At 72.3% G+C, this 57,419-nt stretch carries 52 protein-coding genes (1 of these 52 running past the window's edge); 37 read left to right on the top strand and 15 right to left on the bottom strand.

The genetic code is table 11. The features are described 5' to 3' along the window. The 4 genes from HNR22_RS04520 to HNR22_RS04505 form a co-directional block, all read left to right on the top strand. Positions 1-318: the end of a sensor histidine kinase gene (locus HNR22_RS04520; RefSeq protein ID WP_179779210.1), read on the top strand. It extends 414 nt beyond the left edge of the window; 318 of the gene's 732 nt are visible here — the last part of the coding sequence; the start codon falls outside the window, past its left edge; it ends in the stop codon at positions 316-318. A gap of 83 nt (positions 319-401) precedes the next feature. Further along, positions 402-1,271, top strand: a complete 870-nt coding sequence (locus tag HNR22_RS04515) for a manganese catalase (RefSeq protein WP_179779209.1) — start codon at positions 402-404, stop codon at positions 1,269-1,271. A 141-nt stretch (positions 1,272-1,412) separates the two neighbouring features. Beyond that, positions 1,413-3,743 (top strand): endopeptidase La, encoded by a 2,331-nt coding sequence (gene lon / locus HNR22_RS04510; protein WP_179779208.1) that lies wholly within the window; start codon positions 1,413-1,415, stop codon positions 3,741-3,743. Between the two features lie 133 nt (positions 3,744-3,876). Further along, entirely contained in the window at positions 3,877-4,281 is a 405-nt protein-coding gene (locus HNR22_RS04505) for a DoxX family protein (RefSeq protein WP_179779207.1), read from the top strand. Positions 4,282-4,354: 73 nt separating this feature from the next. On the opposite strand, the gene HNR22_RS04500 is transcribed toward HNR22_RS04505, so the two are convergent. Both HNR22_RS04500 and HNR22_RS04495 read right to left on the bottom strand, forming a co-directional pair. Beyond that, a complete protein-coding gene (locus tag HNR22_RS04500; protein ID WP_179779206.1) occupies positions 4,355-6,100 on the bottom strand; it encodes a DEAD/DEAH box helicase in 1,746 nt (581 codons plus the stop codon). A 107-nt stretch (positions 6,101-6,207) separates the two neighbouring features. Continuing rightward, positions 6,208-7,080: a DUF6010 family protein gene (locus HNR22_RS04495; RefSeq protein WP_246380670.1), complete on the bottom strand. Its 873-nt coding sequence runs from the start codon at positions 7,078-7,080 to the stop codon at positions 6,208-6,210. Between the two features lie 132 nt (positions 7,081-7,212). Between HNR22_RS04495 and HNR22_RS04490 the strand changes: the two genes are divergently transcribed. The 3 genes from HNR22_RS04490 to HNR22_RS04480 all read left to right on the top strand — a co-directional run bounded on the left by HNR22_RS04490 (position 7,213) and on the right by HNR22_RS04480 (position 9,664). Further along, positions 7,213-8,364 carry a histidine kinase gene (locus HNR22_RS04490; RefSeq protein WP_179779205.1) on the top strand — a complete coding sequence of 384 codons (1,152 nt, stop codon included), beginning with the start codon at positions 7,213-7,215 and terminating at the stop codon, positions 8,362-8,364. Then, positions 8,361-8,966: a response regulator gene (locus tag HNR22_RS04485; RefSeq protein ID WP_179779204.1), complete on the top strand. Its 606-nt coding sequence runs from the start codon at positions 8,361-8,363 to the stop codon at positions 8,964-8,966. Before HNR22_RS04490 ends, HNR22_RS04485 begins: the two co-directional genes overlap by 4 nt. Before the next feature lie 182 nt (positions 8,967-9,148). Next, a complete protein-coding gene (locus tag HNR22_RS04480; RefSeq protein WP_179779203.1) occupies positions 9,149-9,664 on the top strand; it encodes a 2'-5' RNA ligase family protein in 516 nt (171 codons plus the stop codon). Between the two features lie 24 nt (positions 9,665-9,688). On the opposite strand, the gene HNR22_RS04475 is transcribed toward HNR22_RS04480, so the two are convergent. Together HNR22_RS04475 and HNR22_RS04470 are read right to left on the bottom strand one after the other, a co-directional pair. Then, on the bottom strand, positions 9,689-10,333 hold the full coding sequence (locus HNR22_RS04475; protein ID WP_179779202.1) for a glycine-rich domain-containing protein: 645 nt from the start codon (positions 10,331-10,333) through the stop codon (positions 9,689-9,691). A gap of 210 nt (positions 10,334-10,543) precedes the next feature. Further along, positions 10,544-12,769 carry a glycoside hydrolase family 43 protein gene (locus HNR22_RS04470; protein WP_179779201.1) on the bottom strand — a complete coding sequence of 742 codons (2,226 nt, stop codon included), beginning with the start codon at positions 12,767-12,769 and terminating at the stop codon, positions 10,544-10,546. Positions 12,770-12,923: 154 nt separating this feature from the next. Here HNR22_RS04470 and HNR22_RS04465 point away from each other — a divergent pair, with 154 nt between their 5' ends. The 7 genes from HNR22_RS04465 (at position 12,924) to HNR22_RS04435 (ending at position 19,706) form a co-directional block, all read left to right on the top strand. Further along, positions 12,924-13,667, top strand: a complete 744-nt coding sequence (locus HNR22_RS04465; protein ID WP_179779200.1) for an ArsR/SmtB family transcription factor — start codon at positions 12,924-12,926, stop codon at positions 13,665-13,667. Between the two features lie 77 nt (positions 13,668-13,744). Next, a complete protein-coding gene (locus tag HNR22_RS04460) occupies positions 13,745-14,788 on the top strand; it encodes a cytochrome P450 (protein ID WP_343059677.1) in 1,044 nt (347 codons plus the stop codon). Beyond that, positions 14,785-15,606 carry an isocitrate lyase/PEP mutase family protein gene (locus tag HNR22_RS04455; protein ID WP_179779198.1) on the top strand — a complete coding sequence of 274 codons (822 nt, stop codon included), beginning with the start codon at positions 14,785-14,787 and terminating at the stop codon, positions 15,604-15,606. The genes HNR22_RS04460 and HNR22_RS04455 overlap by 4 nt, the downstream gene beginning before the upstream one ends. Before the next feature lie 99 nt (positions 15,607-15,705). After that, positions 15,706-16,674, top strand: coding sequence for a DUF5715 family protein (locus HNR22_RS04450; RefSeq protein ID WP_179779197.1), 969 nt, complete (start codon positions 15,706-15,708; stop codon positions 16,672-16,674). A gap of 5 nt (positions 16,675-16,679) precedes the next feature. Further along, complete coding sequence (locus tag HNR22_RS04445) at positions 16,680-18,269, top strand: asparagine synthase-related protein (protein ID WP_179779196.1); 1,590 nt, start codon at positions 16,680-16,682, stop codon at positions 18,267-18,269. A 59-nt stretch (positions 18,270-18,328) separates the two neighbouring features. Then, entirely contained in the window at positions 18,329-19,159 is an 831-nt protein-coding gene (locus HNR22_RS04440; protein WP_179779195.1) for a MerR family transcriptional regulator, read from the top strand. Between the two features lie 70 nt (positions 19,160-19,229). Beyond that, on the top strand, positions 19,230-19,706 hold the full coding sequence (locus HNR22_RS04435) for a DUF1203 domain-containing protein (protein WP_179779194.1): 477 nt from the start codon (positions 19,230-19,232) through the stop codon (positions 19,704-19,706). Positions 19,707-19,740: 34 nt separating this feature from the next. Here the strand turns inward: HNR22_RS04435 and HNR22_RS04430 are convergent, their stop codons facing one another. Together HNR22_RS04430 and HNR22_RS04425 are read right to left on the bottom strand one after the other, a co-directional pair. Next, entirely contained in the window at positions 19,741-20,991 is a 1,251-nt protein-coding gene (locus HNR22_RS04430) for an ArsB/NhaD family transporter (RefSeq protein ID WP_179779193.1), read from the bottom strand. A gap of 186 nt (positions 20,992-21,177) precedes the next feature. Further along, positions 21,178-22,623, bottom strand: a complete 1,446-nt coding sequence (locus HNR22_RS04425; RefSeq protein ID WP_179779192.1) for an LVIVD repeat-containing protein — start codon at positions 22,621-22,623, stop codon at positions 21,178-21,180. A gap of 138 nt (positions 22,624-22,761) precedes the next feature. On the opposite strand from HNR22_RS04425, the gene HNR22_RS04420 reads away from it, so the two are divergent. The 4 genes from HNR22_RS04420 (at position 22,762) to HNR22_RS04405 (ending at position 28,009) form a co-directional block, all read left to right on the top strand. Next, positions 22,762-23,475 carry a DUF305 domain-containing protein gene (locus HNR22_RS04420; RefSeq protein ID WP_179779191.1) on the top strand — a complete coding sequence of 238 codons (714 nt, stop codon included), beginning with the start codon at positions 22,762-22,764 and terminating at the stop codon, positions 23,473-23,475. A 26-nt stretch (positions 23,476-23,501) separates the two neighbouring features. Continuing rightward, on the top strand, positions 23,502-24,725 hold the full coding sequence (locus HNR22_RS04415; protein ID WP_179779190.1) for a histidine kinase: 1,224 nt from the start codon (positions 23,502-23,504) through the stop codon (positions 24,723-24,725). After that, the gene (locus HNR22_RS04410) at positions 24,722-25,387 is read left to right on the top strand and encodes a response regulator (protein ID WP_099853774.1); all 666 of its coding nucleotides are present in this window, start codon (positions 24,722-24,724) and stop codon (positions 25,385-25,387) included. The genes HNR22_RS04415 and HNR22_RS04410 overlap by 4 nt, the downstream gene beginning before the upstream one ends. Before the next feature lie 147 nt (positions 25,388-25,534). Beyond that, positions 25,535-28,009 (top strand): ABC transporter permease, encoded by a 2,475-nt coding sequence (locus HNR22_RS04405; RefSeq protein ID WP_179779189.1) that lies wholly within the window; start codon positions 25,535-25,537, stop codon positions 28,007-28,009. Between the two features lie 94 nt (positions 28,010-28,103). Here the strand turns inward: HNR22_RS04405 and HNR22_RS04400 are convergent, their stop codons facing one another. Next, a complete protein-coding gene (locus HNR22_RS04400; protein WP_179779188.1) occupies positions 28,104-29,366 on the bottom strand; it encodes a nucleotide sugar dehydrogenase in 1,263 nt (420 codons plus the stop codon). 105 nt (positions 29,367-29,471) lie between these two features. Further along, a complete protein-coding gene (locus HNR22_RS04395; protein WP_343059676.1) occupies positions 29,472-30,848 on the bottom strand; it encodes a serine/threonine-protein kinase in 1,377 nt (458 codons plus the stop codon). Between the two features lie 538 nt (positions 30,849-31,386). On the opposite strand from HNR22_RS04395, the gene HNR22_RS04390 reads away from it, so the two are divergent. The 10 genes from HNR22_RS04390 (at position 31,387) to HNR22_RS04345 (ending at position 39,218) form a co-directional block, all read left to right on the top strand. Then, a complete protein-coding gene (locus HNR22_RS04390; RefSeq protein WP_179779186.1) occupies positions 31,387-32,019 on the top strand; it encodes an RNA polymerase sigma factor in 633 nt (210 codons plus the stop codon). Between the two features lie 16 nt (positions 32,020-32,035). After that, positions 32,036-32,806, top strand: coding sequence for a hypothetical protein (locus tag HNR22_RS04385; RefSeq protein WP_179779185.1), 771 nt, complete (start codon positions 32,036-32,038; stop codon positions 32,804-32,806). A gap of 156 nt (positions 32,807-32,962) precedes the next feature. After that, complete coding sequence (gene egtA, locus HNR22_RS04380; protein WP_179779184.1) at positions 32,963-34,201, top strand: ergothioneine biosynthesis glutamate--cysteine ligase EgtA; 1,239 nt, start codon at positions 32,963-32,965, stop codon at positions 34,199-34,201. A gap of 137 nt (positions 34,202-34,338) precedes the next feature. Then, positions 34,339-35,676: an ergothioneine biosynthesis protein EgtB gene (gene egtB / locus HNR22_RS04375; RefSeq protein ID WP_179783400.1), complete on the top strand. Its 1,338-nt coding sequence runs from the start codon at positions 34,339-34,341 to the stop codon at positions 35,674-35,676. Positions 35,677-35,716: 40 nt separating this feature from the next. Beyond that, entirely contained in the window at positions 35,717-36,463 is a 747-nt protein-coding gene (egtC, locus tag HNR22_RS04370; protein ID WP_179779183.1) for an ergothioneine biosynthesis protein EgtC, read from the top strand. Between the two features lie 62 nt (positions 36,464-36,525). Next, on the top strand, positions 36,526-37,491 hold the full coding sequence (gene egtD, locus HNR22_RS04365; RefSeq protein WP_179779182.1) for an L-histidine N(alpha)-methyltransferase: 966 nt from the start codon (positions 36,526-36,528) through the stop codon (positions 37,489-37,491). A gap of 215 nt (positions 37,492-37,706) precedes the next feature. Then, complete coding sequence (locus tag HNR22_RS04360; protein WP_179783399.1) at positions 37,707-38,294, top strand: TMEM165/GDT1 family protein; 588 nt, start codon at positions 37,707-37,709, stop codon at positions 38,292-38,294. A gap of 39 nt (positions 38,295-38,333) precedes the next feature. Continuing rightward, positions 38,334-38,696 (top strand): DUF1622 domain-containing protein, encoded by a 363-nt coding sequence (locus HNR22_RS04355; RefSeq protein ID WP_179779181.1) that lies wholly within the window; start codon positions 38,334-38,336, stop codon positions 38,694-38,696. Beyond that, positions 38,696-39,016, top strand: coding sequence for a hypothetical protein (locus HNR22_RS04350; RefSeq protein ID WP_179779180.1), 321 nt, complete (start codon positions 38,696-38,698; stop codon positions 39,014-39,016). The genes HNR22_RS04355 and HNR22_RS04350 overlap by 1 nt, the downstream gene beginning before the upstream one ends. A gap of 4 nt (positions 39,017-39,020) precedes the next feature. Next, positions 39,021-39,218: a hypothetical protein gene (locus HNR22_RS04345; RefSeq protein ID WP_179779179.1), complete on the top strand. Its 198-nt coding sequence runs from the start codon at positions 39,021-39,023 to the stop codon at positions 39,216-39,218. Positions 39,219-39,293: 75 nt separating this feature from the next. Here the strand turns inward: HNR22_RS04345 and nhaA are convergent, their stop codons facing one another. Next, positions 39,294-40,649: a Na+/H+ antiporter NhaA gene (gene nhaA / locus HNR22_RS04340; RefSeq protein WP_179779178.1), complete on the bottom strand. Its 1,356-nt coding sequence runs from the start codon at positions 40,647-40,649 to the stop codon at positions 39,294-39,296. 336 nt (positions 40,650-40,985) lie between these two features. Between nhaA and HNR22_RS04335 the strand changes: the two genes are divergently transcribed. Further along, entirely contained in the window at positions 40,986-42,449 is a 1,464-nt protein-coding gene (locus HNR22_RS04335) for a tyrosine-protein kinase domain-containing protein (protein WP_179779177.1), read from the top strand. On the opposite strand, the gene HNR22_RS04330 is transcribed toward HNR22_RS04335, so the two are convergent. Continuing rightward, positions 42,430-42,984 (bottom strand): arsenate reductase/protein-tyrosine-phosphatase family protein, encoded by a 555-nt coding sequence (locus tag HNR22_RS04330; RefSeq protein ID WP_179779176.1) that lies wholly within the window; start codon positions 42,982-42,984, stop codon positions 42,430-42,432. The two genes, HNR22_RS04335 and HNR22_RS04330, sit on opposite strands and share 20 nt — an antisense overlap. A 168-nt stretch (positions 42,985-43,152) precedes the next feature. Between HNR22_RS04330 and HNR22_RS04325 the strand changes: the two genes are divergently transcribed. The 4 genes from HNR22_RS04325 (at position 43,153) to HNR22_RS04310 (ending at position 48,653) form a co-directional block, all read left to right on the top strand. Next, positions 43,153-44,400 (top strand): glycosyltransferase, encoded by a 1,248-nt coding sequence (locus tag HNR22_RS04325; protein WP_179779175.1) that lies wholly within the window; start codon positions 43,153-43,155, stop codon positions 44,398-44,400. A 97-nt stretch (positions 44,401-44,497) separates the two neighbouring features. Beyond that, positions 44,498-46,282 (top strand): DUF4012 domain-containing protein, encoded by a 1,785-nt coding sequence (locus HNR22_RS04320; protein WP_179779174.1) that lies wholly within the window; start codon positions 44,498-44,500, stop codon positions 46,280-46,282. Positions 46,283-46,295: 13 nt separating this feature from the next. Next, positions 46,296-46,931, top strand: coding sequence for a hypothetical protein (locus HNR22_RS04315; protein ID WP_179779173.1), 636 nt, complete (start codon positions 46,296-46,298; stop codon positions 46,929-46,931). A 1,155-nt stretch (positions 46,932-48,086) separates the two neighbouring features. Next, complete coding sequence (locus tag HNR22_RS04310) at positions 48,087-48,653, top strand: hypothetical protein (RefSeq protein ID WP_179779172.1); 567 nt, start codon at positions 48,087-48,089, stop codon at positions 48,651-48,653. Between the two features lie 68 nt (positions 48,654-48,721). Here HNR22_RS04310 and HNR22_RS04305 read toward each other — a convergent pair whose 3' ends face one another. Next, entirely contained in the window at positions 48,722-50,164 is a 1,443-nt protein-coding gene (locus HNR22_RS04305) for an MFS transporter (protein WP_179779171.1), read from the bottom strand. An 86-nt stretch (positions 50,165-50,250) separates the two neighbouring features. Next, positions 50,251-50,487 carry a hypothetical protein gene (locus HNR22_RS04300; protein ID WP_088948267.1) on the bottom strand — a complete coding sequence of 79 codons (237 nt, stop codon included), beginning with the start codon at positions 50,485-50,487 and terminating at the stop codon, positions 50,251-50,253. A 146-nt stretch (positions 50,488-50,633) separates the two neighbouring features. Here HNR22_RS04300 and HNR22_RS04295 point away from each other — a divergent pair, with 146 nt between their 5' ends. Both HNR22_RS04295 and HNR22_RS04290 read left to right on the top strand, forming a co-directional pair. Continuing rightward, entirely contained in the window at positions 50,634-51,791 is a 1,158-nt protein-coding gene (locus HNR22_RS04295) for a geranylgeranyl reductase family protein (RefSeq protein ID WP_179779170.1), read from the top strand. 79 nt (positions 51,792-51,870) lie between these two features. Beyond that, positions 51,871-52,044 (top strand): hypothetical protein, encoded by a 174-nt coding sequence (locus HNR22_RS04290; protein ID WP_179779169.1) that lies wholly within the window; start codon positions 51,871-51,873, stop codon positions 52,042-52,044. A 57-nt stretch (positions 52,045-52,101) separates the two neighbouring features. On the opposite strand, the gene HNR22_RS04285 is transcribed toward HNR22_RS04290, so the two are convergent. After that, complete coding sequence (locus HNR22_RS04285; RefSeq protein WP_179779168.1) at positions 52,102-53,892, bottom strand: bifunctional metallophosphatase/5'-nucleotidase; 1,791 nt, start codon at positions 53,890-53,892, stop codon at positions 52,102-52,104. A gap of 186 nt (positions 53,893-54,078) precedes the next feature. On the opposite strand from HNR22_RS04285, the gene HNR22_RS04280 reads away from it, so the two are divergent. Then, positions 54,079-54,981, top strand: a complete 903-nt coding sequence (locus tag HNR22_RS04280) for a glucose 1-dehydrogenase (RefSeq protein ID WP_179779167.1) — start codon at positions 54,079-54,081, stop codon at positions 54,979-54,981. A gap of 115 nt (positions 54,982-55,096) precedes the next feature. Here the strand turns inward: HNR22_RS04280 and HNR22_RS04275 are convergent, their stop codons facing one another. Next, the gene (locus tag HNR22_RS04275; protein WP_343059674.1) at positions 55,097-55,756 is read right to left on the bottom strand and encodes a nucleotidyl transferase AbiEii/AbiGii toxin family protein; all 660 of its coding nucleotides are present in this window, start codon (positions 55,754-55,756) and stop codon (positions 55,097-55,099) included. Further along, the gene (locus tag HNR22_RS04270; protein ID WP_179779166.1) at positions 55,753-56,094 is read right to left on the bottom strand and encodes a hypothetical protein; all 342 of its coding nucleotides are present in this window, start codon (positions 56,092-56,094) and stop codon (positions 55,753-55,755) included. Before HNR22_RS04270 ends, HNR22_RS04275 begins: the two co-directional genes overlap by 4 nt. A gap of 699 nt (positions 56,095-56,793) precedes the next feature. Between HNR22_RS04270 and HNR22_RS04265 the strand changes: the two genes are divergently transcribed. After that, a complete protein-coding gene (locus HNR22_RS04265; protein WP_179779165.1) occupies positions 56,794-57,360 on the top strand; it encodes a hypothetical protein in 567 nt (188 codons plus the stop codon). Positions 57,361-57,419 lie beyond the last annotated feature (59 nt).

The raw sequence follows: 57,419 nt of genomic DNA, 5'->3' as shown, positions 1-57,419 counted from the left end.
GCCGGACGGACCCGCCAGGTGCTGGTCAACCTGGTGGAGAACGCGCTGCGGCACGGGCCACCGGACGGGCAGGTGGGGCTGTACGCCACAGTGCGTGGGCCTGGCCTGAGTGTCCTGGTCACCGACGAGGGACGGGTCGACGACGCGTTGCTGTCCGCGTTGCGCCGTCCGGCGCCGACGGTTGGGATGTCCGGGCTGGGGCTGTGGATCGTGCGGCAGCTCCTCGTGACGGACGGGGGAGCGCTGCGGGTGCACCGGCTGCGACCGCGTGGCGTGGCGCTGGAGGTGCTGCTGCCGACGGTTCACCCGCCGCGCTGACCCCATCGGGACACGGGTTGGCCCGGTGGGGTCACCGAGGCGGGAACGGCATCCTCTGCCAGTTCCCGTTATGAGGGGGTCAGATGTTCAGTCATGTGAAGGACCTGCAGTTCGAAGCCAAGCCGGACGGCCCGGACGCCGCGTTCGCCCGTCGCCTGCAGGAGGTGCTGGGCGGCAAGTGGGGTGAGATGACCGTCGCCAACCAGTACCTGTTCCAGGGGTGGAACTGCCGGCTGCCCGGCAAGTACAAGGACCTGCTGCTCGACGTCGGCACCGAGGAGATGGGCCACGTCGAGATGATCGTCACGATGATCACCCGACTGTTGGACAACGCGCCGCTGTCGATGTCGGAGGGCGTCGCGGGCAACCCTGGGGGCGCGGCGACCTTCGCCGCGTCGAACCCGGCGCACTTCATCCACGGCGGTGGCGGGGCGTTGCCCGCCGACTCCAACGGGGTGCCCTGGAACGGCTCGTTCGTCACCGCCAGCGGTAACCTGCTGGCCGACTTCCAGCTCAACGTCACCGCGGAGGCGCAGGGTCGGCTCCAGGTCGCCCGGTTGTTCAACATGACGGACGACCCGGGCGTCAAGCAGATGCTGCGCTTCCTGCTGGCCCGCGACACCATGCACCAGAACATGTGGCTGGCGGCGATCGAGCAGCTCAAGGAGGACGGCCTGGAGGACATGCCGGTGCCCGAGGCATTCCCGGACTCCGGCGAGTTCACCGAGGAGTTCGGCTACACCTACCTCAGCTTCTCCTCGGGCACCGATGCCAACGAGGGGCGCTGGGCGTCCGGGCCCACGCCGGACGGCAAGGGCGAGTTCCGGTACGGCGACAGCCCGCGGGCGAACGCCCCGGAGCCGGTGCTGCCTCCGGGAGACCCGCGCCTGTACGGCACCAACCCGGGTGTGGCCGGCTCGGTCGTGAACACGGTGAAGAGCAAGCTCACCTGAGGTGCCCGGTCGGGTCGCCCGCCGGTCCCGGGCGACCCGCCGGACAGGCCGTTGGAGTGGTCTGGGTCACAGAGCGGAACAAGGGGAACGCTTTGTTACTTGAGTGAGACACGCTCAACTCAACGCGATAGCAGGTGTTCGATGGCAACTCTTCCGGTACTTCCCCTGACCGACGCCGTGCTGCTGCCCGGCATGGTGATCCCGGTGACCCTCGACCCGACGACCCAGGCCGCGATCGACGCAGCCCGGGCGACCGGCGACCGCAAGCTGCTGGCCGTGCCGCGTATCGACGGCGAGTACGGCCCGGTCGGCGTGGTCGCCACCATCGAGAAGGTCGGCCGGCTGCCCGAGGGTGAGCCCGCCGCCGTCATCCGTGGTCTGTCCCGGGCCCGGATCGGCTCCGGCGTGCCCGGGCCCGGCGCCGCACTCTGGGTCGAGGCCTCCGAACTCGACGAACCCGCTCCCGCCGGCCGCGCCCGGGAACTCGCCCGCGAGTACCGCGCCCTGGTGACCTCCGTGCTCCAGCAGCGGGGCGCCTGGCAGGTCATCGACGCGGTGGAGCGGATGACCGACCTGTCCGAGCTGGCCGACTCGGCCGGCTACGCGCCCTGGCTGACCCTGGACCAGAAGACCGAGCTGCTCACCGCGCCGGACGTGACCGCCCGGCTGGAGCTGCTGGTCGGCTGGGTGAAGGACTACCTGGCCGAGCAGGAGGTCACCGAGCAGATCAACAGTGACGTCCGCGAGGGGCTGGAGAAGTCCCAGCGGGAGTTCCTGCTGCGCCAGCAGCTCGCCGCGATCCGCAAGGAGCTGGGTGAGGACGAGCCGGACGGCTCGGCCGACTACCGCTCCCGGGTCGAGTCCGCCGAGCTGCCGGAGAAGGTCCGCGAGGCGGCCATGCGCGAGGTCGGCAAGCTGGAACGGGCCAGCGATGCCTCCCCGGAGGCGGGCTGGATCCGCACCTGGCTGGACACCGTGCTCGAAATGCCGTGGGGCACGCGTACCGAGGACAACACGGACCTGGCCGCGGCCCGGGCGGTGCTCGACGCCGACCACGCCGGCCTGGCCGACGTGAAGGACCGCATCCTGGAGTACCTGGCCGTGCGCAACCGTCGTGCCGAGCGCAACCTCGGCGTGGTCGGCGGTCGCGGCTCCGGCGCGGTGCTCGCCCTCGCCGGCCCTCCCGGCGTCGGCAAGACCAGCCTCGGCGAGTCCGTGGCGCGTGCGCTCGGGCGCAACTTCGTCCGGGTGTCGCTCGGCGGCGTCCGCGACGAGGCGGAGATCCGCGGTCACCGGCGCACCTACGTCGGCGCGCTGCCCGGCCGGATCGTCCGCGCGCTGCGCGAGGCCGGCTCGATGAACCCGGTCGTGCTCCTCGACGAGGTGGACAAGCTGAACGCCGGCTACGCCGGTGACCCGGCCGCCGCCCTGCTGGAGGTGCTCGACCCGGCGCAGAACCACACCTTCCGGGATCACTACCTGGAGGTCGACCTCGACCTGTCCGACGTGCTGTTCCTGGCCACCGCCAACGTGGTGGAGTCCATCCCCGGCCCGCTGCTGGACCGGATGGAGCTGGTCACCCTGGACGGCTACACCGAGGACGAGAAGGTCGCCATCGCCCGTGACCACCTGCTGCCCCGGCAGCGGGAGCGGGCCGGGCTGACCGCCGACGAGGTGGAGATCGCCGACGAGGCGTTGGCGCTGATCGCGGGGGAGTACACCCGGGAGGCCGGTGTCCGGCAGCTCGAACGTGGTCTCGCCAAGATCCTGCGCAAGGTGGCGGTGACGCTGGCGACCGACCCGTCGCCGGTACGCGTCGACACCGACAACCTCACCCGCTACCTGGGGCGACCGAAGTTCACCCCGGAGTCGGCCGAGCGCACCGCCGTGCCCGGCGTGGCAACCGGCCTCGCCGTCACCGGCGCCGGTGGGGACGTGCTCTTCATCGAGGCGACCAGCATGGAGGGCGAGCCGGGGCTGACCCTGACCGGCCAGCTCGGCGACGTGATGAAGGAGTCGGCGCAGATCGCCCTGTCGTACCTGCGCTCCAACGGGCGCCGGTTCGGCATCGACCCGAACGTCCTCGCCGGACGCCGGATCCACGTCCACTTCCCGGCGGGCGCGGTGCCCAAGGACGGCCCGAGCGCCGGCATCACCATGGTGACGGCCCTGGCCTCGCTGGTCACCGGCCGCCCGGTCCGCCCCGAGTTCGGGATGACCGGCGAGGTGACGCTGTCCGGTCGGGTGCTGCCGATCGGCGGGGTGAAGCAGAAGCTGCTCGCCGCGCACCGGGCCGGCCTCACCGAGGTCATCATCCCGGCGCGCAACGAGCCCGACCTGGACGACCTGCCGACCGAGGTGCGTGAGGCGCTGACCGTGCACACCCTGGCCGACGTGGCCGACGTGCTCGCCCTGGCGTTGCGCCCGGCCGACGTCAAGACGCTGGACGGTCCGGCGCTCTTCGCGGCCTGACGCTCCGACCACAAGGACCCCCGCCGTCTCTGAAGACGGCGGGGGTCCTCTGCGTACGCGGGGAGAGGTCTACTGTCTCGCTCGAATCCTCAACTACCTCTTCGCCGCGAGGCGTCCCCCTGGAGGAACCCCCGTGAACGTGGTGCTCTGGATCATCCAGATCCTGCTCGCCGTCGTCTTCGCCGGCGCCGGCTTCGCCAAGCTGACCCAGCCCAAGGACAAGCTGCGCGAGCTGATGCGGTGGGTGGACCCGGTCCCGCCGACCCAGGTCAAGGCGCTCGGCGCTGTCGAGCTGCTGGCCGCCATCGGGCTGGTGCTGCCCCCACTCACCGGCATCGCCACCGTGCTCACCCCGCTCGCCGCTACCGGGCTGGTCATCGTCATGATCGGCGGCATCCTCGTGCACCTGCGCGACAGGAAGAAGCAGGACACGGCGGAGCAGCGTCGTACGGAGCTGCAGGGCGCGATCACCTGCGCGGTGCTGCTCGTGCTCGCCGCCGTGGTGGCGTGGGGCCGGTTCGGGCCGTACTCCTTCTGATCCGCAGCGCCGGCGACCGTCGTACCTCGGCGGTCGCCGGCGCGTGCTCAGGCCGGCGTCGCCGGCGGCGTGCTCAGCGCTCGTCGCCCCCGCGGTCGCGGCGCACGGTGGCCTTGCGGCCCTTGATCGTGCTCTGGCGCAACCCGGAGATCACCTCGTCGGCCACCCCCTGCGGCACCTCCACCAGCGAGAACCGGTCGGCGATCTCGATCGAGCCGATGTCCCGACCACGGATCCCGGTCTCCCCGGTGATCGCGCCGACCAGGTCCTGCGGGCGCACCCCGGCGCGCCGGCCCAGGCCGACGAAGACCTGGACGGTGTTGCCGCCGCCGGAGCGCGGCCGGCCCCCGCCCCGCCGGTCGCCGCCCCGGCCGCCGGTCTCCGGTCGACCCTCGCGGGGACCGCGTACCGGGACCTGCGGGATCTCCTCCTCGTCGTCGGAGCCCGGCGACGTCACCTCGTGGGCCAGCTTCACGGCGGCGAGGGCGACCTCCATCAGGTCGAACTCGTCGGTCAGCGTCTCCACGATGACCCGGAACGGGTCGAGGTCATCCTCCAGCAGGCTCTCCCGCAGCGCCGCCTGGGTCAGCTCCAACCGGCGGGTCCGCATGTCGGCCACGGTGGGGATCTTGTCGATGGTGATCCGCTGGCCGGTCACCCGCTCGATGGTCTTGAGCATCCGGTGCTCACGCGGCTCGGCGAGGGTGATCGCCACGCCCTCGCGGCCGGCCCGGCCCACCCGGCCGATCCGGTGCACGTACGACTCCGGGGCGGACGGCACGTCGTAGTTGACGACGTGGGTGAGCTGCTCGACGTCCAGCCCACGGGCCGCCACATCGGTGGCCACCAGCAGGTCGGCGGTGCCCGCCCGCAGCCGGCCCATCACCCGGTCGCGCTGCTCCTGGCTCATGCCGCCGTGCAGCGCCTCGGAGCGGTAGCCCCGGCCGTTCATCGTCTCGGTCAGCCGGTCGACCTCTTCGCGGCTGCGGCAGAACACGATCGCCGCGGTGGGCGACTCCACGTCCAGCACCCGGCCCAGCGCGGCCGGCTTGTGGGCCCGGGTCACGATGTACGCGCTCTGCCGCACCCGGGGCGCCTCGCCCGCGACCGTCGGCTCCCGGCCGATCTCGATCCGGACCGGTTCGCGCAGGTGCTGCCGGGCCATCCCGTCGATGCGTGACGGCATGGTGGCCGAGAAGAGTACCGTCTGACGCTGCGCCGGAGCGTGCTCCAGGATCGCCTCGATGTCCTCGGCGAAGCCCATGTCGAGCATCTCGTCGGCCTCGTCGAGCACCACCGTGGCGAGCCCGCCCAGTCGCAACGTGCCCCGGGCGATGTGGTCGAGGGCCCGCCCGGGGGTGGCCACCACCACGTCGACGCCGCTGTCCAGTGCCCGCAGCTGCCGCCCGATCGGCTGCCCACCGTAGATCGGCAGCACCCGGGCGCCCAGGTCCTTGCCGTAACGGTGGAACGCCTCGGAGACCTGCACCGCCAGCTCACGGGTCGGCACCAACACCAGCGCCACCGGGTCACCACCCTGGCGGTGTGCCTTCATGAGGTTCAGCAACGGGAGCGCGAACGCCGCCGTCTTGCCGGTGCCGGTGGCCGCCTGGCCCAGCAGGTCCCGACCCTCCAGCAGTGGTGGGATCGCCTCCCGCTGGATGGGGGTCGGCTCCTCGTAACCGAGGGCGGACAGCGCGCCCAGCAGCTCGGGACGCAGCCCGAGCTCGGTGAAGGCGTACACCTCTTCGGCGCCGGCGGGGGCGGCGTCAGTCGGTGCGTCGATCGGTGCGTCGTGCTGTGCAGGTGCGGAACTCATGTGCCAAGCCTTTCATTACGCCGTCCAAGCCGCTGCGCCGACCGCCACAAGAGCACGATCAGCGCCCCGCGGCACCCCCACAAGATCCGCGCCGGCGGGCGGAGCCGTCAGACGGCACCGGTCAGGATTGCCACGATCATGATGCCCGCCAGCGTCGTGTCGAGCACGGCGCACCCCTCCGTGTACCAGCGCGGCACCACCCGGCCGGTGCGGTGGTGGGCCAGGTCCCACCCGGCGTGCGCCAGCCAACCGAGCGCCACCAGCCACGCCGCCGTCTGACCCCCGACCGCGACCGCGGCCAGCGTCAGCGCGACCCAGGCGACCAGGCCGACCAGTTGGGTGGCGAGCACGCCCGGCCCGCGCAGGGTGCGTCGGACCACGCCGATCAGCAGGTACCCGCCGGGCAACACCAGCATCGTCCACGGGTTGAGCACCTTCGGCTCGACCCACATGTCCACCGTCATCAGCAACGCCAGCCCGGTCGGCCAGCGGTGGGCCAGCGCCACCACGGCCGGGTGCCGGCGTACCGCCACCGGCGTCTCGTGCCGATGGCGCACCGCCACCAGCACCATCGCCGGCACCATCAGGAGGTGACCGCCGAGCATGAGGGCGTCGCCATCCAGCCGGCCGGCCCAGAACGGTACGAGCACCACCAGGAACGGCACGTACATCGCCGCCGCCATCTCGACGACCCCACGCCAGTGGTGCGCCCGGTAGCGCATCCACACCGTCATCCCAACCGTCATGTTCGTGGCCATCACCAGCGCGGCGACGTCCGGCCGGCCCAGCGTCTTGGTGATCCCGAGCGGGGCGCCGGCCGCGTCCCACAGGGGCCCGAGCAGCAGCATCCCGACGACCATCGCCAGTGCCATCTCGGCGAGATGCCACCACAGCCGCCGCGTGCCGGTGCCGGGCGCTGCCGGCATCGGCGCAGGCGACGGTACGACCATGCTGTCCGCGTACACCCGTGTGTTTTCCATGCCGTTGACCCTGCCGGTGTCCCGGCGCGGTCGGCAGGCTCGTCCGTCACCGGAATCCCGTGCGGATCGCACGGTCCGACCGTGACATCTCGCACGGGTGGACCGGGTGCCGGGCGGTCCTAGGATCGGTGCGTGGCGAGCGAGGCGGTGACCCCCCGGGCGGACCGCCGGCTGCACCGGGCCCGCCGGGCGACGCTGCTGTCGCTGGCCACCGGCGTGTGGGCGAGTGTCCTGCTCCCCGCGGTCGGCCTGACCCGGGAGCCGTCCGCCGGCCGCGTCGCGCTCGGTGCGGTCGGGATCCTCCTCTTCGCGGCCACCCAGACCGCTGTGCTGTACGCGGCGGTCACCCCCTGGCTCGCGCAACGGTGGCGACGTCGCGCCCAGCTCGGCCTGGTCGTCGTGGCGGCGCTGACCGTGCCGTTGGTGGCCCCGGTCGCGGCCGGGGCCTGGCCGACCTGGGCGTGGATCGGGGCCTCCCTGGTCGGAATGGCACCCTTGCTGGTCCGACTCCCGGGCGCGCTGGCCGTCACCGCCGGCACCCTGCTCGTGTCGGCGGCGGTGGCCGGGTGGACCGGCGGGTCCGTGGGGCGGTCCCTGACCGTGACCGGTGGCGTCGGGGTGGGCGTGGCCGCGGTCAACTGGTTCCAGGTCTGGTTCTGGGACCTGCTGGTGGAGGCCCGGCAGGGTCAGGCCGCCCAGGCCCGGCTGGCCGCCGCCGAGGAGCGGCTGCGCTTCGCCCGTGACGTGCACGACCTGCTGGGGCACAGTCTCACCGTCATCGCGCTGAAGGCCGAACTCGCCGCGCGGCTCGCACCGGTCGACCCGGAGCGGGCCGGGCGGGAGGCCGCCGAGGTGCAACGGTTGGCCGCCTCCGCGCTCACCGAGGTCCGCGAGAGCGTGCACGGCTACCGGGCCGTCGACCTCGGTGAGCAACTGGCCGCCGTGGCAGACGTGTTGCGCTCCTGCGGGGTGCGCTGCACGGTGCCGCCACGCGTCGACCTGCCTCAGCCGGCCGCCACCGAACTGGCGGCGGTGCTGCGCGAGGCGGGCACCAACGTGCTGCGGCACAGCCGGGCCGAGTGGTGCCGGATCCACATCGACCGGGACGAGAACGGGGCCAGGATGACCATCGCCAACGACGGTGCCGACGACAGCGGCCCGGACGAGCACAGCCACGGCCTGCGCGGCCTGGCCGACCGGCTGGCCGCGGTCGGCGGAGAGCTGCAAGTCCGCCGGGAGGACAGGGTGTTCACCCTGGAGGCGACCGTGCCGGTGCCGTCGTGATCCGTGTCCTGCTCGCCGACGACGAGGACCTGATCCGGGTCGCGGTCGCCGCGCTGCTCGGCCTCGAACCAGACATCGACGTGGTGGCCCAGGCCGCCGACGGACCCACGGCGGTGACCGCGACGCTCGCGCATCGCCCGGACGTGGCGGTGGTGGACCTGGAGATGCCGGGTCTGGACGGCATCGCGGTGGCCGCCGAGCTGGCCCGGGTCCGTCCTGAGTGCGCGGTGGTCGTGCTGACCGGGCACGGCCGCCCGGGGCACCTGCGTCAGGCGCTGACCGCCGGGGCGCGCGGTTTCGTGCCGAAGGGCTCGCCCGGTAACGCGCTCGCCGACGTGATCCGCCGGGTGCACACCGGCGGACGGTACGTCGACCCGTCGCTCGCCGCCGACGCGTTGACCCTGCCGACGTGCCCGCTGACGCCACGGGAGTTGGAGACGCTACGGCTTGCCGAGTTCGGCGCACCGGTCGCGGTGATCGCCCGCCGGGTGCACCTGTCCACCGGCACCGTCCGCAACCACCTCTCCGCCGCCGTACAGAAGCTCGGCGCGACCGACCGAACCGAAGCCGTCCGCACCGCCCGAAACAACGGCTGGCTCTAACCCCACCCCCGCCCCCCACGCCCACCCCCCCTCGCCCGCCCGCGTCGATCATGAAGTTAGCGTCGCGACACGCCGGCATCGACGCCGCTAACTTCATGATCGACGCGGGGGTGGGCTGCGCGAAACGCGTTGCGGTGGGGATCAGTCGGTTGGGCCGGCGCAGTGCTCGCTAGCGTGTCGGGGTGCGTACCGTGGAGCTGGTCTGCTCGCCCGGGTTGGACGCCGAGGTTCGGGCGGTCTGGGACCGGTTGGCGGCTGCCGGGCTACCGACCCTGGCCCGCAACACCCACCCGACCAACCGGCCGCACCTGACCCTCGCCGCTGTCGACGAGTTCCCGCCCGGCGTCGAGCGCCGCCTCGCCGAGCTGTTCGACACCGCGCTCCCGATGCCGGTCACGCTCGACCGCGTTGTCGTCCTCGACGGCAGCGCCCCGCTGGTCTGGCTCGTGCAGTCCACGCCGGCGCTGATCGCGCTGCACGCCGCCGTCTGGGACGTTCTCGCCGACGCCGACGGGCACCGCCCGTGGCACGCGCCTGGGGTGTGGGTGCCACACCTGAGCCTGGCCCTGCGCTTTCGCAACGCGGACCTGCGGTTGGCCCGTGCCGTCACCGGTGGGCAGCGCCCGACGGGGGACTTCGACGCCGCGCGCAGCTACGACGGCACGGACCGGACGGTGACACCGCTGACCACGCCGTAGGCCCGTGGCGGCGTGTCAGGGGCCTCAGTTGCAGCTCCCACCGCCACCGCCATCGCCGCCTCCGCCATCGCTCCCGCCACTGAACTCGCCGCCGCCGCTGCCGCCTGAGCCGCCGGCGTAGCCGTGGCGGCCGTCGTTGAAGGGCAGTTCACCGCGGATGCCGCGGGGCTTGGGTCGTTTGCCCGGCCCCGCGAGGTGTTGCAGGCAGACGCGGTCGGAGACCGGGAAGCACTCGCCACGGCCTCCGCAGTCGGCCAGGTATCGTTTGCCATTCTGGACGCGCACCTCCTGATCCACCCGGAACAGCAGGGGAAGGCCGGTCGGACCACAACCCTCGTCCCGGCGGCCGTGGTTCAGCGTGGCGAGCAGGGCGCTGCGATCGGTGTTGGTCATGCCCGCGCTGGTCGTGAACCTGGGCTGGTGCGGCAGAGGGCGCCCGAACGCGGCGTCGCAGAAGGTGGCGTAGTCCTGCGTATGCCGGGTGAGTTCCTGCCACAGATCGTCCACGACCACCGACGGCACCGACAGCTTCGCACTGCTCTGGCGGGCGACGATCCGGAACCACTGCCGGGTCGCGGTTTCGACGAGGACGATGTCGTCGTCGCTGAGATGGGGGTGCCGATTCAGTAGCTGCTGCCGCGCGCTGGCAGGGAACTGCAGGTCGGTCACGGCGCGGAGTCGGCGAGGGGTGCTGTTGCTTCTGAACGTCGTCCAGTTCATGCGGCTGCTTCCATCCGCCCACGGTGCGGGCGCTAGGGCCTCGACTTGCCGAAGTGGCGCCGCGGCTCCTTCAGGGTAGGGCAGTTGGCAAGTGCGTCACCGGACACGACGTTGACCGGGTCGAAGGGCCCCCTGCACGTCGGCAGGGGGCCCGCCGGTCTAGCGGTAGAAGCGCAGGTAGTCGAATTCGGCGGTGACCGCCGGTTCGGCGCCGCCGTGCGCCACCAGGCCGATCCGGGGAGTGGTGTCGGCCGGGAACGTCCATACCGCACCCCACGTCCAGGTGCGCCCGTCCCGGCTGGAACCGGCCCGGAACTCGTGCTCGCCGGTGGCCGGGTCGACGTGGTGCGCCAGTCGCAGCCAGGTGGTGGTGGCCGGGGTGCCGACGATGCTGCCGCCGTAGACCGGCTGGCCGGCGAAGGGCACCTCGTAGCCGTACTCGACCTGCCGGGTGTTCCAGATCGCCACCTGGGTCAGCCGGGCGAACCGGTCGTCGTCCACGTAGGCGACCAGGCCCGCCTGCTGGTAGTTGCGGACGGAGTCCTCGCCCAGGTCCAGCGTCACCTTCGTCTCGGCGACGTAGTCGCCGCGCGGCGCGTCGCGCAGCAGCACACCCGCCGTGTTGCCGGTGCCGGTCAGGTCGGCCGACTGCACCGGCCAGCGCAGCGCGCCGTCGGCGGCGGTGACCGCCGGGTCCTCGCGGACCCACCGCCAGTCCCCGTCGAGCCCATCGGTGAACTCGTCGGAGTGCGCCCGCAGCGGCGCTCCGACGCGGGGCTCAGGCACCGCCCGCTTCGCCGGCTGGAACAGTCGGGCCACGCTGACGTTGTCGAACTCGGCCGGACCACCGACGGCGGCCAGCCCAGGGCGCCCCGCGACCGGGCGGTCCAGCCGAAGCGACACCACGGCGACCTGGTCACCGAGGCGGGCTGGGCTCAGCTCGGCGACGAGTTGCTGCCCGCGTACCTCGATGGCCAGGTTGTGCGGGTCGGCCAGGTCGAGCCCGACGGGCAGCGGTGTGGTCGCGCGGCGGCGGCCGTCGCTGGCCACGAGCCGGCCGGCGGCTGCGTCGACGCGGACCTCGACCCGGTCGCCGAGGGTGACCCCGGCGCTGGTCGCGCCGGTGAGCCGTAGGTCGGTCTCCGCGCGCACGTGACCGCCGACGGTGGTACGACTGGTCAGCGCGCCGCTGCCGACGAGCCGGCCGACGGTGACCCGCCACTGGCCGGTGACACGTCGCCAGTCGGCCAGCCCGGTGCTGTCGAACCGGTCGTCGACCCGGCCGGTGGTCACGGGTGCGGGTCGGGTGCCGTCGGACGGGCCGGCGCCCGCGTTCACGGTCGGCCAGCCGTCGATCCAGTCGAGCCGGTCGAGCAGCATCGGGCGTTCGTTGATGCCGAACGGCTCGTCGAGGTACGGGTCGGTGCGGTCGATCGCGTGGTAGACGATCCAGTCCTGACCGGACAGGTCGGTGAGGAAGCCGTTGTGCCCGGTGCCGATCCACCGGTTGCCGTTCTGGGTCAGCACCGGCGTGCCACCCGCCCGGGACGCGGTCAGCGCGACGCCGTCGCGGTCGGTGAACGGGCCGCGCGGGCTGCGGGCGCGTCCCACCTGGACGGAGTAGCCGGTGGCTGGGCCGGCGCAGCAGTTGGCCGTGGAGGCGAACAGGTAGTACCAGTCGTCGTGGCGCAGCACGTAGCTGCCCTCGAACTTGTTGTCGATCGCCACCTGCGTCGGTGTGCCCACGGCGGTCAGCCCGTCCGCGCTGAGTTCGGTGACCGAGATGCCGCCGTAGTAGCTGCCGTAGTAGAGGTAGCTCCGGCCGTCGACGTCGGTGAACTGGCTGGGGTCGATGGTCCACAGGTAACCGCCGCCCCCGCCGGGGCGGGGTGCCACCACGGGTTGCGCGGCGAAGGTCCACGGGCCGGTCGGGGTGGGTGCGGTGGCAGCGCCGATGGCGTAGTCGCTGCCCTCGGCGGAGACGGTGGTGTCGGTGACCGTCACGTACATGACCCACTGATCGCCGACGCGGCGCACGTCAGGTGCCCAGAAGGCCGCACCGGGCGCCGCGTACGGTGGCCGCTGCTCGGGGCCGAACGCGTCCCCGACGTAGGTCCAGTCGACCAGGTCGGCCGAGCGGGCGGTGGGCACCTGGTGGAACTCGTGCTCGCCCTCGCGCAGCGGGTCGGTGGTGCCGTAGGCGTACCAGAAGCCGTCGTCGCCCCGCACGATGACCGGGTCGGCGAACGTGTCGCCCACCCCGACGGAGATCGGATTGTCGTAGCGGGACGGCCCGCCGGAGCCGGCGGCAGGTGGGGGCGCCAACGTGGCCAGGATCAGACCGAGCGCGGCGGTGAGCGCGCCGCCGCGGCGAAGGTGTCGCATGTGGACCTGCCTCGGGGGAGTGGGCGTGGGGTCGTGCCCTCGTTTCTACAACGATGGATACAACGTTGTAAAGAGATCCACGCCTGCGGTCTCGAGTGCCCGCGTGCCGCACCCGGCCGCTCACCGCGCCGTTGGCCGGGGCGATGATGGGGCCATGAATGGTGGCACCGAGGGCCGGGGAATGGCCGAGCTGGCCGCGCTGCTGGCCGACGGCACCCGGGCCGGCATCTGCCTCGCGCTGCTCGACGGCCGGGCGTGGACCGCCGGGGAGTTGGCCCGCCGCGCCGGAGTCGCCCCGTCGACGGCCAGCGACCACCTCACCCGGCTGGTCCGGGGCGGGCTGCTCGTCGAGGAACGGCAGGGCCGGCACCGCTACCTGCGGCTTGCCGGGCCGTCGGTGGCTCAGCTGATCGAGGACCTGGCCGGGCACGCGCCGACCCCACCCGCGCCGGTCGGGTCGTTGCGGGCCGCCACCGCGAGTGCCGCCCTGGCGTACGCCCGGACCTGCTACGACCACCTCGCCGGGCGCCTCGGTGTGCTGATGTACGACGCGCTGCTGTCCGACGGACGGCTGGACCGGTCCAGTGGGTTGGCGCTGACCGCCGACGGGTGGGCGTGGGCGGCCGACCTGGGCGTACCCGTGCAGGTGCTGCGCACCGCCCGCCGCCCGGTGGTCCGCGACTGCCTGGACTGGACCGAACGCCGCCCGCACCTGGCCGGGGGGCTCGGTGCGGCACTGTGCCGCCGCTTCACCGACCTGGGTTGGATCACCCAGGGCGCCGGCCGCGCGATCCGACTCACCCCGATCGGTCGCGTCGCCCTGCCCGAGACCCTGCACGTCCCGGGCGACACCCTCACCCCCACGTCGCCCCGGACACCCACCAGCGGCCGAGCCTGACCCTCCCGCCGCCGTGCGCGACACGGCGGCGGGACTGTTCGGTGGGGAGCGAAGGGTTCGGGTTCTACGGTCGGGCCGTGACTGACACCTGGCCTGACATCGCTCCCGCTCCCGGAACGCCGGACTGCGGCCCGCCCACGTTCGCGCCGGAGCGCGGTTGGTGGGTGACACGGCACGCCGACGTGCGGGCGGCGCTCACCGACCCGGCCTTCCGCGTGCCGGCCGTCGAGAGCGGCCCGCCCGGGACGCTCGCCTGGCTGCGCGCCTCGGTCAGCCGGTTCAGCCCACCGCAGCGGCACGCGGAGCGCCGGTCGGTCGTGGTGAGCGCGCTGGCCGAGCTGGATCCGGACGAGCTGCGGCACGAGGCGGCCCGGCTGACCGTCGCTGTCCTGGACCGGGCCGGCGACCGCCTCGACGTGACGCGTGACGTGGCCCGTCCGGTGCCGCTGCGGGTGCTGGCCGGTCGGCTCGGTCTCGCCGATCCGGCAGCCGCCGGGACGGCGGTCGCTGTCGTCGCTGCCGCGTACCACCCGGGGGTTGATCCGGCGCTGGCCCGGCGGGCCGACCAGGCGGTCGCGACGTTGCTGGCGCTCGCGCCGCCGGCCCCGCCGGAGGTACGGGCGAACCTGATCGGTCTGCTGGTCCAGGCGTGCGACGCGACGGCCGGTCTGATCGGTGCCGCCGCCCACCACCTGCTACCCCCGCGCGGCGGCCTGCCGGGCGGCGCGCCCGGACTGGCGGAGACCGACGCGATGCTGGCCGAGGTGCTGCGGCTCGACCCGCCGGTGCGGGCGACCCGGCGCGTCACCACCGCCGGGGTACGCCTGGGTGGGCGGGACGTGCCCGCGGACAGTCCGGTGCTGCTGCGCTTCGACGCCGCCAACCGTGACCCGCGGGTGTTCTCCGACCCGGCGGCGTTCCGGCCCGGTCGGCCCGGCACGGGTCTGCTGACCTTCGGGGCGGGGGAGCGCGGCTGCCCCGGCGACCGGCATGCCCTGGCCCTGGCCGCCGGGGTGTTCGACGCGCTGCGCGCACGCTGTTGGCGTCTCCGGGCCGACCTGCGCCACGAGCCGCACCCGACCCTGCGTGTCCCGACCAACCTGGAGGTGAGCGTCCGATGACCGACCGCCGTGCCGAATTCCGCGCCCTGCACTACACCGGCCGCCCCCTGCTGCTGCCGAACGCCTGGGACCACGCCTCGGCAGCGGCGCTCGCCGCGCGCGGCCACCCGGCCATCGGCACCACCAGCCTCGGGGTCGCCGCGGCCGCGGGCCGACCCGACGGCACCGCTGCCACCGCGGAGGAGACCCTGGCCCTGGCCCGCCGGCTGGCCAACCTGCCGGTGCTGCTCAGCGTCGACATCGAGGCCGGGTTCAGCGATGACCCGGCGGCGGTCGCCGGGTACGTGGCGGAGCTGGCCGGGCTCGGCGTGGTCGGGATCAACCTGGAGGACGGACGGGCCGACGGCACCCTCACCGAGCCGGAGTGCATCGCCGCCAAGGTCGCGGCGGTGAAGGCGGCGGTGCCGGACCTGTTCGTCAACGCCCGGACGGACACCTGGTGGCTCGGGGTGGACGACCCGCTGCCGCAGACTCTCGCCCGGGCCCACGCCTACCGGGCCGCCGGCGCCGACGGAATCTTCGTGCCCGGCATCGGCGACCCGGCCACGTTGCGCGTGCTCACCGAGCGGATCGACGCCCCGGTGAACGCGCTGTACCAGCCGGGCGGGTCAGGGCTGGACGAGCTGGCCGCCGCCGGGGTTGCCCGGGTCAGCACCGGCTCCCTGCTGTTCCGGGTGGCGCTGGCCGCCGCGCTCGCCGCCGCCGAGGAGGTACGCGCCGGTGGGCTCGCGGCGCCGGAAGGGCTGCCGTCGTACGCCGAGGTGCAGGGCCTGGTGCCGCCGAGCGCCGGTGCCCAACCGGACGGTCGGCTCCCTTAGGAGTAGATAGGAGGATTGTTCGGTCCACTCCGGTCTCGGCAATTACGGTGTGTTACAGGGCGAACCACCCAGTGTCGTGACCGGAGAAGGGACCCCGTCATGCGAGTGCCCAGCCGTAGCCCGGGACAGCAACCCGGTTCGCCCGCGTCGCCCACCGCCCCGGCACGCCGCCGGCCCTCCGGCGCGACTCCCCGCCGCGTTCCCACCCCCGAGCCGGACCTCGCCGCCTACCGGACGGCCGTCGCCGAGCTGCTGGTCGAGGTCGGCGCGCTGGCCGACGCGTCGAGCACCCGGGCTCGACAGGTGCTCATCGACGAACGACTGCGCGAGCCGGCGCTCGCCGACGTCCTCGACGCCACCCCGCAGGGGCTCATCGGCGCCCGCGAGACGCTGCTGCTGGAGATGGCCCGCTACCAGCCGAACGAACGCACCTCGGCGCGGGACCTCACCGCGCTGGTCCGGATCTACCTGCTCTCCCGCATCGACGTGCTGTGGTGGCAGGACGCCCCGACGTTCCTCACCGACGACCAGGTCAACGGCAGCGCCGAACTGGTCGACCTGGAATGGCTGCGCCGCCGCGACCTGTTGGGCTTCCGCTACCAGGAGCAGCCCGCCACCATGCTGGGCCGGGCGGCGCGCGGGCTGCGTCGGCGGTTGCGACCGGACCTCACCCCGCGTACGGCGGGGCTGCTGTTCCGTCGGGCACGGCGCGAGGTGGTGGCGCTGCTCAACGACATCGCACGCGAGTTCGCCGCCGCCGCGCCGCCGGCCACCCCGCCGCTGTGGGTGACCAGCCTGGTCCGCAGCGCCGAGCACCAGTACCGGCTGCGCCGCCTGGGCTACGCCGCGATGCTGCCTAGCGGGCACTGCCTCGGCTACTCCGTCGACGTCGAGCTGGCCTGGTTCGAGCGGTTCGGCGCGCGGGACACCCTCGCGGAGCTGCTGCTGAACCGGCAGCGGGCCGGGGAGCTGAACGTGATCGACGAGGGGCAGGCCTGGCACCTGTGCCTCGCGCCCACCGCCCGGCGTCGCCTGCGCCGGGCCTACGAGGCCGAGATGGGGGTCTGACCCCGGTGTGCGGCATCGCGTTGAGCATCGGCCCCGAGGCCGACCCGGCGACGTTCCGGCGAATGCTCGCCGTCCTGGCCCCCCGCGGTGAGGTCACCGAGACCCGGTCCGAGAACGGCCTGCTCGCCGGCACCCGCCGGCTACGGGTCGTCGACCGGGACCGGGCGGTGCAGCCGTGGACCTCGACCGACGAGCGCTGGCTGCTCTGCTTCAACGGCGAGATCTTCAACTACCGGGAGCTGCGGGCCCAACTGACCCGCCTCGGGCAGGCCTTCCGCACCGAGAGCGACACCGAGGTGCTGCTCGCCGCCTTCCAGCAGTGGGGCGAGGCGGCGGTGACCCGGCTGCGCGGCGAGTACGCCTTCGCGGTCGTCGAGCGGGCCACCGGCCGGGCGTACCTGGCCCGCGACCCGATCGGGGTCAAGCCGCTGTACTGGTCCCGCCGGCCCGGCTGCCTGCACCTCGCCTCCGAGGTCAAGGCACTGGTCGGGCACGGTGCCCCGATCGCCGAGGTGCCGCCCGGGCACCACGGCTGGGCCGAGGCGGACGGGCACGTGCGGCTGAGCCCGTACGTCGACCTGCTCACCATCGGTGACGGCCTGCCGATCATCGACGACCCGGACGAGGCCGCCCTGCTCGTCCGTGCCGCGCTGAGCGACTCGATCCGGATGCGGGTGGAAACCGACCTGACCGTCGGGGTGGTGCTCTCCGGTGGGCTGGACAGCTCGCTGACCCTGCGGCAGGTGCGCGACATCCACCCGGACTGCGTGGCGGTCACCGTCGGCGCTGCGGACAGCCCCGACGTGGCGTACGCCCGGCGGCTCGCCGCCGACCTCGACGTGCCGCACGTGGTGGTCGAGCTGCGTCCGCGCGACATCCGGCTCGCCGACGTCCGCGAGGCGATCCGGATCTCCGAGCTGACCGAGTACGGCGACATCATCAACGCGGTCGTCTCGGTGCCGATCTTCCGGCGGCTCCGTGACCTGGGCATCAAGGTGGTGCTCACCGGCGACGGCTCCGACGAGCTGTTCGGCGGCTACCGGATGTATCACCAGGTCGGCCCGGCCGCGGCGCGCCGACTGTTCCTGCACCGCATCCGCAATCTGTGCCGTACGGAGTTGCAGCGCGTCGACCGGGCCGCCATGGGGCACGGGGTGGAGGCGAGGTTGCCGTTCCTCGACCTCAACCTCGTGGAGCTGGCGATGCGGCTGCCGCTGGATCTGAAGCTGCGCCACGGGCAGGAGAAGTGGATCGTCCGGCGGGCGTTCGCCGACGTGCTGCCCGACTACATCCTGCGCCGCCCGAAGAACCCGATGTCGTACTCGTCGGGGTTGCACGAGCGGGTGCGGCTGTACAAGCCGCTCTTCGCTCGGCTGCACCGCTCGTTCGGCTACGACCTGCAGGAGCCGGTCCGCCGGGACTTCGACAGTGTCCTGAGCCGCTGCGGCAACGACCTGGACCGGGCCATCGCCGACGGGCTGACCCGGCCCGACTACACGGTGCTGGAGCATGCCCGCGACCTGGTCGGCGCGGCCAAGTGGAACGCCGCGCCGATGGTCCGCCGGCTGGTCGGCCCGCGTCCGGCCCGCCGCTGAACCGCCCCGCGCCCCACGCTTGACTCTGACACGGTGTCAGGGACGAGCGTGGAGGGACCATGTTCACCATCGGAGACTTCGCCAGACTCGGCCGGGTGTCGGTGCGGATGCTGCGCCACTACGACAGCATCGGCCTGCTGCGCCCCGCCAGCGTCGACCCGCACACCGGTTACCGCTTCTACCGCGCCGACCAGCTGCGCCGGCTCAACCGGGTGATCGCCCTCAAGGAGCTGGGCCTCACCCTCGAACAGGTGCGCGCGATCGTCGACGACGCCGTCGACGTGGCCGAGCTGCGCGGCATGCTGCGGCTGCGCCGCAGCCAGCTCGCGGAACAGCTGGCCGCCGACACCGCCCGTTTGACGGCCGTCGAGGCGAGGCTGCGAATGATCGAGTCGGAGGGTCGGATGACCACCCAGGAGGTCGTACTCAAGGAGATCGTGCCGGTCCGCGTCGCGGAGCTGACCGCGGTCGCGCCCAGCTACCAGGGCGAGGACATCGGCCCGGTGATCCAACCGCTCTACCCGGAGCTGTTCCGTCGGCTGGCCGGCGCCGGGATCACGCCGGCGGGGCCGAGTATCGCCTGGTACGAGCCGGCCCCCGGCGACGACGGCGACGCGGTGGTGGTGCACGCCGGGGTGACCGTGGGGGCCGGGGCGGAGGCTGCCTCCGACGTCGCGGTGGTGGACCTGCCCGCGGTACGCACCGCCGCGACGATCATCCACCACGGTCCGATGGACGACGTGGAGCAGAGCATGCAGGTCCTCGCCCGGTGGATCGAGGACAACGGGTACCGCACCGACGGGTTCGCCCGTGAGGTGTACCTCGACTACTGCCCGGACGCCCCGGAGAAGGGCGTCACCGAACTCCAGCTCGCCGTCCACCGGGACTGAGTGACCGGCGGACCAGCGTCAGGTCCGATCGCCGCCAGCACTCCCGCCGTCACCGCGCCAGGCTGGACCGATGACGAACAGCACCACGTTCCGCGTCCACGCCCTGCCGGCCGCGACGCTCGACACCGTCCGCGGGACCGGCCGGGACGCTGCCGGCCGGCCCGTCGAGGCGCTCCGAGCCGGTGGCGGCGAACCCCTGCGCTGCTGTCTGCGCGATGCCGACGAGGGCGAGGAGCTGCTGCTCTTCGGGTACGCGCCGCCGGGCGCCGCCGGCCCGTACCGGGAGATCGGACCGGTCTTCGCGCACGCCGCCGCCTGCCCCGGCCCGGACCCGGCGGGCGGGCACCCGCCGGCCTGGCGGGGGCGACCCCAGGTCCTTCGGGCGTACGACCGGCACGGCCGGATCTGCGGCGGCCGGCTGCACGACGGCACGGACCCGGAGGGGGTGATCGCCGAGCTGCTGGCCGACCCGACGGCGCGGGAGCTGCACAGCCGCAACGTGGTGTACGGCTGCTTCATGTTCGTCGTGCGGCGGGCGACCGGGTGACGCCGGCCCTGCTGTCCGTGCCCGGCGCGAGCGCTCAGCTGACCAGCAGCAACGCGCCGACCGCGGCGAGGGTGCCGGTGACCGCGAGCACCGTGCTGGTCACCACGAACCGGGTCACCGGCACCCGCACCCCGGCGGCCCGGCACCGCTCGAACCACAGCAGGGTGGCCAGTGACGCCCAGGGGGCGGCCAGCGGGCCGACGTTGGTGCCGATCAGCAGGGCCAGCAGGCGGATGTGATCGCCGGCCGGCAGCACCGACTCGCCGGCCAGGTAGGCGGGGAGGTTGTTCACCGCGTTGGACAGCAGCGCGCCGGTGCCGCCCGCGCGCAGAGCGCCCAGCGCCCCGCCGTCGGCGCCGAGCAGGTTGCCCACCAGGTCGTCCAGCCCGTGCCGGCCGAGGGTCTGCACGACCAGGAACAGGCCGGTGACGAAGAGCAGCAGGCGCACCGGCACCAGCCCGGGGCGCAGCGTTGCGGGGGACCGGACCACGAAGCCGAGCAGCACCAGCGCGAGCGCGACGGTGGAGGCGAGCCCGATCTCCACCCCGGCGACGATGCCGGCGACGAAGAGCAGGCAGCCGGCGAGGGCGGTGCGGTGCAGCACCGGATCGGCCGGTACGTGCCGGGCCGGCGCAACGAACCGTCCCCCGACCGGCCGCTCGCGCCGCCACCAGGCGTACCAGAGCAGCGCCATGGTGACCGCCACCGCGGCGAGCTGCGGCAACGCCATCCGCTCGGCGTACGCCAGCGGTGTCAGTCCGACCCGGTCGGCGGCCAGCAGGTTGGTCAGGTTCGACACCGGCAACAGCAGGCTGGCGGTGTTCGCCAGCCAGACGGTGGTGACCGCGAGCGGGGCGGCGGGGACGCGCAGGTTGCGGGCCAACGCGAGCAGCACCGGGGTGAGCAGCACGGCGGTGGTGTCGAGGTTGAGCACGAGGGTGGTCGCCGTGGCCAGCCCGCCGCAGAGCAGGAACAGGGCCGCCCAACTGCCCCGGGCGGCGATGGCCAGCCGGCTGGCCAGCACGTCGAAGACGCCGGCGACGGCGGTCAGCTCGGCGAGCACGATCACGGTGCCGAGGAAGAGCAGCAGCGGCAGGACCCGGTGCACTGTCGCGGTGGACTCCGCGCGGGGCAGCAGCCCGCTCAGCGCGCAGGCCGTGCCGATCACGGCGAGGACGACCGCGACCAGGTCCAGCGGGTGGGGTCGCCAGCGCCTGGCCGGGTTGGGCGGTGCGGGCGGCGCATCGGCGACGGCGGCAAGCTTCACGTCTGACCACGTTCGCATGACGGCCGGTCTGCCGCCCGCGCTGGCACCGCCGTCGTGACCAGCCCCACCATCGCCGGGCCGACCACCGGGGGAGCGCGGTTGACGGCCCGGTGCGGGGAACCAGACAGACCGGGCGGACCTGCCCGAACACGACCGGGCCCGGCCCCGAGGATCAGGGGCCGGGCCCGGTTTCGTGCCCGGTGCCTACCAGCCCAGGTAGCTAGGCTGGGTCTGCACGTTGAGCTCCTTGTAACGGGTCAGGTTGGCCGTCCAGGTGCGCCAGTCGTTCAGCTCCAGGACGTCCAGGCCCTTCACCATGTCGTTGGAGTAGATGTGGCCGTTGTAGTAGTACGCGGACCAGGTGCCACCACCGACGGGCTTGTCGGCCGACAGCGGGCCGCGCTCCCAGAAGGCGATCTCCTTCGGCTTGGCCGAGTCGGTAAAGTCCCAGACCGAGATGCCACCCTGGTACCACGCCTGGACCATGATGTCCTTACCGAGCACCGGGATCAGCGAGCCGTTGTGCGCCACGCAGTTCTCGGTGTCGGCGTTGTTGCGGGGGATCTTGTAGTAGCTGCGGAAGTTCATCTTCCGAGCGTCACCGCGGCCGCTGATGTCATAGATGGCATCCGCGCCCCGGTTCGGTCCGACGGCCTCGTTGCAGGTCGCGGCGCCGCCGCCACCCAACTCGTCGGTGAAGATCACCTTGGTGCCGGCGTTGTTGAAGGTGGCCGAGTGCCAGAACGCGAAGTTGACCGTGTCGCGGACCCGGTTGATGACCCGCGGCTTCTCACGGTTCTTGATGTCGAGCAGGATGCCGTCACCCATGCACGCGCCGGCGGCCAGGTCCTTGGCCGGGTAGACGGTGATGTCGTGGCAGCCGGTGGTCGCCGAGCCGGTCTCACTGCCCGGGAAACCGCCGTCCGGGAAGAGGTTCGGGGCTGCGATCACCGCGGCGTCGGTCGGCTTCTTCACCGGCACCTTGATGATGGAGATCGAGTCGTGCGGCGGCTGGCAGTCCGGGAACTCGGCCCGCGGGCTGTACGACGAGACGTACAGGTAGACCGTCTTGCCGCTCTTGCCCGGCACCAGGGTGTGGGTGTGTGAGCCGCAGGCCGTCTCGACGGACTTGATGTACCGCGGGTTTGCCTTGTCCTTGATGTCGAAGACCTTGATGCCCTCCCAGGACTCCTTCACGTCCGCCCCCTGCGCGGTGCTGTTGCAGGAGTCGTCGCTGCGGGACGAGTCGGTGGAGAGGAACAGCAGGTCACCGTGGACGGAGATGTCGTTCTGCGACCCCGGGCAGAGCACCCGGGACACGACCGTTGGCGCGTTCGGCCGCGAGATGTCGTAGATGACGAAGCCGTTGTAGTTGCCCGCGAAGGCGTACTTGCCCTGGAAGGCGATGTCGCTGTTGGTCGCGTCCAGCGGGGCGACCTTGGGCACGTTGGCGATCTGGCGCAGGTTGGGGCTGCTCACGATCTCGTCGACGCCGGGGATCGTGTTGGTGGGGGCGGCAGCTGGCGCCGCCTGGGGGACCACCTGGGCGTTGCTCGCCGGGGCGACGAGGACGCCGGCGACGAGGAAGCCGGTCGCGGCGAGCGCCACGATGCGGAGTTGTCGTAACCGTGGCTTGTGGAGTCTGATCATCGGCGAGGCCCTTCGCAAGGGGAAGACGATGGTCGACACCTTACCGTCCGGAGAAGAACGTCGATGTGACCTGTGTCACATGAAAGTGTCTTCTTCAATGGATAACATCGCGATGACCTCGACCCCAGGGAGTTGCCCATGACCAACCGGCGTGCACGGACCCTGGCGATCGTCACACTGGCGCTTGTGCTGCCGCTGGTCGCCTTCATCGTGAGCCGCTCCGGGGACGACACCGCAACGGGGGCAGCGAGGCCGGCCTCCGCGCCCGCCACCTCCGCGCCCCCCGCGTCGCCCTCGGCCAGCCCCGTGCCCACCGACCTGACCGTCATCGCGCCCGGTCGCCCGGGTGAGGCGGCGACCACCCGCGCCGCCCACGAGGTCCGCGACGCCGGCCCGGCGCCGCACAACTCGTTGGACGTCTGGTTCGTACGGATGATGATCCCGCACCACGCGCAGGCCCTGGCAATGGCGGAACTCGCCCCCGACCGGGCCGCCGACCCCGACATCCGCGCGCTCGCCGACCGCATTCGCGCCAGCCAGGGGCCGGAGATGGGGATGATGCGGGGCTGGCTCCAGACCCGTGGGCTCCCGGCGGAGGTCCAGGGGCACGACCACGGCACCATGCGCGGCATGCAGACACCCGAGGCGATGCGGCAGCTCGCCGCGACCCGTGGCGCGGACTTCGACCGGCTCTTCGTGCGGATGATGACCGAGCATCACGAGGGCGCCATCGAGATGGCCACCAACCTGCTCAAGGTCGGTTCCGACCTGACGCTCAACGAGTTCGCCAACTCGGTCGCCACCGAGCAGACCGTCGAGATCGACCGCATGCGCGAGGTCCTCGGGGGCTGAGCCCGGCTTCCCGGCACGTACGCTGGGTGACCGTGAGACGCACCGTGTTCGGTCGGCCGTTGCGCGGCGTCGCCTTCGACGTGGCCGTGTCCGCCCTGGTGGCGCTTGTCAGCCTGACCGCCGCGGTGAACCAGCCCGGCGGCTGGGCGGCCACCCTGGTCGGTGTGGCAATGGCGTCGGCGCTGCTGTTCCGCCGCACCCACCCGAGCGCGGTGACCGTGGTGGTCGCGGCGCTCGCCCTGGTTCAGGTGATCGCCGAGTGGGGCCCGCTCGTCTACGACGTCGCCGTCCTGATCGCGCTCTACAGCGTGGTGAAGTACGGCGAACGGCTCCGCGACGGCGTGGTGGCCGGCGCGGTCGCCGCCGTCGGTGTGCTGCTCGCCGCCGCGCAGACCCCCCACGTCGTCCAGTGGTGGATCACCGCGCTGTGGTACGCGCTGGTCACCGGCGCGGTGTGGTTGGTGGCGCTGAACGTGCGGACCCGCCGGCTCTATGTGCTCAGCCTGGAGGAACGGGCCACGACCCTGGAACGGGAACGGGAGGCCGAGTCCCGGGCGGCGGTCGCCGAGGAGCGCACCCGGATCGCTCGTGAGCTGCACGACGTGGTCGCCCACAGCATGGCGGTGATGATCGTCCAGGCGGACGGCGCCCGGTTCATGCTCGACCGTGACCCCGCCCAGGCGCGTACCGCCGTCAAGGTGGTCGCGGACACCGGCCGGCAGGCACTGGAGGAGATGCGCCGACTGGTCGGCGTCCTGCGCGAAGCCGGCCCGGGCAGCGGCGCCGACGGAGCCGACGGGCTCGTGGTGGCCGCCGACCCGGAGCACCGGCGCCTGGCCCTGGCCGAGTTGCCCGACCTGCTGACCCGGTTCGGTGACGCCGGGCTGCGCATCCGCAGCACCGTCACCGGCGCGCCGCCGGCCCTGCCCCCGGGCCTGGAGCTGACCATCTACCGGGTGGTGCAGGAAGCACTGACCAACGCGCTCAAGCACGCTGGCGTCGGTGCCGGCGTCGAGGTCTGCCTGGCCTACACCACCGAGGCCGTCGTCGTCCGCGTGGTCGACAACGGCCAGGGCCGCCCGCTGGTCAGCCCGACGCCGTCGGGCGGTCACGGCCTGCTCGGCATGCGGGAGCGGGTGACGGTGTACGACGGCAGCCTCACCGCCGGCCCCCGACCCGCCGGGGGCTGGCAGGTCGAAGTGCGGCTACCGCTACCGTCGGAGCCGGCAACGGAGGTGATCGCGGCATGACGATCCGGGTGGTGATCGTGGACGACCAGGCGCTGGTCCGCGCCGGGTTCCGGATGGTGCTGGACTCCCAGCCCGACCTGGAGGTGGTCGGCGAGGCGATCGACGGCGCGGACGCCCTGCGGGTGCTCGCCCGCACCGAGGCGGACGTCGTCGTGATGGACATCCGCATGCCGACCATGGACGGGGTGGAGGCGACCCGGCGGCTCTGCGCCGACCGGCCCGCGGGCCCGCCCCGGGTGCTGGTGCTGACCACCTTCGACACCGAGGCCGACGCGTTCGCGGCCCTCCAGGCCGGCGCGAGCGGCTTCCTGCTCAAGAACGTCCCACCGGAGGAACTGCTCGCCGCGATCCGGGTGGTCGCCCAGGGCGACTCCGTGGTGGCGCCGTCGATCACCCGGCGGCTGCTGGACCGTTTCGCCGGGCAGCTCGGCGCCGGCCCGAGCGCCGACCCCCGGCTGACGCAGCTCACCGACCGGGAACGGGAGGTGCTGCTGCTGGTCGCCCAGGGGCTGTCCAACGCGGAGATCGCCGCCCGGGTGCACGTGGCCGAGGCGACGGTCAAGACCCACGTCGGGCGGATCCTGGCAAAGCTCCAGCTGCGCGACCGGGTCCAGGCGGTGGTCCTGGCGTACGAGAGCGGGCTGGTCACGCCCGGCGGATGACGCCGCGTACGACCTGGGTCGTAGCAGCCGGCGTGTGCACCGCGACCCGGGACGCAGGCAGGTCGAGCGCACAGGTGGAGATGGACGCACCGACACCGGCCATAGCGTCGGAGGGGTCCGATCCGCCACCTGCACCGGGAGCCCCGCTTGATCCGCCTGACCCTGCGCTCGCTGCGTGCCGAAGCGCTGCGCATGCTGCTCTCCGCGCTGGCCGTCGTGCTCGGTGTCGCGTTCGTCGCCGGCACCATGATCTTCGTCGACGGGATGCGCGCCGGCACGTACGAGCGGGCCGGCACCTTCGACCGCCACACCGACCTCGGCGTCTACTCGGCCGGCCGTGAGCTGTTGCCCCCGACCCTGGTCGATGAGGTGCGCGCCGTCGACGGGGTGGCCGCCGCAGCCGGTGAGCTGACCAACACCGCCGGGGTCGTCGGCGTCGACGGTCGCCCGGTGCTCGGCTTCACCGTGCTCGCCGCCATCCCCACCGAGGACGCCCTGCGCTCGTACGACGTGGTCGCCGGCCGGCTGCCCGACCGTGTCGGGGAGGTGGTACTCGACGCGCCGACGGTCGCCAAGGAGGGCTTCGTGCTCGGCACGCCGGTCCGGGTCGGCGGATCCGGTGGCCCGGCCCGCCCGTACACCCTGGTCGGCACCGTCGACGTGGCTGGCACCGCCCGCGACGTCGGCGGTCCGTTCGTCGGCGTGGTCGGGCCGGACGCGCTGGCTCTCGCCGGCGAGCGCGGCTACGGCCGCATTCTGGTGGCGGCTCGACCGGGGGCCTCCGTCTCGGCTCTGAGCGACCGGGTGCGCGCCGTGGCGGGCGCCGAAGCCACAGTGAAGAGTCGCCAGCAGATCCTGGACGAGGCCGTCGAGGACGCGGTGCGCAACGTGGACCAGTTCCGGATGCTGTTGCTGATCTTCGTCGGGGTCGCCGTGGTGGTGGCGGGATTCGTGATCGCCAACACCTTCGCGATCGTGCTGGCCCAGCGCACCCGGCGGACCGCGCTGCTGCGCCTGATCGGGGCGACCCGCGGGCAGGTGTTCCGGGCCGCCGTGCTGGAGTCGGCCGTGCTGGGGCTGGTCGCCTCCGCGCTCGGGGTCCTGCTCGGCGTGAGCCTCGCCGGCGGGATGGGACTGGTGATCTCCCGACTGGACGTGCCGGTCGCCGGTGGCCTGACCGTGTCCGGTGCGACCGTCCTGACCGGCATGCTGCTGGGTACCGCGCTGACCGTGTGCGCCGCCCTGCTGCCGGCCTGGCGGGGGACGCGGGTCGCCCCGGTGGCCGCGCTCACCGATGCCGCGGTGCAGCCAGCCCGGAGTGCTGGCCGGGTGCGACTGACCTTCGGCGCGGTGGTACTGGCCACCGGGGTCGCGGCGCTGGTCGGCGCCGCCAGCGCCGGCCAGCTGATCCTGGTGGCCGGCGGTGGGGTTCTGGCCTTCTTCGGGATCGTCCTGTTCGGACCGGTGCTCGTCCCGGCCCTGGCCCGGGTGTTCGGCTGGCCGACACGGCGCGTGTTCGGGGCGACCGGAGCCCTCGCCGTGGCCAACACGGTCCGCAATCCGCGGCGCGTCGCCGCGACCGCCACCGCCCTGGTGATCGGGATCGGACTGGTGTCGGCGTTCATGGTCGGCGCGCGCAGCACCAAGGACGGCATCGAACGCAGCGTGGACGCCCAGATCGGAGCCGACTTCGTGGTCAGCGGAATCGGCCAGGATCTCCCTGCCGCGCTCGCCGGTGAGCTTGCCGCCCGCCCCGAGTTGGGGGTGGTGCACGAGCAGCGCAGCACGGTGGTCGCCGACGTCGAGATCCGGGCGGCCCACCCGGCGCTGGTCGGCCGGACGCTGGAGCGGGTGCTGGCCGGCGACGCCGGTCGGGTCGGGCCGGGGCAGGTGCTGGTGCACAGTGAGCTGGCGCAGGCACGCGGCTGGCAGGTCGGCTCGCCGGTGACCGTCCAGGGCCGGTCGTTCCGGGTGGCCGCGGTGGTCACCGACGACACCCGCGCCGACGGCGCGCCGGCCGGGCACGTCATCGACATGGCCGACGAGGACTTCGCCGCGCTCTTTCCCGCCCGCCGCGGCTACCTGGCCGAGATCGACCCCGCCACCGGGGTGAGCGCCGAACGGGCCCGGGAGGCGATCGAGGCGGTGCTGGGCCGCTACCCGACGGTGAACCTGATGGACCAGGGGGCGTACAAGAAGATGCTGACCGGCACCGTCGACATGCTCCTCGTCCTCGTCACCGCGCTGCTCGGCCTGGCCGTGGTGATCGCCCTGGTCGGTGTGGCGAACACGCTGAGCCTGTCGGTGGTCGAGCGCACCAGGGAGAACGCCGTGCTGCGGGCGGTCGGGCTCACCCGAGGGCGCATGCGGGCGGTGCTCGCCATCGAGGCGGTGCTGATGGCGCTGGTCGGCGCGGTGCTCGGAGTGGGACTGGGCACCGGGGTCAGCGCCTCCGCGATGGCACTGCTGACCCGCCTCGGCGGGGACTTCCACGTGGTGCTGCCGCTCGGCCAGCTCGGGCTGACCCTCGGCGTCGCGGTACTGGCCGCCCTGCTCGCCTCGGTGCTGCCCGCCCGCCGGGCGCTGTCCCGTCCGGTCGTCGAGGCGCTCGCCGACCAGTGACCGACGCGGTCCCGGCCGGGCGCGACCCGAACGGACATCCGCCGGCCGGCCCCGCCATCTTCCCCAGCGGCGGGACCGGCCAGCGGTGCCGGGTCTAGAGGCGCTCGACCGTCGGGCCGACGCACCGGTTGCGGGTGTCGAAGACGTAGCGGGCGTGCCGCACCACGAGGTCGTAGTCGATGCTGTCGTGGTCGGTGACCACCACCACCCCGTCGGCGGCGCTCACCTCCCGCTCCGAGAGCCCGACCACGGTGACCCCGGCTGGGATCTGGTGCGGCTCGGCGTACGGCTCCACCGCGTGGACCTCGGCGCCGAGGGCCTGCAGGCGGCGGGCCACGTCGACCGCGGGGGAGTCCCGCATGTCGCCGGTGTTCTTCTTGTACGCCAGACCGAGCAGCAGCAGTCGGGCGCCGCTGACGGCCCGGCCGCTCCGGTTCAGCCCCGCCATGATCCGCTGCGCGACGTGCTCGGGCATCTCGTGGTTGATGTCGTTGGCCAGCTCGATGAACCGGAACTGCCGGCCCAGGCGGCGCTTGACCTGCCACGACAGATAGCACGGGTCGATCGGCAGGCAGTGCCCGCCGACGCCGGGGCCGGGCCGGAACGGCATGAAGCCGAACGGTTTGGTCTCCGCGGCGTCGATGGCCTGCCAGACGTCGATGTCGAGGTGGTGCGAGAGCATGGTCAGCTCGTTGATCAGCGCGATGTTGACCTGGCGGAAGGTGTTCTCGATCAGCTTGGTCAGCTCGGCCACGCGGGTGGAGTCCACCGGCACGGTGCGGTGCACGAGGCGCTGGTAGAACTCGTCCACCCGGGTCAGTGACGCCGGGTCGACTCCAGAGACGACCTTCGGCGTGTTCTCCAGCCGCCAGTCCGGGTTGCCCGGGTCGATCCGCTCCGGGCTGTAGCCGAGGTGGAAGTCACCGGGGCTGGTCAGCCCGCTGGCCGATTCCAACAGCGGGCGCAGCAGCTCCTCGGTGGTGCCGGGGTACGTGGTCGACTCCAGGATCACCGTGCAACCCGGCCGGACGTACGGGCCGATGCCGACGCCGGCCTGCTCGACGAAGCTCAGGTCGGGGGTGCCGTCGCGCAGCGGGGTCGGCACGGTGATGACGCAGATGTCGAAACCCTCGGCGTCGGTGTACTCCGTGCTCGGGTGGTATCGGCCGGTGCTCAACGCCCGGCCCAGCCGGTCGGTCGGGATGTCCTCGATGAACGACTCACCCGAGGCGAGACGCTTCACCCGATCGGCGTCGACGTCGAGACCGACCACGTCCAGCCCGGCCTCGACGGCACGCATGGCCAGCGGCAGTCCGACGTACCCCTGACCGATCACGACCAGCTTTTCAGCGCTCACCCAGGCTCCCGCGGCAGATGGAGGAAATGACCTGCAGAGAGCCTAGAGGCGTCTTCGGCGACGTAAGTCCGTTTTGGGGATATCGGTGCTGGTGGGACTGGGGGGTCAGCCGCCCACCGGGTCCTCCGGTGCGGTCGGTGGGCTCGTGGTGGGCGTCGGATCGGTCGCGGGCGGCGGGTTGCTCGGCGTACTGGTCTTCGGCGGATCGCTGGGCGGCGCAGTGGTGACCGTCGGCGTCGGCGTCGGCGGGCTGGTTGTCTGGCTGGGCTGGGCGTTCGGCGTGGCGGAGACCGAGGCCGACGGGGAGGTGTTGGGGGCCTGGCCCCGATCGGGTCGGCCCGGGTCGCCGGTGGCGACCTGCTCGTTCGCGGCCGGCAGGTCCAGCGGCCCGCTCGGCCTCACCGTCGGTGAGGTGGTCGGCAGATTGACCGCCGGGTCCTCGTCCCCGGCGTTGCGCGCCGCGCCCAGTGCGGCACCGAGCCCGACCAGCGCGACCAGCATGGCCGCCGCCGCACCGACCAGCGGGCCCCGCCGACGCTGGCGCCCGGCCTGCGCCCCGCTCGCGACCGCCGCGCCGGCCGGCACGTCGGTGCGGGTGCCCGGGCCAGCGTCGCGCAACGGGACCGGCGTCGCCATCGCCGTCGGCGGCTCGCCGCCGGTGACCGCGGTCCGGGCGGCCTCGGCCATCGCCGCGCCGCTGCTGAACCGGTCGAGCGGGTCCTTGGCCAGGGCCCGGGACACCAGGGCCCGGACCGCCTCCGGGATGTCGTGCGGCAGCTCGGGTGGTTCGTCGTCCAGGTGTCGCACGGCGACCTGGAGCGGGTTGTCGCCGGTGAACGGCGGACTGCCGGTGAGGCAGCAGTAGGTGACCGCACCCAGGGCGTAGATGTCGGTGGCGCCACTGACCGGCCGGCCGGCGGCCTGCTCGGGGGCCATGTAAAGGGCGGTGCCGGGCACCGCGTTGGTGCTGGTGATGCTGGTGATGTCGGTGGAACGGGCCACCCCGAAGTCCACCAGGACGACGGTGCCGTCCTCCTGCACCAGCAGGTTGCTGGGCTTGACGTCGCGGTGCACGATGCCACCGCGGTGTGCCGCGTTCAGCGCGGCGGCCGCCTGGGCCACGATCGACATCGTCTCGGCCACGTCGAGGCGGCCGGCCGTCTCGATCCGCTTGGACAACGGCTCACCGGCGACGAACTCCATGACGAGGTAGTCCGCCCGCCCGCCGTCGGGCAGATCATCCGCGCCGCAGTCGAAGACCTGCACGATGCCGGGGTGCCGCAGCGCCGCCATGATCCGGGCCTCGGCCCGGAACCGGGCGATGAAGTCGGGGTCGGAGACCAGCGCCGGCAGCAGGACCTTGACCGCCACCTGCCGGCCGAGGATCAGGTCGGAGGCACGCCAGACGTCGCCCATACCGCCGGTGGCGACACGTTCGTCCAAGCGGTACCGACCGCTGAGCACGACCTCCGATGACAACACCGCATTACCGTACCTAGAGCGGCGCCGCGCGGCGCGCCGCGGCCAGCCGGCCGACCGGTTGATACACATCGGGTCATCCGGCTTGACCTCTGTGGACGCTGCGTCTCCGTGACCAGGCCGCGACGGGGTGTGACGAAAACTGACATCTTTCGGCATGGGAACGCTGGATGGTCGCAAAAATCCGCCGTTAGTCCCAGAGCGCGCTCCCTGGCCACTCGCTGTGACGACAACACGCCGTCCCGCCGGGTTGATAATTGTCACTCTTCCGTGACACGGTGCCGACTTGCTCGTCGGTGGTCCCCCTCCTAGCGTTAGCCCGGCTCGGGCCCGCCCGGCGACCTCGGCGCGGTCGTGCCGCCTCGCCCACCCTGGCGTCGGCCCCGGACGTCCTGCCCGCGCCACTTCGGTAGCGGGCGCGATCAGATCGGCGGGGGGCGGTGCGGGTGCGGGAGTTGGTCGGCGGGTCCTCTCGTACCGCGTGGTCTGCCTCCGCCCGGCGGATCGGGCTGGCGCGCCCCGGGCAGTGCACGGGTTGCGGATGACCGGCGACCTGTCGGAAGCGGTCGGCGCGGCACAGAGCGGGGACGAGGAGGCGTTCCGCTTCCTCTACCGCAGCCTCCAGCCGGGCCTGCTGCGCTATCTGACCGCCCTGGTCGGCGCGGATGCCGAGGACGTCGCCTCTGAGACCTGGCTGCAGATCTCCCGTGACCTGCCCAGCTTCACCGGCGGCGAGTTCCGGGCCTGGACCGTCACCATCGCCCGCAACCGGGCGATGGACCACCTGCGCCGAATGCGCCGCCGCCCGTCACTTCCGGTCCCGGTGCAGGCGCTCGCCGACCTCGCCAGCGACGCGGACACCGCCGAGGGGGCCAGCGAGACGATCGGCACCGAGACCGCCCTGGCGCTGATCGCGACCCTGCCTCCCCGCGAGGCCGAAGCCGTCCTGTTACGGGCGGTGATCGGGCTCGACGCCGGGTCCGCCGGCCGTGTGCTCGGTCGTCGGGCCGGTGCCGTTCGAACCGCCGCCCACCGAGGCCTGCGGCGGCTCGCGGCGATGCTGGAGCGCGAGGACCCGGCCGGGTTGTCCGTCGGCGTCGAGGGGGTGCCGGCGCCCCGCACCGCCGGCAGCCCAGCCCTGCGGGCGTCGCACACCGAGCCGGCGGATGGCTGACGTGAGGGGATTTCCGATGAACCCGTTCCGGCGGGCCGACCATGCCGAAACCGACCGGCTGCTCGACTCCGCCCACGGCAGCGCCGACGCCGCGCCGGGCCAGGCCCACACCCCCTCGACGTCCGTCCAGGGGCCCGTCCCCGCCGAGCCGGTGGCGCGGCTGCTCGCCGCAGCCGCAGGCCCGGGCCTCCCGCGAGAGTTGGTTGGCGAGGACGCGGCCGTGGCCGCGTTCCGGGCGGTCCGAGCAGACCCGGCGCCGTCGGTGCCGCACCGGCCGCGCGGTCGCCGTCTGACCGCCGGCGCGGCGGCCTGGATCGGTGCGGTGGCCGTCACCGCGACGGCGGGTGCGGCCTTCGCTGCGGTCAGTCAGGACTGGGTGCCCGACCCGGGCGCACCGGAGCCGACCCGCACGTCACCGACCCCGGGCCAGGGTTCTCCCCGGTCCGGCGAGCCCGGTCGATCGCCGTCCTCCCCGGGCACCCCGTCGGCCGGCACCCCGTCGCCCCGCCCGCCGTCGCCCGGCACGCCACCTGCCCCCGGCACACCACCGGCGCACACCGCGCCTGGCGGGTCGTTGCACGGTCTGTGCCGCGCCTGGTTGGCCAAGAAGCCCGACCAGCGAGAGAAGGCGCTGCGAATGCCGGCCTACGAGAGGCTGGTGACGGCCGCGGGCAGCGCGGGCCAGGTCGAAGAATACTGCCAGCGGCTGGTGCCCGAGGAGAAGCCGTCGGGACCGGCGAAGGTCACCCCGCCACCCCCACCGACGGGCCGCCCCACCCGGCAGTGATCGGCCGGCGGCCGGGGGCGGGCTGTTCCGCCCTGCGTCGGAAATTCGTCTGTTAGACAGAAGTTGGTGGCACCGTGCACGCCCCCGACGGTGTCGGTGGGTGGGCTTACGGTGGCACAGTGTCGCGAAGGCGGCACACGAGAGGGGGCCTGACCGTTGGTGACGTCGCCCGAGCTGGACCGCAGCGCCATTCTGCGCGAGTCCGCAGCCGCAGGCCGGCACCTCGCCCGGATCTGCTTCAAGACCGGTCCACCGACACACACCGGCGTCGAACTGGAATGGACCGTGCACGACGCCGCGGACCCCGTCCGCCCCGTCGATCCGACAAGGCTGCGGGCGGCGCTGGGGCGGCACAGCCCCGTCACACTGGATCCCACCAGCCCCTCCGAGCCTCTGCGACACGGCGGCATGGTGACCCTGGAGCCGGGTGGCCAGTTGGAGATCTCCACCCCGCCCCGCGCCTCGACCGCCGCCTTGATCCGGGCCACCGAGGCCGACATCGCCCAGGTCACCGACCTGCTGGCCACCGCCGGGCTGATTCTCGGCCGCAGCGGCATCGACCCACACCGACGGCCCCGCCCGGTGCTGGAAACTCCCCGCTACCGCGCGATGCGCGGTGCCTTCGACCGGCGCGGTCCGGCCGGCCGCACCATGATGTACAGCACCGCCGGCCTCCAGGTCTGTCTCGACGCCGGCGAACCGGACCAGGTCGCTGACCGCTGGGCCACGGCCCACGCCGTCGGGCCGCCGCTGCTCGCGGCGTTCGCATCCGCCGCCCGACACGCCGGGCGGCGCACCGGCTGGGCCTCCGCCCGGATGGCCACCTGGCTGGCCATCGACCCGGCCCGCACCCGCCCGGTCTGGACGCCGGACCACGCCGATGAGGACCCGACCGCCGCCTGGATCCGGTACGCGCTGGCCGCGCCGCTGTTGTGTCGGCGTCGGGACGGCTCGGACTGGACCGCACCGGCCGGTGTGACCTTCGCCGACTGGCTCGACGGTGCGCTGCCGGAACCACCCACCACCGATGACCTCGACTACCACGTCAGCACTCTCTTTCCGCCGGTGCGACCGCGCGGTTACCTGGAGCTGCGCTACCTGGACGCCCAACCCGACCGGGACTGGCGGCTTCCGCTGGCGGTGCTGAGTGCCCTCTTCCACGACCCGGGCACGCTGCGCCGGGCGTACGCGATCGCCGCGCCGGTGGCGCACCGCTGGTCGGCTGCAGCCCGGCACGGCCTGGCCGACCCCGCGCTGGCCGCCGCCGCGGCGGCCCTGCTCGACCTGGCCCTGACCACCCTGCCCCGGCTGGGCCTGCCGGCTGGCACCCACGACGACATCGAGCGAGGCGTACGAGGGCGGCTGGCCGCCGCCCAGAGGGGAGACGACCGGTGAGCGCGAGGAGTGAGCCGGGGTTGCGAGCCCCGCAGTCGCGAACGGAAAGGGACGCGGTGAGCGCGAGGAGTGAGCCGGGGTTGCGAGCCCCGCAGTCGCGAACGGAAGGGGATGGGGTGAGTGTGAAGGGGGATGCGGTGACCGCCAGCGGGACGGGGCACGTCGACGGGGAGCGGTTGCGTGACCGGATCGCGGTGGAGCTGGCGCGTGCCCGTGCCCGCACCACGTTGTTGACCGAGGTGGTCGACGACGCCGACCTGATGCGCCAACACTCTCCGCTGATGTCGCCGCTGGTCTGGGACCTTGCCCACGTGGGCAACCAGGAGGAGCTGTGGTTGGTCCGCGATGTCGGGGGGCGCGAGCCGGTCCGGTGTGACATCGACGAGCTGTACGACGCGTTCAAGCAGCCGCGCCGGGACCGTCCGGCGCTGCCCCTGCTGCCGCCCGCCGAGGCGCGCGCCTACCTGGGCACGGTCCGGGACAAGGTGCACGATCTGCTCGACGCGGTGGCCTTCACCGATCGGCCGCTGGTCGCTGACGGGTTCGCGTTCGGCATGATCGTGCAGCACGAGCAGCAGCACGACGAGACCATGCTCGCCACCCACCAACTGCGCTCGGGGCCGGCGGTGTTGCACGCCCCGTCGCCGCCGGAGCCGTCCGTGCGGGTCGGTGGGGAGGTGCTGGTGCCGGCCGGGGAGTTCACCATGGGCACCGACACCGACCCGTGGGCGTTGGACAACGAACGCCCGGCGCACCGGGTCGACCTCCCGGCGTACGTCATCGACGCCGCCCCGGTCACCAACGGGGAGTTCGCGGCCTTCATCGCGGAGGACGGCTACGGCGATCAGCGCTGGTGGAGCCCGGCTGGCTGGGCGCATCGGCTCCGGGAGGGGCTGGAGGCGCCGATGCACTGGCGTCGGGACGGCGACGAATGGTCCTACCAGCGTTTCGGCCGGTGGGGCCGGGTGCGCGCCGATGAGCCGGTGGTGCACGTGTGCTTCTACGAGGCGCAGGCGTACGCCGCGTGGGCCGGTAAGCGGTTGCCGACCGAGGCGGAGTGGGAGAAGGCGGCCCGATGGGACCCGGCGACCGGGCGCTCGCGCCGTTATCCCTGGGGGGACGACGACCCGACCGAGGCGCACGCCAACCTCGGCCAACGTCATCTGCGGCCGGCGCCGGTGGGCGCGTACCCGGCTGGTGTGTCGCCGTTGGGGGTGCACCAGCTCATCGGTGACGTCTGGGAGTGGACGTCGAGCACGTTCGACGGGCATCCCGGCTTCACCGCGTTTCCCTACCGCGAATACTCGGAGGTCTTCTTCGGCGGCGACTACCGGGTGCTGCGTGGTGGCTCGTTCGGCACCGACCGTTCCGCCTGCCGGGGCACCTTCCGCAACTGGGACTATCCGATCCGCCGGCAGATCTTCAGCGGTTTCCGTTGCGCCCGCGACGCCCGGCCCGACGAGTCGTACCGGTGATCCACAGCGGGATCGGCGGCCCGGCGGGCTGGTCGCGCTGATGTGTCGTCACCTGGTCTATCTGGGGCCGCCGGTCACCCTGGCCGAGGTCCTGTTCGACCCCCCGCACTCGTTGGTGCGGCAGTCCTGGGCGCCTCGGGACATGCGCGGCGGCGGCACGATCAACGCCGACGGTTTCGGCGTCGGCTGGTACCCGGGCGAGGGTGAGCCGGTGCGCTACCGGCGGGCGCAGCCGATCTGGAGCGACCCGACCATCGCCCAGCTCGCGGCGGTGACCCGCGCCGGCGCGGTGCTCGCGGCGGTGCGCTCGGCCACCGTCGGGATGGCGGTGCTCGACGGCGCCGCCGCGCCCTTCGCCGAGGGGCGGTGGCTGTTCAGCCACAACGGGGTGGTTCGTGGCTGGCCGGACGCCGTGGTGCCGCTCGCGGCCGGCCTGCCGGTCCGTGACCTGCTCACCCTGGACGCCGCCACCGACTCGGCGTTGCTCTGGGCGTTGGTGCGGCATCGGCTGCGGGCCGGCGACGACCCGGCGGACGCGGTCGGGCAGACGGTGGCCGACGTCGCCGCGGCCGCCCCCGGGTCGCGGCTCAACCTGCTGCTCACCGACGGTGACCGGGCGGTGGCCAGCGTGGCCGGGCACGCGCTGTCGGTACGCGAGGGGCCCGGTTCGGTGCTGCTCGCCTCGGAGCCGCACGACGACGATCCCGGATGGCGTGCGGTGCCGGAGGGGCATCTGGTCGTCGCCACCGCTGACGAGGTGCGGGCACGTCCCCTGCCGACCCGGTGAGTCGCACCGGTCGGGCACCAACAGTTGATCGAGCAGAGTTGATCGAGCAGGGAGGCGAACCGATGACCGCGGAACCGCTGGAGATCTACCTCGAGGAGCGCGATCTGGAGCGTGGTCTGCGCGACGACGTCCGGGTCGGGCTGAGCGCCGGGCAGAAGTGGCTGCCGCCGAAGTGGTTCTACGACGCCCGGGGCAGTGAGCTGTTCGAGGAGATAACCCGACTTCCCGAGTACTACCCCACCCGGGCCGAGCGGGCGGTGCTGGCCGAGCGGGCTCCCGAGATCGCGGCGCTGACCACGGCCAAGACCCTGATCGAGTTGGGCTCCGGTTCGTCGGAGAAGACCCGGCTGCTGTTGGACGCCCTCACCCGTCAGGGCGGGTTGGGCACGTTCGTCCCGCTCGACGTGTCGGTCAGCGCGCTGCGGGGGTCCACCGCCCAGATCGCCGCCGGCTATCCGGGCCTGCGGGTCCGGGGCATCGTGGGGGACTTCACCAGGCAACTGGACCGGCTGCCCACCGGTGGCCGACGGCTGGTGGTGTTCCTGGGCAGCACCATCGGCAACCTGCTGCCCGCCGAGCGGGCCGGGTTCCTGACGGCGATGCGCGCCGCGCTGGAGGTCGGCGACTGGCTGTTGCTCGGCACCGACCTGGTGAAGGATCCGTCGGTGATCGTGCCCGCCTACGACGACGCGGCCGGGGTCACCGCCGAGTTCAACCGCAACGTGCTGCGGGTGATCAACCGTGAGTTGGGTGCGGACTTCGACCCGGCGGCGTTCGAACACGTCGCCCTCTGGGACCCGGACCATGAGTGGATCGAGATGCGGTTGCGGGCGACCCGGGCGATGCGGGTGCGCGTGCTGGGCATGACCGTCGACTTCGCGGCGGGGGAGGACCTGCGCACCGAGGTCTCGGCGAAGTTCCACCCGGAGGGGATCGCCGCGGAGTTGGCCACGGCGGGCTTCGGCACGACGGAGTTCTGGACCGACCCGGATGGGCTCTTCGGGGTCACGTTGGCGCGCGCCCGGTGAGCCTGTCCACCCGCCTCGAACCGGCCCGCCGATGATCGGATAGGCTGACCGGGCGAAGGGGAGTAGCCCCCAATGTCGTGGTCGACATACTGGTGCGTTTCGCATCCGGCCACGCGGCCTCGGTCTCCGAGGCGGGCGAGACCTTCGACTCAGGCTGTTGCAGCCGGGTCGAGGGCGCCCCTGTACCTCCTCCCGGCATGAGCGGGAAGGACGTCATGGAGGGATTTTTCGCCGCGCTGGTCGTCAGCTTCGGCGTCATCTTCGTCGCCGAGCTGGGGGACAAGTCCCAGCTGATGGCGCTGACCTTCGCCACGCGGTTCAAGCCGATCCCGGTGCTGATCGGCATCACCATCGCCACGGCGGTGGTGCACCTGGCGTCGGTCGCCATCGGCGCGGGTCTCGGGGCGGTGTTGCCGACCGAGTGGATCTCCCTGGTGGCCGGTGTGGCGTTCCTCGGTTTCGGCGCGTGGACCCTGCGGGGGGACAAGCTCACCGAGGAGGAGAAGCGGAAGGCGGAGAAGACCAACAAGACCGCGCTGGTGGCGGTGTCGGTGGCGTTCTTCCTGGCCGAGCTGGGTGACAAGACGATGCTCGCCACGATTACGCTCGCCACCAAGTACGGCTGGTTCGGCACCTGGCTCGGCTCCACCCTGGGCATGGTGGCGGCGGACGCGTTGGCCATCCTGGTCGGCCGGATGCTCGGTCGCCGGCTGCCGGAGAAGGCCATCAAGTACGGTGCCGCGATCCTGTTCGCGATCTCCGGTCTCTGGTTGATCCTGGAGGCGGTGAACGAGCTGACCTGAGTGTGGCCTAGCTGCCCCGAGTGCGGGTAACGGCCCGGGGTGGAGCCGGCCGAGCTGTTGCGTCACGGCGACCAGGTGCTGGTGGCTGTGGTGGAGGTGGCCGGCGCACTGGTGATCTTCGTTGGTGCGGTCTGGGCGGCGGTGCGGTTCGTGGTCGAAGGGCTGCGACACCGCTCCGCCGCCCTCTTCACGCCGATCCGGCTCTCCCTCGGCCGGTTTCTGACCCTCGGCTTGGAGTTCCAGTTGGCGGCCGACGTGCTGCGGACCGCCGTGTCGCCGTCGTTCGAGCAGATCGGCCAACTGGCGGCCATCGCCACGATCCGAACGGCGCTGAACTACTTCCTGGGCCGCGAGATCCGTCAGGAGCAGCGCCAGGTGGCCGAGGGAGAGCAGTCCCGGTGATGGACGTCCTGCTCACGGCGGTCACCGCTCTGGCCCTGGTCGTCGGGGTGGTCACCGTGCTCAGCACCGGGGCACTGCGAACCGGCGTACGGCTGCTGTTGGACCTGCTGACCGCGGCCGGCCTGCTGAGGCTGGCCGGCGACCCTGGCTGGAACGGCCTGGCGGGCGCGGTGGCGGTCATCGCCCTGCGTCAACTGCTCGGTGCGGCGATGCGCGCTCCGCCGCCGTGGTCCGGGCGACAATCCCCGGCGCCCTGCGCCGGGGACGATCACCACCTACCGTTGGCCTTGAGACGTGGAAACGGGAAAACGGGAGGATAACCACATGAGCCGGCACGACGAACCGAACGAGTACGGCTTCTCCGGCGGTGCCACCGCTCCCGAGCCGCCGCCCGGCGGGAAGCCCGACGAGCAGGATCGCGTCGAGGCGGTGGCGGTGCCGGGCGATGACCTCACCGCCCCGGCGGCCGAGGCGGTGGTCGAGGAGACCGAGGAGCCCCCGCCCGCCGATCGTCGCCGCTGACCGGAGGTCCGTCGGACGGCACGGAGGCGGCACGCCGCGCGGGTCGGCCGTTCGCCGGCCCGCGCGGCCACCCGTTCACGCACCTGCGGGTCGCTGGTAGACGTCGGGCACACCGTCGCCGTCGGCGTCGAGCCGCTCCCGTTCCGCCACCCGGCGGTACGTCGCGTTGCGGCGGACGAGCACCGTGGCGGCCAGGCCGGCGGAGATCACCGACCCGAGCAGCACGGCGACCTTGACCCGACCGTCGGTCGTGCTGCCGGCGCCGAAGGCCAGATCGCCGATGAGCAGCGACACCGTGAACCCGACGCCGGCCAGCAGGGCGATCCCGAGCAGGTCCGACCAGCTGATGTCCTCGTCCAGTTCGGCGCGGGTGAACCGGGCCAGCAGGTACGTCGAGCCGAAGATGCCGATGCTCTTGCCGAAGACCAGGCCGGCGACGACGGCGATCACGATCGGGTCGGTCAGCAGGGCGCCGAGGTCGCTGCCGCGCAGCGTGACCCCGGCGGCGAACAGCGCGAAGACCGGCACCGCGAAGCCGGCCGACACCGGGCGCCACCGGTGCTCCAGGCGTTCGGCGAGACCGCCCTCGTCCGATGCGGCGGCCGGCTGGCCATCAGCCACCGTTCCGCGGCGGGCCAGCACCGGGACCGTGAAACCGAGCAGGACACCGGCCACCGTGGCGTGCACACCCGAGGCGTGCACCAGCGCCCAGGCGGCGACCGCGAGTGGGATCAGCGCCCACCACCAGGTGCGTCCGCGCTGCACCAGCAGGGCGAAGAGCCCGATCGGCAGCAGCGCCGCGAGCAGCGGAACAGGTTGGAAGTCGGCGGTGTAGAAGACCGCGATGATGGTGATCGCGAAGAGGTCGTCGACCACGGCGAGGGTGAGCAGGAAGGCGCGCAGGCCCTGGGGCAGGTGTGAGCTGACCACCGCGAGCACGGCCAGCGCGAAGGCGATGTCGGTCGCGGTCGGGATGGCCCAGCCCCGCAACCCGTCCCCACCGGCGCTCAGGACGACACCCACGTAGATCAGCGCCGGCAGCAGCATGCCCCCGAGGGCGGCCACCACGGGCAGCGCCGCGCGGCGCGGGTCGCGCAGTTCCCCGGCGACGAACTCCCGTTTGAGTTCCAGACCCACCACGAAGAAGAAGACGGCCAGCAGGCCGTCCGCGGCCCAGGTGGCCAGGTTCAGGTCGAGGTGCGCCGACGCGCCGCCGGGCCAGGGCACCCAGGCGCCGAGCCGGGTGTACGAGTCGGACCAGGGGGAGTTTGCCCAGGTCAGCGCGACCACGGCACCGAGCAGCAGCAGTGCCCCGCCGACGGTCTCGGTACGCAGGACGTCGGCCAGGTGTCGGGCCTGCGGCCAGGACGAGCGGGAGAACAGCCGGACCCTCGGCGGGCGCTGCTCGGACGGCGGGGTGCGGGAGGTCATGTGCGGGGTCACCTCGGAGTCAGGACGGCAGGAATCCACTCGCCGACCAGACTTCCCGGCACACCGCCACCGACCCTATCCGGCTTCGCGCCGGGCGGCACGCGCTGGGCCGATCGGACGCCACCTGATCGGGCTTTCCACCTTTTCCTCGTTGTCGCCGCTGCCGAATGGGCGTTTGTCGGGTTGGTCATCCGGATGCACATCGCACTGCGGAAAATACATAACTCCGGACATAAGGCGCATCAACCGCTTTAATGGTTTCACGAGTTTAGAAACGACCTTGGGGGTTTTCGTGAAGTTTATTGGCGTAACCGGACCGGCACGGAGGCGCTCCTGATGGACCTGCTCCGCCATTTGCGTCACGTGCGTCGGCACTGGTGGGTACCGCTGGTCACGATCATGGTGGCTCTGGGCGTCTCGGCGTTCCTGACCGTGCGGGCCCAACCCCGGTACGTCGCCTCGGTGACCTTCTTCGTCACCACCCCCAACTCGGGCATCAGCGACGCCTACCAGGGCGGGCTCTTCCTCCAGCAGCGCGTCAAGTCGTACGCCGACCTGCTCAGCAGCGACCGGCTGGCGCAGAGCGTGGTCGCCGAGACCCCGGTGGGCCTGACCGCGGACGAGGTGCAGCGCCGGGTGAGCACCTCGACCGAGACCGGCACGGTTCTGCTGCGGGCGTCGGTCACCGACACCGACCAGACCCGCGCGCTGCGGGTGACGGAGTCCCTCGCCGCGAAGTTCGTCGAACTTGTGCAGAAGGTCGAGACGACGCCCGAAGGTAAGGCGCCGATCAAAATCGAAGTGGTCAGCGGCCCTCGGGTGAGCGCCAACCCTGTCTCGCCGCAGCCGGTCCGTAACCTCACCCTCGGCGGCCTGATCGGGCTGCTGCTCGGCGTCGGCCTGGCGATCCTGCGCGGCATCGCCGACGTACGGTTGCGCGACTCCGCGGGCCTGCAACGCGCCACCGGCAGCCCGCTGCTCGGCGAGATCCCGTTCGAGGCCAGCGCCCGCACCGCGCCGCTGATCGTGGGCGAGGCCGCGACCTCGGCGCGTGCCGAGGCGGTTCGCAAGCTGCGGACCAACCTGCGCTTCGTCGATGTCCACGAGCCGGCCCGGGTCATCGCCGTGACCAGCGCCCTGCAGGGCGAGGGCAAGACCACCCTCTCCTGCAACCTGGCCATCGCGCTGGCCGAGGCCGGCTGGCGGGTGCTGCTGGTCGACGCGGACCTGCGCCGCCCGAAGGTCGACGACTACCTGGGCCTGGACGCCGGTGTCGGTCTCACCGACGTGCTGGTCGGCGACGTGCAGGTCGGTGATGTCGTGCAGCGATGGGGGGACAAGTCACTGCTGGTGCTGCCCAGCGGGTCGGCCCCGCCGAACCCGAGCGAGCTGCTCGGCTCCAAGGCGATGTCGGACCTGCTGTTGGCGCTGCGCGAGTCGGCGGACATCGTGATCATCGACACCGCGCCGTTGCTCGCGGTGACCGACGGCGTGGTTGTCGCCGTGCAGGCCGACGGTGCCCTGCTGGTGACCCAGCAGGGCCGTACCTCCCGGACCCAGGTGGCCGCCGCGGCCCGCTCGCTGCACTCGGTCTCGGTCCGGCTGCTCGGCTGCGTGCTGAACATGGCGAAGGTGGCCAAGGCCGAGGCGTACCAGTACGAGGCCTACCGGGTGGTCACCTCGACGCCCACGGCCTCGGTGCCGGCTGACCGGGCCGCGTCCGGCAGGCACGTCGCGACCACCGACGGGGTCAACGGCGTCCCCGACCACACCCAGGAACTCACCCGGTTGCCCCGATGAGCGTGGCGAGGGGTCGCAGCGACCGTTCGATCTCCTCGGCGCAGCGTCGGAAGTCGGCGGCGGTGCCGCCGATCGGGTCCCGAAGGTCGTCCGCCTCGGGGGCGGCAGGTTGCAGCCGCCCCCGGGCCTGGGCGGCGGCGGCGATCGCCGCGCCCAACGGGTCGTCGCTCGATCCGTCGAGCGGCTCGGCCGCCGCGGCCAGGCGGCCGAACTGGCGCACGGTGAATGTCCGGTGCAGCGCCGCCGGTGCCAGCGCGGTGCAGACCGAGCGCTGGCGTCGGGTCGCGGTCAGCACCAGCGTCGCGTCGGCCAGGTACTCGGGGCGCAACCCCCGGGTCCGGAACTCCGCCGGGTCGGCGCCGCTGTCGGCCGCGACCTCCATCGCGTACGGGTGCATCGTCAGCCCGTCAATCGCGTCGGTGCCGGCGCTGGCCACGGTGACGGGCCGGTCGGCCAGCAGCCGGCGGGCCAGGAACTCGGCCATCGGCGACCGGCACAGGTTGGCGTGGCAGACGAACAACACGCGATCAGCCATCGGTGCCCCTCTCATCGGTGCGGACGCGGGTGTCCGCACCGCGAGGGCGGTGCGTCGACGCCGGAGGCCGCGCGGGGAGGGGTTGTCGGCATCGTACGCGGGCCGGACGCCTGCCGGTCGTGGTGCCGCGCCGGCCGACGTCGATCCGCGCCGGACGGGGGTGCTGCGGTGAGGATCGGCATCCTGTCGTACCACTTCCCGCCCGAGCCGGCGTTCATCCCGGGCAGCCTCGCCGAGGAGCTGGCCGCGCGGGGGCACGAGGTCCGGGTGCTCACCGGCTTCCCGGACTATCCCGGTGGGCACGTCTATCCCGGCTGGCGACAGCGTTGGCACCACGAGACGCACAGCGAACGGCTGACCGTCCGACGGGTGCCGCGCTACCCCGGGCGCGCCGCGTCCACCGGTACCCGCATGGCCAGCTATCTCTCTTTCGCCGGCAGCGCGACGCTGGCCGCGCGCCGGTACTTCCGCGACGTGGACGCGCTCTACGTCTTTCAACTGCCGGCGACGACGTTCGCCACCGCCGGGGTGCTCCGGCTCCTCGGGCGGGTGCCAGCGGTGCTGCACGTGCAGGATGTCTGGGCCTCGGACGGCGTCGACGAGACGGGTGAGGGTCGCTGGGCGGTACGGATGGGCAGCGCGATGACCCGGATCTACCGGGCCGCGGCACGGATCGCGGTGGCCGCACCGTCGATGCGGGACCTGGTGGTCGCCGCGGGCGCCGACCCGACCCGGGTCCGACTGGTGCTGAACTGGACCGACGAGCGGATCTTCCATCCGGTGACGCCCGGCGCGGCCGCCCGTCAGCTGGTGCGCCGGGACGGCCGGTGCGTGGTGATGCACGCCGGGACCATCGGCGCCCGGCAGGGGCTGGAGACCGCGGTCCGGGCGGCGGCGGCACTGGACCGGACGATGGATCTGGTCCTGGTCGGTTCGGGCGCTGATGAGCGGCGGGTGCGCGGGCTCGCCGCCGAGCTGGGCGCGGACAACGTCCGCTTCGTGGAGCGACGGTCGCCCGTCGACATGCCCGAGCTGTACGCCGCCGCCGACTATCAGCTGGTCATGCTGCGTGACCTTCCGGAGCTGCGCGGCACGGTGCCGGGCAAGCTCCAGGCCGCGCTCTCGTGCGCCGCGCCGGTGGTGGCTTCGGCCGGCGGGGACACGGCCGAGCTGGTCGAACGAGCCAGAGCGGGGCTGTCCTGCCCCCCGGAGGACTGGGCGGCTCTGGCCGACCGGTTCTGGTTGGCCGCCACCATTCCTCCGCCGACCCGGGCCGAGATGGGTCGGCGGGGCCGGGCGGCGTACCTGCGGGAGATGTCGCTGCCCGCCGGCGTGGACCGGATCGAGCGACTGCTGCACGAGGCGGCGGGACGAGTAGCGGAGCCGGCCGGCAACTCGCGAGGAAACCTCGCTTAAAGGGCAACAATCGCAATAACGGTACGAAGTTCCCCAGCGCGTGCTAAGAACGTCAGGGAATCGACCATCTGTCCGATTCCGCGAATGGGAGTGTGGTGTGACGGAAAGCGAACGGCCGACCCGGCGGCGGAGCCGGTCCCGGCGTCGTCGGCGTGCCCGACTGCGACGTGTCCTCCTCAGTGCCCTGGTGGTCGGCTCGCTGCTGCTGGCGGCTGGCGGGTGGGTCGGCTTCCGCGGCTGGCAGGCGCGCGCCCACCTGCTCAACGCCGCCGGTCTGGCTCGGGAGCTGAGCGCCCAGGTGGTCGGTGGGGACACCGACCGGGCTCTGCGGACGCTCGCCGCTCTGCAGTCGCAGTCGGGCGCGGCCCGGAAGGCGACGGGCGACCCGAGCTGGCAACTCGGTCGGCGTACCCCGATCGCCGGCGACGACCTCGACGCGGTCCGGCAGATCGCCATCGCCATCGACGAGTTGGCCCGGCAGGCGTTCCCGACCCTGCTCCGGACGGATCTGACCAGTCTGGTGCCGGCCGGTGGTCGACTGGACCTGGCCCGGCTCAGCGACGTCTCCGCCGAACTGACCCGCGCGGACGAGTCGGTGCAGCGGACGCGCCGAGACCTGGCCGCGGTGCCGGCCGAGAGTCTGGTCAGTCAGGTCCGGCAGGCGCTGATCGACCTGCGCGGCGAGATCGACCGTCTGGCCAACCTCACCTCGGCCGCCGACCAGGGGGCCCGTCTGCTGCCGCCACTGCTCGGCGCGAGCGGCCCGCGACGATACCTGCTGGTCTCGCAGAACCTCGCCGAGTTGCGCGCCACCGGCGGCATGTTCGGCGCGTACGCGATCATGGAGGCGGAGAACGGCACTGTGAAGATGGGCAAGCAGGGCAGCAGTGCCTCGCTCGGCCAGTTCACCCCGGCGCTGAAGCTGCCCGCCGAGACCCGCGCGCTCTGGACCGACCTGCCCGGCATCTACCCGGCCGACGTCAATCTCTCCCCGCACTTCCCGACCGCCGCCGCGCTGTACCGCGAGATGTTCCGCCGTAAGACGGGCACCACCGTCGACGGTGTGCTCGCCGTGGACCCGGTGGTGCTGTCCTATCTGCTCAAGGCGACCGGCCCGGTCCTGGTGCCCGGCGGGGTCCCGCTCGCCAGCGAGAAGGTCGTGCAGACCCTGCTCAACGACAGCTACCAACGCCTGAACGTCAAGCAGCAGGACGAGTTCTTCGCCTCGTCGGCAGCCTCGGTGTTTGATGCCTTCTTCAAGAAGAATGTCAACCCACGGGTGTTGTTGTCCGCATTTGACCGTGCTATCACGGAACGGCGGATATTGTTCTGGAGTGCCCGACCTGAGGAACAGCGGACGTTCGGCGACAGCCGGATGGCCGGGACGCTTCCGGAACAGGACACCGTGCCGACCGTCGGCGTGTTCCTCAACGACGGCAGCGGCGCGAAGCTCGGCTACTACCTGCGGCCGACGGCGAACCTGACGGTCGGCGAATGCCGGCCCGACGGACGACGTGAGCTCCGGTTGCGGGTGACCCTGCGCTCGACGGCGCCGAAGTCCGGACTCAGCGAGTCGGTCCTCGGCCTCGGCCTGGCCGGCGATCCGTACACCGCCCGCACGTTGGTGTCGATCTTCAGCCCGGCCGGCGGGGCCGTGCTCGACGCCCGGCTCGACGGCGCCGAGACGGCGCTTGGCAGCGGCACCGAACGCCACCGCCAGGTGGCGACGGCCAGCGTCGACGTCGGCCCCGGTGCCGAAAGGGCGCTGGAGGTCACCGTGCTGACGGCCAAGACCGGCGTCGGCCAGGCCGAGTTGCGGCTGACCCCCACCGCCAGCCCCTGGACCACCCAAGTTCATTCCGCACCAAGCTGTGACCAGTAGGAGGGAACCAATCATGCGGCTATCCCGCATCATCATGGCGCTCACGGTCGGCCTGGCCGTGGTGGCCGTGCCGACGGCAGCGGTGGCGGCACAGCCGCAGCCGACGCCCAGCGCGACCGCGACCACCGACCCGCCGCAGCCGCCGCCGTACCCACCGGCCGCCGCGTCGCTCACCGTCAACCGGCCGACGATCTACCTCGGTGAGAAGGTTGTGCTGACCGGCACCGGCTTCGGTCCGAACGAGACCGTCGACATCGTGGTGACGGTGGCCCCGTTGGCCGCTCCGGCCGGCGGTCAGGCTCCGGCTCGCCGCAGCGACGGCAGCACCGTGGCCATGGCCCCGGTGGCCTACCAGGCGAGCGCGCCCCTGACCTTCACGGCGCGGACCGACGCCCAGGGTCGCTTCACCAGGACCTACACGCCGTCGGTGACGGGTCTGCTGACCTTCACCGCGACCGGTCGCGAGTCCGGTCGTACGGCCAGCACACAGCTCCGGGTGCTGCCCAAGAAGCAGCCGCTGCCCGTCACGGGCGACAGCCTCGGCACGCCCATGAAGCTCGGCGGTGGCCTGGTCGGCGCCGGCGCGATCATGCTGCTGCTGACCCTGGCCTGGCGTCGCCGCCAGCGCTTCGGTGGCGCTGCGCACTAACCCGCACCACCGGGCAACGCCCGGTTCGCACTGAAGCTGGCGCCCGTCGGATCACTCCGACGGGCGCCAGCTCTTCGTCAGTCCGAGCGACCCGGCCGAAGTGTGTCTGGACGAGTGTGTGTCTCGTCCGGGCTGCGTCTGTTGACCTGGCGTGCGTCTCGATCTGGCGTACGTCTTGACCTGGGAGCGTCTCAGTCTGGATACGTCTCGACCACGAAGCCCCTCCCTCTTGGCCGCGATAGGCATTCCGAGGTCCGCCATCCGCGACCACGGCACATTCCGCCTGCCAGGTGCCGTTCTCCCTTTGGGGGAGGTCGCCGGGCCCGAGCCCGAGTTGTACGTGATCATCCGACCGAACGTCACGAGCCTGCCGAGGCATTTGTCCGGATTTACGCGCCGCGGCGCAGTCGGGACCTCTTTGATCGACTCGGTTTCCTTGAAGTCGGGGTGTCAACGCGTCCCGGTTACCGCGTTATCCGTGAACTCGAGTGGATCACGCCCCGCAGTGGGTGGTTGGTCGCGGTGCCGGGGTGCCGGCTGCGGGTTGACGCCAGGTATGTCCGTTTCAGGGGAGCTCTGGCCTGTGACCGGTCGCACCCGTCGGTCGGAATGATGGCCGGGGCGGGGTCGTTACGTACCCTGACGATCGCAGGACCACCGGCTCACCGCCCCGCCCACCGGGGTTGGAACCGCTGGTGGCGGGTTGGAATGCCGCCCCGGGCCGCATCGTTGACGCCTCCGCAGCGACCACCCGAGCACCCCGCTCGACCGGGTGCCACGGGATGGCCCGGACACTGGAATGACCCATTGGGTGCCACGGGGTGGTCGGGCCCGGCCCCCGGAGTGACCCCGGGCCCGCGGTCGTTGCAGTCCCACGAGCGACCCCCCGGCCACCGCTTCACACCAGCGGATGTCGGCGGATCGGCCCGCCGGGAATGACCCCGGCCCCCCGGTCGTTACACATGGACCCGGCGCCCGAGCCCCCCGCTCGTAGGCCGCCGACCCCGGCCCCGCAAACCCCTTGGCCTTGTGGGCGCCGATCTCCCCCAGACTTTCCCCTTGATGTTGTTGCAGCGCCGGACGAGGTGCTCACACCCTTGTGTCGCCGACCCCCGTCAGTGGCCGGGTGTTCCTACCCCCGAAGGAGCTACCCCCATGAACACGATCATTCGTAAGAGCGTGCTGTCTGTTGCTGGTCTCGCGTTCGCCGGTGGTGTCTTCGCCGGCCCGATCGCCGCCCACGCCGCCACCCCGGCCGTGGACGCCAAGCCGGTCGCGGTAGCGGTGCAGTCGGCCGCCCCGAAGCCGCAGGGCGACCAGTCCCGGATCACGTTGAATGATGAGCAGACCGCGAACGTCAAGGCGATCATCGCCGCGACGAAGAAGGCCGGCCTGCCCGAGCGCGCCGCGGTCATCTCGATCGCGACGAGTCTGCAGGAGTCCAAGCTGGAGAACCTGGGTCACCTCGGCGACGCCAACGACCACGACTCGCTGGGCCTGTTCCAGCAGCGCCCGAGTTCGGGTTGGGGTACGCCGGAGCAGATCACCGACCCCGAGTACTCCACGACCGCGTTCCTCAAGGGTCTCAAGCAGGTTGACGGGTGGCAGGACATGCCGCTGACCGACGCCGCGCAGACCGTGCAGGTCTCCGCATACCCGGACGCCTACGCCCAGTGGGAGCAGCAGGCCACCGACCTCGTCGCCCAGCACTGGAACAGCTGACCCACCAACACACACCGCACAGCTGGCCGGCACCCCCAACCGGGGTGCCGGCCAGCGGCGTACCCGTGTCAGTTCTTGTGGTGGTTGTGGGTGCGGACGATGTCGATCAGCGCGCAGATCAGCGCGAGCACGATGATGCCGGTGGCCAGCAGGAGCGATCGCTCGAAGGCACTGGTCCAGTTGCCGCGGCTGTCGGCCAGCGACGAGAAGAACATCGAACCGACGGCGGCGATGCCGGCTGCGGCGCCGATGCGCTGACCGGTCTGGAGCATCCCGGCGCCGCTGCCCGACTGCCCTACCGGCACTTCGGAGAGGGTGATCGTCTGGTTGGGGGCGATCACCAGCCCGCTGCCGATGCCGGCGACGAGCAGTGGGCCGGCGGCTACCCAGGGCGCGGGGGCGTCCGGCGCGAGTTTCAGCGCGACCACCGTTGCGGCCAGGCCGATCACCACGGTGAGCAGACCGATGGCGACCAGTGGTCTGCCGAAGCGGTTGACCATGCGACCACCGAGCACGGCGGCAGCCGCCGACCCCAGGGCGAACGGGGTGATGGCCAGACCGGCGATGAACGCGCTGTAGCCGAGACCCATCTGCAGGAACAGGGTGAAGATGAAGAAGATCGCGGTGAAGCCGCCGAAGTAGACCAGCGCCAGGATCGAGCCCAGTGTGTACGACTGGAGACTGAACAGTCGAAGGTCGAACAGGGGTTCGTAACGGCGTGCGAAGCGTCGCTCCCAGAGCCCGAAGACGACCAGCACGGCCAGGCCGATCGGGATGAGCGCCCACTTCCAGGGGGTCTGCCACTGCTGTTCCTGCACGAGCGGAAGCAGGACGAGGACCACGCCCACACCGAGCAGCAGGACACCGACGGGGTCGAGTCGATGCCAGCCGACCTGACCGGCGGGGCGGCCGGGCAGCAGACGCCAGCCGAGAACCACCGCGAGGATGCCGACGGGCACGTTGACGAAGAAGACCCACCGCCACCCGTGTTCCTCGCCGCCGATGGCGATGAGCAGCCCGCCGAGCAGCGGCCCGACCGCTGTGGAGATTCCGATGGTGGCGCCGAGCAGCCCGAACGGGCGGGCGCGTTCCGGTCCTCGGAAGAGTTGCTGGATGAGCCCGATGACCTGCGGGTTGACGATGCCGGCGGCGGCACCCTGAAGCAGTCGGGCGATGACCAGCCACGTCGGTGAGGTGGCGAGGCCGGCGAGGGCGCTGGTCACGGTGAAGAGTGAGATGCCGAAGACGAACGCGTTGCGCCGGCCGCGTGCGTCGCCGAAGCGGCCGGCGGGGACCAGCGCCAGGCCGAAGGTGAGCGCGTACCCGGAGAGGATCCACTGCAGGTCGCTCGGCGACGCGTGCAGCGCCCGGTCGATGGAGGGCACCGCGACGTTGACGATGCTCACGTCGAGCAGCGTCATGAACGCGGCGACCAACCCGACACCGACCGCCTGCCAGCGTCGTCGGTTCTCGGCTGCCGTCACCGGCTGCGGCGTCTGCGCCGCACTCATCGCGCCCCCCGTTGACCGTCGATCACGCATTGCCGATCGCTACCCGGTGCATCGGGGGGCGAATCGTCGTGGATTGTTCGGTGCCCTCACGCCATCTGGCGGGCGCAGAACCGGGGGCCGAAGTCGAGACCGGCCATCGGCGAGTCCTCGCGGTGCAGCAGGCCCTTCTCGGTGAGCAGGTGCAGGGGGCTGTCCACCTGCTCCTGGGTCAGCCCGGATACCTCGGCGATGAGGTCCGGGTACGGCACCTGCCCGCGTGCCTCCAGGGTGGTGACCGCCTGGTACACCCGTTGCTCGGCCTCCGACAGTTGCACCTGCTGCATGCTTCCTCCTTCGTTCGTCCGCCGTCGTGCGGCGGCTGCCGTGCGCGGGTTACCCCCTGGGTGACCGAAGATGCACACCCGATCGGGCGGTCGGTGTCGGCTGTGGCGACGGGTCCGAGCCTTCGGTGGTGCCCTAGGCTGCTTTCGTGATCGTTTGGGACCTCGTCGTCGTCGGCGCCGGCCCCGCCGGGCTCTCCGCGGCACACGCCGCTGCCCGCGCCGGTGTCTCCACCCTTGTTGTCGAGCGAGCCGCGCATCCGCGCTACAAGACCTGTGGTGGTGGCCTGATCGGCACCTCCCTGGCTGCCGTCGCGGATCGGATCGAGGTGCCGGCGCATGACCGGGTGGACCGGGTCACGTTCACCCGCGACGGCCGTCGGGAGTTCACCCGCCGCAACGACAGCCCGGTCGTGACCATGGTGCGCCGCGAGGAGTTCGACGACCGGCTACGCGCGGCGGCGGTCGCCGCCGGCGCGCAGATGCGGGAGCGGGTCGCCGTCCGCGCGATCGAGCAGGACCCCGAGGGGGTACGCCTGCGGCTGGCCGACGGTACGACGATCGCGGCCCGCGCGGTGATCGGGGCGGACGGTTCGTCGGGGGTGACCGCCCGGCATGTGGGCGTCCGGTACCGACAGGTGGACCTGGGTCTGGAGCTGGAGATCCCGGTGCCCCCGGCGGAGCAGGAGCGGTGGCGGGGGCGGCTGCTGCTGGACTGGGGCGCGATGCCGGGGTCGTACGCCTGGGTCTTTCCCAAGGGTGACCGGTTGACTGTCGGGGTGATCGCCGGGCGGGGCGCGGGGGAGGGGACCCGGGAGTACCTGCGGCGGTTCGTGGACCGGTTGGGGCTGACCGGCTTGCCGGCGGAGCACGACTCCGGGCACCTGACCCGGTGCCGGGAGGAGGACTCGCCGTTGCGCAACGGCCGGGTGCTGGTCGTGGGGGATGCGGCGGGACTGTTGGAGCCGTGGAGCCGGGAGGGCATCAGCTTCGCGTTGCGTTCCGGTGGGCTGGCCGGTGCGGCGGTCGCGGCCGGTGACCTGTCCGGGTACGAGCGGGCGGTCGCCGAAGCGCTGGTGCCGGAGATGCGGGCGGGCTTCCGTCTGCTGGACGTGTTCACGCGTCGCCCGGACGTGTTCCACGCCCTGCTGGCGACGCCGCCGGGCTGGCGGATGTTCGTCCAGTTCTGCCAGGGGCGGGCGAGCTTCGACGAGATGCTGCGGCGTCGGCCCATCCGGGCGGCCCTCGCGGTGCTGGATCGGGTACCAGCCCCGCGCCGGGCTCCTTCTATTCACCCAGGATCCTAGGATGCCCTACGGGGTGTGACCACACACTGGTGTTCAGTGGCCCAGCCGCTGGACAATGGCGGGGGAGTGGGAGGTGCCGATGGCCGAACAGCCGTTCACCGATGACGAGTACGCGTTCCTGCGCCACGCACGGTTCGGCGAGTTGCCGCTCGCGGTGCGTCCCGACGAACGTGTCGCCCTGACCGAGACCGACCCCGGGCGCGACCGTCCGGAGAAGGCCGAGGACCCGATCCGCTGGAACGTGCAGGGCTGACAACGCGCAACGGGCCGCGGGTGTCGCCACCCACGGCCCGTCTGCGATGCGCTGGGGTCAGAACACCGACACGCCCTCGCGTACCAGCCGCCAGTTCTGCTGGAAGAAGTCGGCCGGGTCGATCGTCCCCTTGGCCTGCGCCCAGTCGATGAGCAGCTGACGGATCTCCTGCTGCGCGTTGTAGACCTGAGTCTTGACGATGCCGGGGAAGTTGCCGCCGCCGCTGCGCCGGTAGTTGTTCACCGCCACCACGAACTGCGCGTTGTCGGCCACCGGGCTGTCGGTGCCGGTCAGCACCAGTCGGGTGATCCGCTGCCCGACCGGCTTGGAGATGTCGATGTCGTAGTCGAGGCCGGAGAAGACGTCGTAGTTGTAGTCCGGCACCGCCGGGTCACTGATCTGCTCCGGGTCGACCGGGGCGCCCGGCGCGAGGGTACGGAAGTACTTCGCCGAGTACTCCAGGTACGCGCGCACCTCGGCACCGCTGAGCACGACCGCCTCGAGGGTGTTGTCGTACACGTACAGGCCGGCCACGTCGCGGATCTTGACGTCACCGGCGGGGAAGACCGCGGTACGGCTGAACGGCGCCGCGATCGACAGCACCGGCAGGTCCGCGTACGTGGTGCCGGCCAGGGCCGCGCCGACCACCTCGGTCTGCACGTGGTTGATGAAGTCCAGGATCGGCGTGTCCTTGTAGCGCGACTCCGCCGCCGACAACTCCACGGTCGACTGCGCGACCACCTGGTTGACGTACGCGATGGTCTTCTGGTGTTGGGCCCGCACGGCGGCGAGCACCTTCGGGTCCTCGACCACGGTGTTGGTGTTCAGCATGCTGGCGGCCTTCTTGGTGATCGTCCACCGGCCGCGCTCACGGGTCAGGGTGAAGTCCATCCGGGTGAGCCGCTGGCCCCACTTCGACGGCTCGGAGAGCAGCACCTGCGCGCCGGTCCGCTCGTTGGTGACGAACCGCTCGACCACCTCGTTGTGCGCGTGACCGAAGAGGATCGCGTCGATCCCCGGCACCTGCTGCGCGATCAACGCCACCGGGTTCTCGTTCGGCAGCTCCGGGCCGTAGCTGGAGGTGCCGCTGTCACCGCCGTGCGCGGAGATCAGCACGAGGTCCGCGCCGCGGGCCCGCATGATCGGCACCCACTCCGCCGCGGTCGCGACCATGTCGTCGAAGCGCAGCTTGCCCTCGACGTTGCCCTTGTCCCAGATGGCCACACCGGGGTTGGTCAGGCCGAGGATGCCGACCCGCAGGGTGGGTGCGGCGAAGCCGAGGGAGACCTTCTTGATGACGTACGGCAGGAAGGCCGGCTTGCCGGTCTTCGCGTTGACCGCGTTCGCGGCGAGGGCCGGGAAGCCGAGCTGACGGATCCACAGGTCCAGCAAGGGCAGGCCGTAGTTGAACTCGTGGTTGCCCAGTGTCACCGCGTCGTAGTCGATGACGTTCATCGCCCGGGCCATCGGGTGCTTCTCCCCGGTGGCGGTGATCGGCTCCTGCTTGGCGTAGTACGTCGCGAGGGGCGTGCCCTGGATGGTGTCGCCGGCGTCGAGCACCAGCGTCGCCTTGCCGCGCCGCTCCCGACGGATCTGGTTGATCAGGGTCGCCAGCTTCGCGACGCCGATGTCGTTCTGCTTGCTGTCGTCGTACTCGGCGTCGCGGTAGTAGTCCCAGTTGTAGACGTTGCCGTGCGTGTCCGACGTGCCCAGGAGGGTGAGGTCCCAGGTGCGCGGCCGGGCCGCGCCGGCCGCCTGCGCGGGCGCGGCGGCGATCAGCGGGGCGGTCGCAGCCGCCGCCGCGGCGACGAGCACCTGGCGACGCGACGGGCCGGAGGGAGAGGTCATGACGTGCCTTTCCATGGGGGTGGACGCGCCTCGTGAGCGCCTTGCGCACCATAACCAGCAGCGGACACTCCTGCCACGCCAGCCCCACGTGCTGCTGCGGTTTCCGCTGGCCGGCGCAGGGTACGGCGGTCAGGGACGACATTCGCGGGGCAGCCCCCGCTTCCCACGCGGCGCGAGGAGAGATCGGTGAACGAGGACCAGCACACCCAGCAGGACCCGACCAGCCAGTACGGCCAGCAGCAGGGCCAGCCCGCACAACAGCAGGACGCACCTGGCTCGACCGCGGAGATGACCCCGAAGCCGGACCACGGCGAGGAGTCGTACCGGGGCAGCGGCAAGCTCGACGGCAAACGGGCGCTGATCACCGGAGGTGACTCGGGGATCGGCCGGGCTGTCGCGATCGCGTTCGCCCGGGAGGGCGCCGACGTGTTGATCTCGTACCTCAGCGAGGAGGAGGACGCCGACGCCCAGGAGACCATCCGCCTGATCGAGGACGCCGGCCGGCGGGGGATCGCGGTCCGCGGCGACATCACCGACGAGGCGCACTGCCAGGAGCTGGTCGACCAGGCGGTTCGCGACCTGGGTGGCATCGACATCCTGGTCAACAACGCGGCGTACCAGATGTCGCAGGACAAGGGCATCCTCGGGATCAGCACCGAGCAGTTCGACCGGGTGCTCAAGACCAACCTGTACGCGATGTTCTGGCTCTGCAAGGCCGCCATCCCGCACCTGGCCGAGGGGTCGGCGATCATCAACACGGCCTCGATCCAGGCGTTCGACCCGTCACCACAGCTGTTGGACTACGCGACCACGAAGGCGGGGATCGCCAACTTCACCAAGGCCCTCGCCGCCGACCTGGCCGAGCAGGGGATCCGGGTCAACGCGGTCGCGCCCGGCCCGGTCTGGACGCCGCTGATCCCGGCGACGATGCCGGAGGAGAAGGTGAAGCAGTTCGGCACCGACACCCCGGAGGGTCGCCCCGGCCAGCCGGCGGAGCTGGCCCCGGCGTACGTCTTCTTCGCCTCGCAGGAATCCAGCTACGTCACCGGCGAGATCCTGGGCGTCACGGGCGGCCGACCGACCAAGTGATCCGCCGTCGGGGCGGGCGCTGCTGGCGTGCCCGCCCCGACGCGGCTCGGTCCGGCATCCGGTGTTGCGGGGGCGTTGCCCGCCTCGGTGCGTGGTTCCGCTGACGGCGGCCGGGTCAGCGCGGCCAGGCGGCGAAGCGCTGCCGGACCTGGGCGATGTCGGTTGCGCTCAGGCCGTAACGGCCGAAGCGTTGCTCCGGTAGGCGGTCCAGGTAGCGGCCGGCGGCGCACACGTCGTCCGGGTCCAGCGCGGGGTCGACCTGCCGTGCCAGCACCAGCAGCTCGGTCACGTCGTAGTGCTCCAGCGCCGCCGCCACGTCGATGAAGTCACGGACCTCCCGCCGGTTGACCAGTGCGGCGATCTTGTTGGCCACCAGATCTCGGACGTCCATCACGGGGCCGAGGTCCATCACCACCGGGCTCTGCTGGCGGTCCAACCGGGCGAGGCTGAGCCGGATCTGCCGTCCGTCCCGGCTCACCACGAAGTCCTTCATGTCCTGCTCGTACCCGTCGAACAGCTCGCCCAGATCACTGTCCGGGTCGGCATCGGTGACGAGGAAGCCGGCTCGTTCCAGCGCCACGCGCACCCCTGCGGAGGCCGCTGCGGCGGCACCCTCCACGTCCGCGAAGAGGTCGACGTCCTCCGTCGGGCGGGCGACCAACCCGTGCGCCGCCCAGGCCACCCCGCCACCCAACACGAACCGGTGCGGTCCGGCGGCGGTGAGCGCCACCCGGGCCACCTCCCGGTAGAAGTCGTGCAGATGAGGCTCGGTCACGCCGCGCGCAGGCCGCGGTGCCGGCTCTCCCACGCCTGACGTACGCCCCGAGGCAGGTTGAGCAGTCGCCACACCCGGCGTAGCGTCCGCCCGTTGATCAGGACGCGCAGGTCCTCGGTGCGGGTCGTCTCGCGCAGCACGTTCTCGTACATCCAGAGCAGCTGGTCGGGGTCGGCGAGGTCGAAGGTGCGCTCGGCGTTCCACATCAACCGCACCGGCAACTCCACCACACCGCGGGTGGGCCCGGCCAGCTCAACGAGTGTCCGCGCCACCACGGCAGGACGACCCGGTCGGGCCAGGAAGGCCACGCCGGTCGCGGTGGGGGAGACGGCCTGCATGGTGTCAGGGTAACGCCCACCCGAGCCGGTGTCGCTCAGGCTGATTGCAGCGCGCCTTTCCAGGCGTGCCCGCATGATCCTGGCCGACGCGCCGTTTGTCCGGTTTGCGCAGACTCGTGTGCTCATCCGTTTGTGATCGACTCGGGTCTGCTGAAGCCGGGGTATCCGGACGCCCGGGATGCCCCGACTTCCGTGAACTCGAGTCGATCATGCCGACTGAGGGTCGATTCAACGCTCCGGCCTGGCGCTGGGTGGGTGGTTTGTCCGGACGTGCGTGTTCTGGGCTGTGGCCGGCTGCACCCGCGCGGCGGAATGGTGGCGGGGCGGGGGTCGTTACATACCCTGACGATCGCAGCACGACCGGCTCACCGCCCCGGCCCGCCCGGGGTTGGAACCGCCGGTGCCAGGGTTGGAATGCGGACCCCCGCCGGATCGTTGAAGCCTCCCTCGACGACCGCACGAGCACCCCGCTTCGATCGGGTGCCATCGGATGGGCCAACCCCGGAATGACCTCGGCCCCCCGGTCGTTACACCTGGACCCGGCGCCACGAGCCCTTCTCGCAGGCCGCCGACCCCGACGCCCGTAGGCGTCACCCCTTTCCCCTTGATGTTGTTGCAGCGCCGGACGAGGTGCTCACACCCTGCGCCGCCGACCCCCGTCAGTGGCCGGGTGTTCCTACCCCCGAAGGAGCTACCCCCATGAACACGATCTTCCGTAAGAGCGTGCTGTCTGTTGCTGGTCTCGCGTTCGCCGGTGGTGTCTTCGCCGGCCCGATCGCCGCCCACGCCGCCACCCCGGCCGTGGACGCCAAGCCGGTCGCGGTAGCCGTGCAGTCGGCCGCCCCGAAGCCGCAGGGCGACCAGTCCCGGATCACGTTGAATGATGAGCAGACCGCGAACGTCAAGGCGATCATCGCCGCCACGAAGAAGGCCGGCCTGCCCGAGCGCGCCGCGGTCATCTCCATCGCGACGAGCCTGCAGGAGTCCAAGCTGGAGAACCTGGGTCACCTCGGCGACGCCAACGACCACGACTCGCTGGGCCTGTTCCAGCAGCGCCCGACCAGCGGTTGGGGCACGCCGGAGCAGATCACCGACCCCGAGTACTCCACGACCGCGTTCCTCAAGGGTCTCAAGCAGGTTGACGGGTGGCAGGACATGCCGCTGACCGAGGCCGCGCAGACCGTGCAGGTCTCCGCCTACCCGGACGCCTACGCGCAGTGGGAGCAGCAGGCCACCGACCTGGTCGGCCAGTACTGGAACAGCTGACCCACCAGCACGCACACCGAACAGCCCGACCGTTGGCCGGCACCCGTATCCCGGGGTGC

Origin of the sequence: Micromonospora jinlongensis (assembly GCF_013410645.1) — a bacterium.
Classification (GTDB): Bacteria; Actinomycetota; Actinomycetes; order Mycobacteriales; family Micromonosporaceae; genus Micromonospora; species Micromonospora zamorensis.
Note: the sequence above shows the minus strand (reverse complement) of the source record. Positions and strands in the feature narration are given on the sequence as shown.

Excerpts from the sequence above, each read along its gene's own strand:
- HNR22_RS04515 (WP_179779209.1), top strand. The coding sequence starts at position 402 with ATGTTCAGTCATGTGAAGGACCTGCAGTTCGAAGCCAAGCCGGACGGC.
- lon (WP_179779208.1), top strand. The coding sequence starts at position 1,413 with ATGGCAACTCTTCCGGTACTTCCCCTGACCGACGCCGTGCTGCTGCCC.
- HNR22_RS04500 (WP_179779206.1), bottom strand. The coding sequence starts at position 6,100 with ATGAGTTCCGCACCTGCACAGCACGACGCACCGATCGACGCACCGACT.
- HNR22_RS04495 (WP_246380670.1), bottom strand. The coding sequence starts at position 7,080 with ATGGAAAACACACGGGTGTACGCGGACAGCATGGTCGTACCGTCGCCT.
- HNR22_RS04470 (WP_179779201.1), bottom strand. The coding sequence starts at position 12,769 with ATGCGACACCTTCGCCGCGGCGGCGCGCTCACCGCCGCGCTCGGTCTG.
- HNR22_RS04465 (WP_179779200.1), top strand. The coding sequence starts at position 12,924 with ATGAATGGTGGCACCGAGGGCCGGGGAATGGCCGAGCTGGCCGCGCTG.
- HNR22_RS04455 (WP_179779198.1), top strand. The coding sequence starts at position 14,785 with ATGACCGACCGCCGTGCCGAATTCCGCGCCCTGCACTACACCGGCCGC.
- HNR22_RS04450 (WP_179779197.1), top strand. The coding sequence starts at position 15,706 with ATGCGAGTGCCCAGCCGTAGCCCGGGACAGCAACCCGGTTCGCCCGCG.
- HNR22_RS04440 (WP_179779195.1), top strand. The coding sequence starts at position 18,329 with ATGTTCACCATCGGAGACTTCGCCAGACTCGGCCGGGTGTCGGTGCGG.
- HNR22_RS04435 (WP_179779194.1), top strand. The coding sequence starts at position 19,230 with ATGACGAACAGCACCACGTTCCGCGTCCACGCCCTGCCGGCCGCGACG.
- HNR22_RS04430 (WP_179779193.1), bottom strand. The coding sequence starts at position 20,991 with ATGCGAACGTGGTCAGACGTGAAGCTTGCCGCCGTCGCCGATGCGCCG.
- HNR22_RS04425 (WP_179779192.1), bottom strand. The coding sequence starts at position 22,623 with ATGATCAGACTCCACAAGCCACGGTTACGACAACTCCGCATCGTGGCG.
- HNR22_RS04420 (WP_179779191.1), top strand. The coding sequence starts at position 22,762 with ATGACCAACCGGCGTGCACGGACCCTGGCGATCGTCACACTGGCGCTT.
- HNR22_RS04410 (WP_099853774.1), top strand. The coding sequence starts at position 24,722 with ATGACGATCCGGGTGGTGATCGTGGACGACCAGGCGCTGGTCCGCGCC.
- HNR22_RS04390 (WP_179779186.1), top strand. The coding sequence starts at position 31,387 with ATGACCGGCGACCTGTCGGAAGCGGTCGGCGCGGCACAGAGCGGGGAC.
- HNR22_RS04385 (WP_179779185.1), top strand. The coding sequence starts at position 32,036 with ATGAACCCGTTCCGGCGGGCCGACCATGCCGAAACCGACCGGCTGCTC.
- egtC (WP_179779183.1), top strand. The coding sequence starts at position 35,717 with ATGTGTCGTCACCTGGTCTATCTGGGGCCGCCGGTCACCCTGGCCGAG.
- egtD (WP_179779182.1), top strand. The coding sequence starts at position 36,526 with ATGACCGCGGAACCGCTGGAGATCTACCTCGAGGAGCGCGATCTGGAG.
- HNR22_RS04360 (WP_179783399.1), top strand. The coding sequence starts at position 37,707 with ATGGAGGGATTTTTCGCCGCGCTGGTCGTCAGCTTCGGCGTCATCTTC.
- HNR22_RS04350 (WP_179779180.1), top strand. The coding sequence starts at position 38,696 with ATGGACGTCCTGCTCACGGCGGTCACCGCTCTGGCCCTGGTCGTCGGG.
- HNR22_RS04345 (WP_179779179.1), top strand. The coding sequence starts at position 39,021 with ATGAGCCGGCACGACGAACCGAACGAGTACGGCTTCTCCGGCGGTGCC.
- nhaA (WP_179779178.1), bottom strand. The coding sequence starts at position 40,649 with ATGACCTCCCGCACCCCGCCGTCCGAGCAGCGCCCGCCGAGGGTCCGG.
- HNR22_RS04335 (WP_179779177.1), top strand. The coding sequence starts at position 40,986 with ATGGACCTGCTCCGCCATTTGCGTCACGTGCGTCGGCACTGGTGGGTA.
- HNR22_RS04330 (WP_179779176.1), bottom strand. The coding sequence starts at position 42,984 with ATGGCTGATCGCGTGTTGTTCGTCTGCCACGCCAACCTGTGCCGGTCG.
- HNR22_RS04315 (WP_179779173.1), top strand. The coding sequence starts at position 46,296 with ATGCGGCTATCCCGCATCATCATGGCGCTCACGGTCGGCCTGGCCGTG.
- HNR22_RS04310 (WP_179779172.1), top strand. The coding sequence starts at position 48,087 with ATGAACACGATCATTCGTAAGAGCGTGCTGTCTGTTGCTGGTCTCGCG.
- HNR22_RS04305 (WP_179779171.1), bottom strand. The coding sequence starts at position 50,164 with ATGAGTGCGGCGCAGACGCCGCAGCCGGTGACGGCAGCCGAGAACCGA.
- HNR22_RS04300 (WP_088948267.1), bottom strand. The coding sequence starts at position 50,487 with ATGCAGCAGGTGCAACTGTCGGAGGCCGAGCAACGGGTGTACCAGGCG.
- HNR22_RS04290 (WP_179779169.1), top strand. The coding sequence starts at position 51,871 with ATGGCCGAACAGCCGTTCACCGATGACGAGTACGCGTTCCTGCGCCAC.
- HNR22_RS04285 (WP_179779168.1), bottom strand. The coding sequence starts at position 53,892 with ATGACCTCTCCCTCCGGCCCGTCGCGTCGCCAGGTGCTCGTCGCCGCG.
- HNR22_RS04270 (WP_179779166.1), bottom strand. The coding sequence starts at position 56,094 with ATGCAGGCCGTCTCCCCCACCGCGACCGGCGTGGCCTTCCTGGCCCGA.
- HNR22_RS04265 (WP_179779165.1), top strand. The coding sequence starts at position 56,794 with ATGAACACGATCTTCCGTAAGAGCGTGCTGTCTGTTGCTGGTCTCGCG.